Here is a 57671-nt window from a genome sequence, read left to right as displayed (position 1 = left end):
TTTATAGGATCCAATAACAATAATGAAACCACCACTTTAGGTAGAAACGGTAGCAATTATACTGCTTCTTTGATTGCCAATTACATCGATGCGGAAGAGCTTCAAAATTACACGCACGTTGACGGAATCTATACTGCCAATCCGGAGTTGGTTCCTGATGCAAAAAAAATTGATTATTTGTCATTTAACGAAGCCAATGAATTGGCCAATTTTGGGGCAACAATTCTTCATGCTAAAACGATCGTTCCTCTATTGGAAAAAAACATCCCGTTACGCATTTTAAACACGTTTAATTATGAGAATCAAGGGACGTTAATTACTTCAAAATCAAATAAGGAAGGAATTAAAACCCTTTCTGTTCTTGAAAATGTAGCGTTAGTGAATCTTGAAGGTAGAGGTTTGTTAGGAAAAACGGGAGTTGATGCCCGAATTTTTAGAGTGATGGGCGATAATGATATTAGTGTAAGTATCATTTCACAAGGTTCATCAGAACGGGGAATTGGATTGGTTGTTGCTGCCGATAAGGCGACGAAGGCCATGATTGAATTGGAGAAAGAATTCGAAAATGATTTTTATTCTAAAGACGTCAATAAAATATCGGTGACCGATAATGTTTCCGTTATTTCCATCATTGGACAAGATTTGAGTACTTTTCATAAGCCTTACACGGCATTGATAAAAAATAAAATTGTGCCCATTTTATTCAATAATACGGTAACGGGTAAAAACGTGAGTTTGGTGGTCAACAAATCACAACTTCACAAAGCGTTGAATGTGATTCATGGTGAAATTTTTGGGGTCTCCAAAAAAATAAATATTGCCATTTTTGGGCATGGTTTGGTTGGAGGAACGTTGATTAATCAAATATTGGCTTCGGCTGAAAATATTGAAAAACGCAAAGACATTAAACTAAATATTTTTGCTATTGCCAATTCTAAAAAAGTGCTGTTAGACAAAAATGGTGTAACTCCAAATTGGAAAAATGAGGTTGTAAATAATGGCGTTTTATATACCATAGACGATGTTATTGCTTACGCAGTTGAGCATCATTTGGAAAACCTCATTGCTATTGATAATACAGCAAGCGCATCGTTTGTTGAAAATTATATTGCATTGATCGAAAATAGTTTTGACTTGATTTCTTCTAATAAAGTAGCGAACACGTTAAGTTATACGTTTTATAAAAAGTTAAGGGAAGTGTTGACAGACAATCAAAAAAATTATTTGTATGAAACCAACGTTGGTGCAGGATTACCGCTTATTGACACCATCAAATTACTACATCATTCTGGAGAAAACATCACTAAAATCAAAGGCGTTTTTTCAGGAACTTTAAGTTATTTGTTCAATATTTTTTCTGCGGAAGACCGTCCTTTTAGTGAAGTATTGCAAGAAGCAATTGATAAAGGTTTTACTGAGCCCGATCCGCGTGAGGATTTATGTGGAAATGATGTGGGTAGAAAACTATTGATTTTAGCCAGGGAACTGGATTTGCAAAACGAATTCGAAGAAATTAATATCCAAAACTTGATCCCAGAGCATTTAAGAGAAGGTGATAAAATCGAATTTTTAAACCAATTAACCGAGTTAGATTCGATATACGCTACCATAAAAGAAAATCAAAAACCAAACCACGTTTTGCGCTATATTGGAGAATTATCAGGAGATTTGCAACGGGAAAAGGGAGTTTTGGATGTAAAATTGGTTTCTGTACCTCAAGATACGGCTTTGGGAGGATTAAAAGGTTCGGACTCTTTCTTTGAGATTTATACAGAATCCTATGGAGACAGACCCATAGTTATTCAAGGAGCAGGAGCGGGATCAGCCGTTACGGCAAGAGGCGTTTTTGGAGATATTTTAAGATTGTCGGAGAAAGGGTAAATCCCCTAACCCCGCCACGGATGGGGGATAAATGGGTTGAAAATAAATATATTAACTTAAAAAGACAACCTCCGGTCTTATTTCCCTCCCCTTCGGGGAGGGTTTGGGAGGGGATAAAATGAAAATAACACTAAATAGAGTAAACGAAAACTTCCACTTCGAATTAAAAAACGAACGTGGACACATAGTAAATGTAGATGCTAGACCTGATTTTGGAGGGAATGATATGGGGCCAAGCCCAATGGAATTAGTATTGATGGGAGTTGCAGGTTGCAGCGGAATTGACATGATTTCAATTTTAAAAAAACAACGTCAAGAAATTACCTCATTCAAAGCTAATGTTGAAGGCGAACGCATGCAAGTTGGTGATGCAAAACCATTCAAAGATATTTATGTGGTTTTTTACCTTGAAGGTACAATTAAAGAAGACAAAGCCACAAAAGCGGCCCAACTTTCTTTTGAAAAATATTGCTCAGTTGCCAAAACAGTAGAGCCAACGGCAACGATACATTATAAAGTGGTTTTAAATGGAGAAGAAATAGGTAAATAGTCAATTCCATCAACTTTAATTTTTTTAAACAATTACAATGAACGAACAAGAATTTGGTTTTGAAACCCAAGCCATACGCACCCAATTAGAAAGATCGCAATATCAAGAGCATTCTGTGCCTTTATATTTATCCTCCAGTTTTGTATTTGAAGATGCCGAAGATATGCGTGCTTCTTTTACGGAAGAAAAAGAACGCAATATTTACAGTCGTTTCAGCAACCCTAATACGACAGAATTTGTTGATAAAATCTGCATAATGGAAGGAGCAGAAGCTGGTTATGCTTTTGCAACGGGAATGGCGGCAATCTATTCTACTTTTGCTGCTTTGTTGAGTTCAGGGGATCATATTGTTTCTGCGGGAAGTGTATTTGGTTCGACTCATGCCTTGTTTATGACGTATTTCCCAAAATGGAAGATTGAAACTTCGTATTTTGACATCAATAAACCAGAAACCATCGAGAGTTTTATCAAGCCTAATACTAAAATTCTCTATGCGGAATCTCCAACGAATCCTGGTGTTGATGTGATTGATTTGGAATTGCTTGGTGCTATTGCCAAAAAGCACAATTTGATTTTAATAATCGACAACTGTTTTGCAACACCATATATTCAACAACCTATAAAATGGGGAGCGCATTTGGTTATCCATTCTGCTACAAAATTAATTGACGGACAAGGACGAGTTTTAGGCGGAGTTACCGTAGGAAGCGAAGATTTGATTCGTCAAATTTACTTGTTCTCCAGAAATACAGGACCGGCATTGTCACCTTTTAATGCTTGGGTATTGTCTAAAAGTTTAGAAACATTAGCCGTTCGTGTCGAAAGACACTGCGAAAATGCCTTAAAAGTTGCCGAATTTTTAGAAAATCATCCGAATGTTAACAGCGTGAAATATCCGTTTTTAAAATCGCATCCGAAGTATGAAATTGCTAAAAAACAAATGCTTTTGGGAGGCAACATTATTGCATTTGAAATCAAAGGCGGAATCGAAGCAGGACGACAATTTTTGAATAGAATAAAACTCTGTACGCTATCGGCAAACATTGGTGATACCAGAACTATTGTTACGCATCCAGCATCAACAACACACAGTAAATTGTCTGTTGAAGAAAAATTATCTGTTGGAATCACTGAAGGGTTGGTGCGAGTTTCTGTAGGTTTGGAAACCGTGAAAGATTTAATTGCAGATTTGGAGCAGGCACTTTCTTAAAGATTTTTGATTTAGATTATTTATTTTTGAGGGCAGAATTAAAATGCCTCAATAATCGTTAATCTTCATTTGTTATTTTTAAATCAAAAACTATATTTTTGTTGTAAAGCAAGGTGTTTTGATTTTTACATCAAAAAACTTTAATCGTCATTATATAATATTAAATCAAGTCATGCTCTCAAAGAAAACAAAATACGGAATCAAAGCACTGACCTTTTTGGCGCGCCAAGAAGATCTAACGCCCGTTGCTATTGCTGAAATTGCAAAAAGTGAAAACATTTCGATTAAGTTTTTAGAAAGTATTTTGTTGCTCCTGCGCCATTCGGGTTTTTTGGGTGCCAAAAAAGGAAAAGGGGGAGGGTATTATTTGATAAAGGACCCTAAAGACATTAATATGGCTAATGTGTACCGAATTCTGGAAGGTCCCATTGCGCTTTTGCCATGCGTAAGTCATAACTTTTATGAAAAATGTGAGGATTGTGTTGATGAGGTAAATTGTTCAGTCCATAAATTGATGACTGAAGTTCGCGACAACACTTTGATGATCCTAGAAAACAATTCCCTTGCTGACATCTCATTTAATCAATAAATTCAAAAATAAGTTTTGTAATTTATAAAAAAGTATTATTTTTGCACTTTAATCCACTATGCCGATAGGGTAATAGATTTTAAAACAAATAAAAAAAGCATTAGAAAAAATGAATAAAGAAGTAGTAATAAATGGTGATACAATAAAACAGAGGGTTACTTTTAAGGAACGTTTATGGGTAATAATTCCTGTTGTTTTGTTAGTTGGCCTAATCTCAATTCTAGCATACAATCACTATGCTGAATTTACTTGGGTTGGGTTTATTTCAGGATTCAATCGGGAATTTTTAATCTTTTTCTGTATTGGGATTTTTGCTCAATTGGTAGATGGAACTTTAGGTATGGGGTATGGTGCAACATCGACTTCTTTTTTATTGGCATACGGAGTGCCCCCAGTTATTAGTAGTACAGGGGTTCATGTTGCTGAAATGTTTACTACGGGCGCATCGGCAATTTCACATCATCGGTTTGGGAATATCAATAAAAAACTGGTAAAACACCTTTTGATTCCAGGAGTTTTGGGCTCAATTACAGGGGCATATTTACTTTCGGATGTGATTGATGGAGATGTGATTAAGCCTTTTATAGCAGTTTACATGATGGTATTGGCTTGTATTATTATCAAGAAAGCATTGGTGAAGAACATCGTAAAAAAGAAAACAAAAAGATTAGATCTTTTGGCTTCATTCGGTGGATTTATGGATGCTGTTGGCGGTGGCGGTTGGGGGCCAATTGTAACATCCACATTATTGGGACGCGGCAGAAATCCTCGTTACACTATTGGATCCGTAAATGCCGCAGAATTTGCCGTTTCTTTTGCAAGTGGAATTACATTCATGCTTTTTGGGGGAATACATGGCTGGCAAGTAATTATCGGTTTGATTTTGGGAGGAGTAATTGCGGCCCCACTAGGAGCTTATTTTGTCAATAAAATCAAAAGAAAACCGATGATGATAGCAGTTGGGATATTAATTATTATTTTGAGTTTAAGAACATTATCTAAATTATTATAATGAGCGCAGAAATAGTAAATACTTTATTAGAAAAAACAGCTACCTTTTCGATTGAAGAGACTTTGGCTTTTTTAGCTAATGAATACAAGGATAAAGTGGTTTTTTCGACTTCTTTTGGACAGGAAGATCAGGTGATTACGGCTTTAATTGCCAAAAATGATTTGCCAATTACCATTTTTACTTTGGATACTGGAAGATTATTTCAAGAAACGTATGATGTTTTTCATAAGACATTGAAAAAATATAAAATAGACATTAAAACCTATTTTCCGGAAGCTAGGTCTGTGGAAGAGTTATTAAATAAAAAAGGCCCAAACAGTTTCTACGAATCAGTTGAGAATAGAAAAGAATGTTGTTTTATTCGAAAAGTAGCGCCTTTGACTAAAGCATTAAAAGGAAATGAAATTTGGATTACCGGTTTACGTGCAGAACAATCAGAAAACAGAAATGATTTGGCTGTTTTTGAATATGATGCTCATTTTAATATTATCAAATTTAATCCATTATTGAAATGGACTTTGACCGAAGTACAAAAATATATTGATGATAATAATGTTCCACAAAACGCTTTACACAAAAAAGGGTTTGTAAGCATTGGTTGCGCTCCTTGTACAAGAGCTATAGCCGAAGGCGAAGACATCAGAGCGGGAAGATGGTCTTGGGAATCCAGTCATAAAGAATGTGGTTTGCACAGCCCCCTAGCCCCCGAAGGGGGAACTAAGTAGGGAAATAGAATTAAAAATAGAAATAAACGAAAGAAACTCCGTCCAGTCTTCCTCCCCTTTGGGGAGGGTCGGGGAGGGGAAAACATAAACAATATGAGCACAATATTAAAAACAAATGCTTTAGAAAGCGAAGCAATTTACATATTCAGGGAAGTAATTTCTCAATTTGATAAACCCGTTTTGCTTTTTTCAGGCGGTAAAGATTCAATCACATTGGTTAGATTAGCACAGAAAGCATTTTTCCCTGCCAAAATTCCTTTTCCATTGTTGCATGTAGATACAGGACATAACTTTCCTGAAACTATTGAATTTAGAGATAGATTGGTGGCTGAATTAGGATTGGAATTAATTGTTCGTAATGTACAAGATGCTATTGACGAAGGTAAAGTAGTAGAAGAAACGGGTAAATATTCAAGTAGAAACAGTTTACAAACAACAACACTTTTGGATGCTATCGAAGAATTTAAATTTGATGCTTGTATTGGGGGTGCTCGCAGAGACGAGGAAAAAGCAAGAGCAAAAGAACGTATTTTCTCTGTTCGTGATGATTTTGGTCAATGGGATGAAAAAAACCAACGTCCTGAGTTGTTTGATCTTTTGAATGGAAAAATTGAAAATGGTCAAAACGTACGTGTTTTTCCAATTTCGAACTGGACAGAATTAGATGTTTGGAGTTATATTGAACAAGAGCAAATCGAAATTCCCTCCATTTACTTTTCGCACAAACGTAAAGTATTCATAAGAGACGGAATGATTTGGTCACATTCTCCTTTTGTTTACCAAGAAGAAGACGAAGAAATTGAAGAAAGAATTGTTCGTTTTAGAACAGTTGGAGATATGAGCTGTACAGCTGCGGTAGATTCGTATGCGGCAACAATTGCGGAAGTAGTTGGGGAAATTCGTTCTTCTACCATTTCTGAAAGGGGAGCCAGAATCGATGACAAACGTTCTGAGGCTGCTATGGAAAAAAGAAAACAACAAGGGTATTTTTAGAATAATGATAAAAAACATTTTGCTGTTCTTTTTCCTTATTTTAAGTAATTTTATTTTATTTGCTCAAGCTGAGAAGAATGTAGATCATCAAAGCTTGGTTTGGACACGATATTACAATCTATTAGAATTAGATAAAAAATGGTCTATTCATTCGGAGTTTGATAACAGGATTTTTATAGAGCCGATTGCGCAAAATTTGTTTGTTGCGAGAGTTCAGGGAAAATATAAAATTACTGATTCCGTAGAGTTAGGTTCTGGTTTTGCTTATTTTTCGGTGGCAACTCAAAATCCTGATGTCGATTCAGGATTTAATAAACCCGAATATAGGGCGCTTCAAGACATAACATTGAAACGGAGTTTAGGGAAAATAAATCTGAATCACAGATGTCAAACAGAAGAACGATTTTTTCGAAATTTTGATAGTCAGGGGCTGAAAGGCGGAACCACATTTGCATTGCGATTTCGTTATAGGATACAAGGAGATTATGTTTTGTGGAAAAATGTAAAACAATCTCTAAAAGCAGTACTTGCAGACGAAATAATGTTTAATGCCGGAAGCGAAGTAATTAAAAACAAGTTTGATCAAAACAGAATTTATGTGGCTTTGCAATATTGTATTAATAAAATTTTCGCAATAGAGGCGGGTTACTTAAATAGTTACCAACAAAGAGTAAGTGGAGTAGATTATTATAATAGAGACATATTTAGAATAACTTTTTATCATAAAATAAAATTACACAGTTAGGAGTTAATTTTTAGGTTTTAGAAAATAAAAATAAATAAAGTTGATTTTAGAGTTTGAAAATCAACAACAAACAATCAAATAAATGGAAGTTTTAAAAATAGCGACAGCAGGAAGTGTAGATGACGGAAAAAGTACTTTAATCGGAAGATTATTGTACGATACACAATCGTTGACTACCGATAAATTAGAAGCAATAGAAAAAAGCAGCAAGCAAAAAGGATACGATTATTTAGATTTTTCTTTGGCTACTGATGGTTTGGTTGCCGAGAGAGAACAAGGAATAACGATTGATGTGGCTCATATTTATTTTTCGACTGCAAAGAAAAGTTACATTATTGCCGATACTCCGGGTCACGTAGAATATACGCGTAACATGGTTACCGGAGCTTCGACTTCACAAGTATCCATCATTTTGATTGATGCCCGTAAAGGAGTTATTGAGCAAACGTACCGTCACTTTTTTATCAATAATTTATTGAGAGTAAAAGATGTGATTGTTGCGGTAAACAAAATGGATTTAGTGAACTATTCGGAAGAAGTGTACAACAAAATCAAAGCTGATTTTCAAGCATTGAATGCAAAAAGTGCCTACAAAGAACAAAACGTAAGTTATATTCCGTTGAGTGCTTTAACAGGAGATAATGTGGTGGAAACATTAGGAAAAATGCCTTGGTATACTGGGCAAACTATCCTGCAACATTTGGAAGGGTTGGAATCAAAAGATGTTTACGATAATGGGCAAGCTCGTTTCCCGGTTCAAACTGTAATCCGACCAAAAACCGAGGAGTATCACGATTTTAGAGGATATGCCGGAAAATTATATGGAAACAATATCAAAGTGGGAGATGCTGTAACCGTACTTCCTTCCTTGACAGAATCGAAAGTGACTAATATTCACTTTTTTGATAAGCAATTTGACGAAGCTACGGCAGGTTCCTCAATCACGATTGAATTAGAAAATGATATTAATGTGACAAGAGGCGATATGATTGTAAAATCTAGCGAGCTTCCTAAAATTGAAAAAGACATTACGACAACCGTTTGTTGGATGGACAGTAAAAAATTAGTGGCAGGTGCAAAATATTTTGTACAGCACAACACCAATAGAGTTTTGGCCAAAATTGACAGTGTAAAAAACGTAATCGCAACCGATTATTCAGGAACAACGTCAGCGACTCAATTAGCTATAAATGAAATTGGAGAAGTAACTATTAAATTGAGCAAAGCCATTTATTTTGATGCTTACACGGATAATAAATCCAACGGAGCTTTCATCTTAATAGATGCTGCAACCAACACAACAGCAGGAGTTGGTTTTATAAAATAATTTTAGCTTTTGCTAGAAAATAAATAAGTTAAAAAGATATAGATTAACAGCTAAAAGCCCAAAGCCAATAGCTAAAAAGCTAAAAAAGATGCAAAGTTTTAGAACCGAAATAGAAGACCCGATTGTTCAAAAAGAGATTATCGATTTAGAGAAAAAAATTCATTCTTTCCGAAGTGGACAAATTGACGATGAGCGTTTTCGTAGTCTTCGTTTGGCACGTGGTATTTACGGTCAGCGTCAAGAAGGCGTGCAAATGATTCGTATTAAATTACCATACGGAAAAGTGACTAGCGAGCAATTAAAGAGAATTACTGAAGTATCTGATAAATATTCTACGGGACGTTTACACATTACTACCCGTCAGGATATTCAAATTCACTATGTGAGTTTAGATAGAACTCCTGAGCTTTGGTCTGAGTTGGCCAAAGATGATATCACTTTGAGAGAAGCCTGTGGAAACACAGTGCGTAATATCACAGGAAGTGAATTAGCTGGTGTAGATGTTGATGAGCCTTTTGATGTATCGCCTTATGCACACGGTTTATTTGAATATTTATTGCGTAACCCAATTTGTCAGGAAATGGGACGTAAGTTCAAAATTTCATTCTCCTCTTCTGATAAAGATACTGCGTTGAGTTATTTACACGATTTAGGATTTATTCCAAAAATTGTAAATGGCGAAAAAGGTTTCAAAATAATGTTTGCTGGTGGTTTAGGCTCTCAACCAAGTCACGCTGAATTGCTTTCAGAATTTGTACCGGTTAACCAAATTATCCCAACTGCCGAAGGTATAATTAGAGTTTTTGACCGTCACGGAGAAAGAGCAAAACGTTTGAAAGCACGTATGAAGTTTTTAATCAAAGACCTAGGGCGTGACGAGTTTTTGCGTTTGGTTGACGAAGAGAAAAAAGCTTTGCCGTTTCATACATACGAAATAGATACTACCGCTTTTGAAGGACCAATTGCTGAACCTTTGTTAGCTGTGCCATCAGTAACAATTGACGATGTAGATGCTTTTGAAGCTTGGAAAAAATCGAATGTGATTGCACAAAAACAAGCAGGATATGTAGCTATTGGCATTAAAGTACTTTTAGGAGATTTTTATACAGACAAAGCAAAATTATTAGCCGATTTGATTAAAAATTATGGCGCTAATGAATTGCGTTTTTCATTAAGACAAAACATCGTTTTACGTAATATTAAAGAAGAAAATCTAGCGTTTTTTTACCAAGAATTAGCCAAATTAGATTTTGTTGCTTTAGGATATGATACTATCGGAGATATCACGGCTTGTCCGGGAACGGATACCTGTAATTTAGGTATCGCAAGTAGTACTGGTATTGCAGATGAATTAGAAAGAGTATTAAAAACAGAATACCCACAATACAGCAACAATCAAGAAATCGCTATAAAAATTAGCGGTTGTATGAATGCCTGCGGACAACACAATATGTCCGAAATTGGTTTCCAGGGAATGTCTATCAATTCAGGAAAACTAGTTGCTCCAGCACTTCAGGTATTATTAGGTGGAGGAAATTTAGGAAATGGAGTAGGACGTTTTTCTGACAAAGTAATCAAAATTCCAAGTAGAAGAGGACCAGATGCATTGCGTTATATCTTAAATGATTTTGATGCCAATGGAAAAGGACAATCATTCTTGGATTATTACGATGCCAAAGGAGAGAAATATTTCTATGAATTTTTGAAACCATTAGCTGATTTGACTAATCTTACCGAAGCTGATTTTGTAGATTGGGGAAATGCCGATAACTACGTAAAAGCAGTTGGAGTAGGAGAATGTGCAGGAGTAGTTATTGATTTAGTGGCCACTTTGATATTTGAGGCTAAAGATAAATTGACTTTTGCGCAAGAAGCTTTTGAAGAAGGAAAATGGTCAGATGCTATTTATTTGACGTATGCCGGATTTGTAAACGGTGCTAAAGCATTATTGCTTGCTGAAAACCAAAAAACAAATCACCATGCAGGAATTATCGATTTGTTTGACACCGTTTTCATCGAAAGCGATAAAATCGAGTTGGATTCAACGTTCAAAGATTTAGTATATCAAATCAAAGCGAATGAACCTTCTGAAGCGTTTGCACAAAAATATATTCAAGAAGGAATCGCCTTCTTTCAAAATATAGAAAAATACAGAGCAAAAGATTTAGCAAAAGTATAGTGGAACGTAACGAATTATATCCAGTTTTTCTAAAACTACAAAACCTGAATGTGTTGATTGTAGGTGGAGGAAATGTGGCGTTGGAAAAATTATCTTTCCTATTAAAATCGAGCCCAAATGCTAATGTCGAGGTGGTGGCGCCAAATTTTTTACCAGAATTAGAAACTTTGGTACAAGAACATCCTTCCGTTACCTTGATTCAAAAAAAGTTCAAGAAAAAGATGCTTCGCAAACGCCACATGGTGATAGCGTGTACAGATGATTTGAAAGTCAATAAACGAGTGTTCGATTTGTCCCGAAAAAGATATCTGATTTGTAACATTGCAGATACGCCTGATTTATGTGATTATTATTTGGGTGGAATTGTAACCAAAGGAAACGTCAAAATAGCCATTTCAACAAACGGCAAATCGCCTACGACAGCCAAAAGATTACGGGAGTTTTTTGAAGAAGTTATTCCGGAGGATATCAATAAAATGGTCGAAAACCTGAACGAATATCGCAAAACGCTGAAAGGGAATTTTGAGGAAAAAGTCCAAAAAATGAACGAAATCACCGAAGCGTTAAAAAATAAAGAATAGATCAGCCACAATAAACGAATGATAATTATCATTTAAAGTAATAAAAAGCAATCGTTAATTTACAACAATATTTTCAAGCATAAATTTAGTAAAGAATAGAAAAATGATTAAAACAGACATACTTATAATAGGAGCCGGGCCAACTGGTTTATTTGCCGTTTTTGAGGCGGGATTATTAAAATTAAAATGCCATATTTTGGACGCATTGCCACAGGCAGGCGGACAACTATCCGAATTGTATCCTAAAAAACCAATCTATGATATTCCGGGATTTCCAGAAGTATTGGCGGGGGATTTGGTCGATAATTTAATGGAACAAATCAAGCAATTCGAACCTGGATTTACCCTTGGCGAACGTGCCGAAACCATAGAAAAACAAGAAGACGGGAGTTTTATTGTAGTGTCTAACGAAGGGACAAAATTCCATGCCTCGGTTGTGGCCATTGCAGGTGGATTGGGAAGTTTTGAACCTCGTAAACCACTTATTGAAGACATCGAATTTTATGAAAATAAAGGAATAAAATACTTCATCAAAAACCCTGAAAAATTCAGGAACAAAAGAGTCGTAATTGCAGGAGGTGGAGATTCTGCTTTAGATTGGAGTATTTTCCTTTCCAATGTAGCTTCAGAAGTGACTTTGATTCATAGAAGAAATGAATTTAGAGGCGCCTTGGATTCCGTAGAAAAAGTACAGGAATTGAAAAATTCCGGAAAAATAAAAATGATTACGCCTGCTGAAGTTATAGGATTAAACGGAGCGGAACATCTGGAATCGATTGATATTGAAGAAGACGGTGCGCACAGAACAATTCCTACAGATTACTTCATTCCGCTTTTTGGATTGACTCCAAAATTAGGTCCTATCGCCCATTGGGGATTGGATATCGAAAAAAATGCTATAAAAGTCAACAATGCCTTGGATTATCAAACCAACATTCCGGGAATTTTTGCCATAGGTGACGTAAATACCTACCCTGGAAAATTAAAATTGATTCTTTGTGGATTTCATGAAGCGACTTTAATGTGTCAGGCAGCCTACCAAATCATCAATCCGGGTAAAAAATATGTACTAAAATACACTACAGTTTCTGGTATCGACGGTTTTGACGGAACTCGAAAAGAGGCTCCAAAAGCCGTGGTAAAAGCAATAACGTAAAATACCTAATTTACAATCAATACCAAAATAGCCTTACTACTTGCAAGTGGTAAGGCTATTGCTTTACTTTGCAGTTCCAAAATAGTGAAATAATAAGGAGCGAAATATCAGGTATTTTCAGCCAATTTGGGTTCCTGCTGTCCGCTATATCCACGCAAAAAAGCGTGGGATGCCGCTCCCATCAGGGCTAAAGAGCCAAGAATGGTGTTTTTTTGGAAAAAACAAATAAATAAACAAAAGCTTTGCGCCTTAGCGTCTTAGCGGCAAAAATAAGATATGTCAAAAATTCAAGAAGCCATAAAAAACCGAATTCTCGTACTCGACGGAGCAATGGGAACCATGTTACAGCGTTACAATTTTTCCGAAGAAGATTTCAGGGGGGAACGTTTCAAAGATTTCCCCCATTCCTTAAAAGGGAATAATGATTTGTTGTCCATAACCCAGCCACAAGCGATAAAAGCAGTTCATGCTTTGTATTTTGAAGCGGGAGCCGATATTGTAGAAACCAATACGTTCTCGGGTACCACCATAGGAATGGCGGATTACCATCTCGAAGATATCGTTTATGAATTGAACTACCAATCGGCTAAAATAGCCCGTGAAGTAGCCGATGAATTCACCGCACGAAATCCAGACAAACCTCGTTTTGTTGCGGGTTCAATAGGCCCAACAAACCGTACGGCGAGTATGTCGCCAGATGTAAATGATCCGGGTTACAGAGCCGTAACTTTTGATGATTTACGCATTGCCTACAAACAACAGGTCGAAGCCTTGCTAGATGGTGGTGTAGATTTGCTTTTGGTAGAAACAATCTTTGATACGCTAAACGCAAAGGCGGCACTTTTTGCCATCGAAGAAGTCAAAGACGAACGCAAAATAGATATTCCAATCATGGTTTCCGGAACGATCACCGATGCCTCAGGAAGAACACTTTCGGGACAAACCGTGGAAGCGTTTTTGGTTTCCGTTTCGCACATTCCGTTGTTGAGTGTAGGATTCAATTGTGCTTTGGGGGCGGATTTGTTGAAGCCTTATTTACAAACCTTATCACAAAATACTTCATTCAATGTTTCGGCACATCCTAATGCAGGATTACCAAATGCCTTTGGGGAATACGATGAAACACCAGAGCAAATGCAGGCATTCATCAAAGAATATTTAGACGATAATTTAATTAATATCATAGGCGGTTGTTGCGGAACAACCCCAGGACATATCAAGCTGATTGCTGATATTGCAAAGGATTATAAACCACGTGTGTCAACAGCAACGATGTAAAACGTAGAGACGTGATTTATCGCGTCTGAGACAAATGAAATTATGCAAACTAAACGACTTTCAACTCTTTACCGAATAGGACTTATTCTTTTAGTCTTATTTGCAATTTATAAATTTGGACGTATTTTTTTTAATGGTGGTACTGACCCATTTGCAGAAACTTATGAGCTAAATGTATCAGAAGAAGAGGTAATTAAAGCAATTAATGCGTTAAAAAAGCAACAGCCGGATTTAATACCACCAGCTTATTTAAAAGACGTCATTAACATTGAAGGAGGACGAAATGACGCTTATAAATACATCGTATATTTCTATTTTAAAAAAGAGAATAAAGTACTACGTACTTGGACAAGATCTAACAAAAAAAATGGTACAACATTAGCTTTTGTAGAGGTTAATGACAATTTGAATTTAAAAAATTGGGAAGACGGAATGAATGGTTTTGGTTGGAAAACTATTAATGAAGACTATTGGTTTTGGGAAAACCGAAAATTAAAAAAACAATTTGAAGAAAGAATTGTCTCTAAAATAAAGATAATTTTAGAAGCAAAATAAAATAGTACCCCCAGCTCTTCAAAGTGTTCTTAAAAAAAATGAAAGTTCTTTAAAATACGGATGCTCTGCGAAGTCTCCCGACTTCGTAGCTATTCCAATGAGTAACAAACAGATGTCATAGAATAAATTGTTAAAGTTGGAATGGCATATAGGATTGGGTACGAAGTCGGGAGACTTCGCACAGCGTAAAAAAAAATATAAAATGCTCAAACTGTTTGAGGATTTTGGCAACAAATTCAGTTGGTTACAAATTGTAGTCAACTGAAATTTGATAAAAATAAAACCGTGAAGAATTGTCACGGTTTGAAATAATAAAGCAACAACGATGACCAAAGAATCCGCATTAAAACTATTCGAGCAAAAGCAAGTGCGTTCTGTATGGAATGATGACGAGGAGCAATGGTATTTTTCTATTGTGGATGTTATCGCTATATTGTCAAATCAAATAGACCATCAAGGAGCAAGAAACTATTGGAAAGTACTTAAAAGCCGACTTCTAAAAGAGGGAAATGAAACGGTTACAAATTGTAACCGGTTGAAACTTGTTGCCGAAGACGGCAAAATGAGATTGACCGATGTCGCTGATACCGAGCAACTTTTTAGATTAATCCAATCAGTACCATCGCCAAATGCGGAGCCATTTAAACTTTGGTTGGCTAAAGTAGGAAGCGAAAGACTAGACGAAATAGCCGATCCCGAAAAAGGAATTGACCGATTGATGGAAACCTATCTCAAAAAAGGATACTCCAAAGAATGGGTGAACCAACGACTGAAAAGCATAGAAGTTCGTAAAGACCTTACGGACGAATGGGAAATACGAGGAGTGAAGAAAGGACAAGAATATGCAATTCTTACAGATGAAATAACGAAGGCTTGGAGCGGACTTTCAGTTAAGGAATATAAAAATTTGAAGGATTTAAAAAAAGAAAATCTTCGGGATAATATGTCCAATTTAGAATTGGTTTTGAATATGTTAGCCGAGGCTACGACAACCGAAATAAGTAAAGAAAAAAAGCCGAAAACATTCCAGCAAAACAAAACCATTGCGAAACAAGGTGGAACTATTGCAGGAAACACCCGTAAAGAAATTGAAGAAAAAACGGGTAAAAAAATAGTCAGTTCCATAAGTGCAAAAAAACTTTTGGAATAAAACTTTTGAAGAATAAAAAATAGAATTCAGGATCTAAGCTAGTTAGGGACTTAGTAACTCAAAACAAAAATGTCACAAGAAGAAACGAGAAGAAACCTTGTATTATCGGGATTAGAACCCTTAATCATTACGCCAAACAGCGTATTTGTAAACATTGGGGAACGAACGAATGTAACGGGTTCCAGAAAATTCCTTCGATTAATCAAGGAAGAAAAATACGAAGAAGCATTAAGCATTGCCAAAGAGCAAGTAGAAGGCGGCGCACAAATCATCGATATTAATATGGATGAAGGAATGTTGGACGGTGAATATGCCATGACAAAATTCCTGAATTTGATTGCAGCCGAACCCGATATTTCCAGAGTTCCAATCATGATTGACAGCTCAAAATGGGATATTATTGAGGCAGGATTGAAAGTGGTGCAGGGAAAGAGTGTCGTAAATTCCATTTCATTAAAAGAAGGCGAAGAAAACTTTATTAAATATGCCAAACTCATCAAACGATATGGAGCAGCTGTAATTGTTATGGCTTTTGATGAGGTAGGTCAGGCCGATAATTACGAACGTAGAGTAGAAATTTGCCAACGTTCGTATGATATTTTGGTCAACAAAGTTGGTTTTGCGCCACAGGATATTATTTTTGATTTGAATATATTTCCTGTTGCCACAGGAATGGAGGAACACCGCCTAAACGCTTTGGATTTCTTTAGAGGGACAAAATGGGTTCGGGAAAATTTGCCACACGCACACATAAGCGGTGGGGTGAGTAACGTTTCGTTTTCTTTTAGAGGGAATGATACCGTTCGTGAAGCGATGCACTCGGTTTTCTTGTACCACGCCATTCAACACGGAATGACGATGGGAATTGTGAATCCGGAAATGCTTTCGATTTACGACGAAATCCCTAAAGATTTATTAGAACATGTTGAAGATGTAATTCTAAATAGACGCGATGATGCCACCGAAAGGCTGTTGGATTTTGCCGAGAATGTAAAAGGCGATGTAAAGAGCAACGAAAAAGCAGTACAAGAATGGCGTTCGGGAACAGTTCAAGAACGGATTACGCACTCACTTGTAAAAGGAGTCGATGCCTTTATAGAAATTGATGTCGAAGAAGCCCGATTAGCAGCTACAAAACCAATCGAAGTTATCGAAATTAACCTGATGACAGGGATGAACGTTGTTGGAGATTTATTTGGTTCGGGTAAAATGTTTTTGCCACAGGTGGTAAAATCGGCTCGTGTAATGAAAAAAGCGGTGGCCTATTTATTACCGTTTATCGAAGCAAGTAAACAAGCTGGAGACAAACAAGGGAATGGAAAAATTTTGATGGCAACCGTAAAAGGAGATGTGCACGATATTGGTAAAAATATTGTAAGCGTGGTACTTGCGTGTAATAATTATGAGATTGTAGATTTGGGTGTAATGGTGCCTCCTGAAAAAATTATTGCCGCAGCCATTGAGCACAACGTAGATATTATAGGGCTAAGCGGATTGATTACGCCATCACTGGACGAAATGGTTTATCTCGCCAAGGAACTGGATAAAAGAGGAATGAAAATCCCTGTGATGATTGGTGGCGCAACGACTTCTCGTGCCCATACTGCCGTGAAAATTGCGCCTCAATATAGAGAAACTGTGATTCATGTAAATGATGCTTCGAGGGCGGTTACGGTCGCGGGAAGTTTGTTGAACAGTGATAAAAAATTATACGCGAGTACGATTCGCGAGGAATATGACGCATTCCGTGAAACGTTTTTGAATCGCTCCCGTGATAAAAATTTCTTGACCATTGAGCAAGCTCGAAAAAATAAATTACAATTGGATTGGGAGAATTTTACTCCTGTAAAACCAAATGTAATTGGAGAACAGACTATCGAAGTAGATTTGGATGTTTTGGTTCCGTATATCGATTGGACACCATTTTTCAGAACGTGGGAATTGTTCGGAAAATATCCAGTAATTTTGACCGATGCAGTTGTGGGCGAGCAAGCGACTTCCGTTTTTGCGGATGCGCAGGAAATGTTGGAAATAATTTTGAAAGAAAAAAAACTTACCGCTAAAGGGATTTACGGGATTTTTCCAGCCAATCAAATCAATGATGATGATATCGAATTGCGTGATGCCAGCGGAAAAGTGTTGGAGAAATTCTTAACTTTGCGTCAGCAATCGCAAAAAACAAAAGGGGCGCCAAACATCGCTTTAGCGGATTTTATTGCGCCAAAAGACAGTGGAAAAACAGATTATATGGGAGCATTTTGTGTAACCACCGGTTTTGGCGTGGATGAATGGGCTGCTGAATTCGAAAAAGACTTAGACGATTATAATTCGATTATGGTGAAAGCATTAGCGGATCGTTTTGCGGAGGCTTTTGCAGAATATTTGCACGAAAAAATCCGGAAGAAAATTTGGGGATATGCAGCCGATGAGGTTTTAAGCACTGAAGCTCTAATCGAAGAAACGTACAAAGGAATTCGTCCAGCTCCAGGTTATCCGGCTTGTCCAGACCATTTAGAAAAACCAACAATTTGGAAATTATTAAATGTAGAACAAGAAATTGGGGTAACTTTGACCGAAAGTATGGCGATGTGGCCGGCTTCTTCGGTATCGGGATATTATTTTGGAAATCCGGAAAGCAAGTATTTTGGGCTCGGAAAAATAAAAGAAGACCAAGTCATTGATTACGCCAAACGAAGAAGTATTCCAACCGAAGTAGCCATGAAATGGTTGAATCCTAATATCGCAGATTAAAAAACAGTCATAAAGTCGAAAGTCATAAAGTCAATAAAGGACTTGGCTTTCTGACTTTCGACTTTCAAACTTTAAGACATAACAATGAAAGTAACAGAACATATAGAAAACGCACAGGGAAAAACATTGTTTTCCTTCGAAATTATTCCGCCACAAAAAGGAAAAAGTATTCAGGAATTGTATGATAATATCGATCCGTTGATGGAGTTCAAGCCACCATTTATTGATGTGACCACTTCTCGCGAGGAGTACATCTATGTGGATAAAGGAAATGGTTTATTAGAAAAAAAACTGACCAGAATGCGCCCCGGAACTTTAGGGATTTGTGCGTCCATAAAACATAAATACAATGTAGATACCGTTCCTCACGTGCTTTGCGGTGGTTTTACTAAAGAAGAAACGGAGTATTTATTGGTAGATTGTCACTATCTGGGAATTGATAACGTGATGGCTTTGCGTGGTGATGCCATGAAAGACGAACAGTCTTTTATTCCAAAAGAAGGGGGGAATGATTTTGCGACCGATTTAGTGCATCAAATCAATCAATTGAATCAAGGGAAATACTTACATAACGTTATGGATATCGATAACAAAGCCAATTTTTGTATTGGAGTTGCGGGTTATCCAGAAAAACATTTAGAATCACCCTCTTTACAATCGGATTTAAAAAGACTGAAAGAAAAGGTCGATTCAGGTGCGGATTATGTCGTTACCCAAATGTTTTTTGACAATGCCAAATACTTTGAATTTGTTGCTAAAGCCAGAGAAATAGGAATCACAGTACCTATTATTCCAGGAATAAAACCTATTGCAGTCAAAAGACATTTACAAATATTGCCTCAAATTTTCCGAATCGATTTGCCTGAAGACTTAATTAATGCTATCGAAAAATGCAAAACTTCTGCCGATGTAAGGCAAGTGGGTGTGGAGTGGTCAATTCAACAATCATTAGAGTTGAAAAATGCAGGTGTTCCCGTATTGCATTATTACTCTATGGGTAAATCCGAAAACATTAGACAGATAGCGAAAGCCATATTCTAAAAAGGAATATATTTGTCTTTTGATATTTTAAATGAGAGTATTTTTTTTGGTATTTCTGGTGTTTGCAACATCTGTAATTTTTGCTCAAGAATTTGAGGATACAAATGCTATTGATGTCAGTTTTTTAAAAGGGAATGTGCTCGCTCATTCGCCCGACATGTACCAATTGGTAACCGGACATCCTGATGGGGTATTGGTAAGTTTTTCAAAACACACGCACGGAAAAGAACAGTGGCAATCTATTTATAATTATCCGGATTACGGTGGTTATTTCTTATTTCAGGACTTCAAAAATGAAATTTTAGGAAAAAACTATGCTATTGGTGCTTTCTATAATTTCTATTTTTTGAATAGGAATCTGTCGTTAAAAATAGCGCAGGGAATTGCTATGACCACAAACCCATACCATAAAGTAACTAATAGTAAGAATAAAGCATTCGGTTCAAAATTAATGGGCAATATTGATTTTGTTCTAAATTATAAAAAGGAAAATATTATTGATAAAATGGGTATTCAAGCCGGACTAGTATTTACTCATTTTTCTAACGGAAGGATAAAATCCCCAAATAGCGGAATAAATACGTATGGTTTTAACCTAGGAATCAATTACAATTTTGATGCTGTTCCAAACAAAAAATCAGACACCGTTTCTTTGGGATTGAAATATACAGAGCCCATAAGGTACAATGTGGTACTTCGCACAGGTGTTAACGAAAGTCCAGTCATAGAAAGTGGACAAAAACCATTTTATCATCTTAGTTTCTATGCCGACAAAAGAATAAACAGAAAAAGCGCTTTACAAGCAGGGACTGAATTGTTTTTAACCACTTCTTTTAAAGAATACATTCGTTTTCGTGCCATTTCGTTCCCTGAAGACCATGTGGATATTAATACGGATTATAAAAGAGTAGGGCTTTTTATCGGTCATGAATTGTTCATCAATAGGATTTCTTTAGAGGCACAATTGGGGTATTACGTGTATAGGCCATTTAAAGAAGATGCTCCTATTTATGACAGAGTTGGGATGAAATATTACATTTCAAACCAAATTTTCACAGGGCTTTCTTTAAAAACACATGGTTTTTTAGCAGAATCTATGGAATTGGTAATGGGCATTCGATTCTAAATTTTTATGATGAAATTTTTTTTAACTTTAATCGGTTTGGTTCTATTTTTTGCAAGTTGCGAAAAAACAGGTGATTGCATAAAATCGAGCGGACAACTGACATCTAAAATTTATGAAGGTATCTTGTTCAATAAAATAATTGTTCATAAAGGAATTGCTTTGGTGATAACCCAAGGCGACCAATATAAAGTTGAGGTAAGAACCGGCGAAAATTTAATTAATGACATTGAAGTGAAGGTATTCGATAATACATTGACTTTAGAAGACAACACAACTTGCAATTGGGTTCGCGAATATGGAGAAACGGTAATTTATGTTACGGCACCAAACATAACGGATATTTATTGTAAAACCGAAAAAAATATTTCTTCTAACGGTATTTTAACCTATCCAAACTTGCATTTGGTTTCCATGGACAATGTGGATGGGTATAAAGGTATAGGAACAGGGGATTACATCCTCCAAATTGACAATCAAAATTTATTCATCGAAAACAACAATCTTTCACGCTATTTTATTTCCGGTAAAACCAATGAAATGAATGTGAATTTCTATGAAAACGGAGGGATATTTCATGGAGAAAATTTGTTTTCTAACACAATTAGACTTTACCATAGAGGATCAAACGATATGTTTGTGCATCCCATTAATGTCATTACGGGTGATATCTATAATGTTGGGGATGTGTATTGCAATTCAAGGCCTCCAATATTTCCAGTTGTTCAGCATTATCGCGGAAGATTGATTTTTGATTAATGTCTGTGTTCAGAAAATTTTAGGAACTTAAAAATCTCTCTTATTTCTTAGTTATCTCCCTAAAAAGCGTTTCTAGATTTTTATTTTTCTGATTGAGCTGTAACGTTTTTAGGCCATTGTCACGGGCAAAATCAAAAACAGCTGGACGCATGTCGGTGTCGGAAACAAAAGTCAATTCCCAAATCATATCATGGGTATTTTTATAGGATTTTAAATTAGGGATTTTAGCAATAGCTTCTTCCTCGATTTTGTAATCAAATTCCACTTCGATGACTTGCTCTTTATCAGCCGAAATTAATTTATCCAGTTTTTTATCCGTAACAATTTTCCCGTTGTTGATGATAATCACGCGATCGCAAATGGCTTCTACTTCCTGCATGATATGGGTAGAAAGAAAAACGGTTTTGTCTTTCCCAACATTTTTAATCACATTTCTAATTTCTAATAATTGGTTTGGATCTAGTCCTGTCGTAGGTTCGTCTAAAATCAAAACATCTGGATTGTGTAATAGTGCACTAGCCAATCCCACGCGCTGACGAAACCCTTTAGACAATTGTCCAATTTTCTTGTAACTTTCAGATGATAATCCAGTGAGTTGAATCACTTCTTCGATTCTGGATTTTGGCATTTTATACACGTCAGCATTAAACTCCAAATATTCCCTCACATATAAATCTAAATATAACGGATTGTGCTCCGGTAAGTATCCTATAGATTCTTGAACGGCTTTTTGTTGCAAATTCACGTCATTTCCGTTCACCAACGCCGAGCCTTCATCCGCAGCAATATAGGTTGTCAATATTTTCATTAATGTTGATTTTCCAGCACCATTCGGGCCAAGAAAACCCACGATTTCTCCTTTTTTTATTGAAAAAGAGATGTTGTCTAGCGCTTTTTGGGTACCGTAACTTTTCGAAATATTATTTACTTCTATTGACATCATTTATTATTTGGAACAAAAGTAAACAGAAAAATCATTGAATTATTGTTTTTTAAGAGACAATCTATTCCTTTAAAAATTAATTTTATTACACTTGGATGCTGAAGTTATTCCCTTTTGTTAATAAATTAATTGGAAATGACAAACGAAGAAGGCTTATAAAAGTTTAAAACAGTTGTTTAAATGTAATTTTTTTGATTTTTTTTGATAATTATATATCAAAATACCTTTTAAATTGGTAATTCTCCTTTTGTTCAATAAAACGCTGCTTTTTTTTGGGGGAGCTAAAAATTATTTATACATTTGCGAAGATTTAATAAAATAAAGAAAACAAAATGTCCAATAACCGTTTTTATTTTAGCAACACTTATTACTTCTTCTTTAGGAAGTAAGGATTGTGCTATGGTTATTTGAGAAACAAGAAACAAATAAAACTAATATACAATCCTGATGAAAATCGGGATTTTTTTTTGAGTATATGAGAACAAAAATTGCAATACAAGGTATTAAAGGTTCTTTTCATCATCAAGTGGCACAGGAATGCTACAATAAGGATGTTGAAGTGGACGAATGCCTGTCGTTTGAAGAGTTGATTGACAGTTTGATGTCAGGCAAATCAGATCAAGCGGTCATGGCCATTGAAAACTCCATTGCAGGGCCAATTATTCCAAATTATGCTTTGATTGACAAAAATAATTTACACATAATAGGGGAGCATTATTTAGATATTCATCAAAATTTAATGGCTTTAAGGGGGCAGAAAATGGAGGATATTCAAGAAGTACATTCCCACCCGATGGCATTATTGCAATGTATGGAGTTTCTGAAAAAACATCCCAATATAAAATTGGTTGAAGATAAAGATACGGCCGAAACCGCAAGAAGAATCCATGAAAACCAATTAAAAGGTATTGCGGCAATTGCCAGTAAAACGGCATCGGAAATGTACGATTTAGAAATTCTGGCTCCCGAAATTCAAACCATAAATAATAACATGACCCGATTTGTTATCATCAAAAAAGAAAATTCATTTGTTGCAGAAAATGAAATTAATCGGGCTTCCATTAAATTTGAATTGGATCACAAACGTGGGAGTTTGGCGGCAGTTTTGAATGTAATGAGCGATTGCAAGTTGAATTTAACTAAAATCCAATCTTTGCCCAAAATAGAAACGCCTTGGAAATATTCCTTTTTCGTAGATGTTACATTCGAAAAATATGAGGATTACGCCAAAGCAAAATTACTGTTAGAAATTATGGCCGAATACTTTAAAGTGTTGGGCGAATATAAAAATACAAAGCCATGATTACCACAGCGAAACGTTTAGAAGTTGTCGAAGAATACTATTTTTCTTCAAAACTGAGAGAGGTGCGACAACTGATTTCTGAAGGGAAACCCGTTATCAATATGGGAATTGGTAGTCCAGATTTATCCCCTTCACAAGCGGTTATTGACGCAGTAGTTTTGGCGATGCAAGAAGAAAACGCACATCAATACCAAAGTTATCAGGGGTTGCCGGAATTGAGAAAAGGGATGGCCAATTTTTACCAGAACAACTTTATGGTGGAGTTAAATCCGAATACGGAGATTTTGCCTTTAATGGGTTCAAAAGAAGGGATTATGCATATTTCACTGGCTTTCTTGAATGAAGGTGACCAGGTTTTGATTCCAAATCCAGGATATCCAACCTATACTTCAGTGACGAATTTGGTTGGCGCAGTGCCTGTTTATTATGATTTAAATGAAGTTAATAATTGGGAACCTGATATAGAAACTTTAGAAAAGTTGGATTTGTCCAAAGTAAAAATCATGTGGATGGGTTATCCACACATGCCAACAGGAGCGAGAGGAAGTTTGCAATTGTTTGAAAAATTAGTGGCTTTCGCCAAAAAACATGACATCCTATTAGTTAATGATAATCCGTATAGTTTTGTGTTGAATGACAATCCGATGAGTTTGTTGCAAGTGGAAGGAGCAAAAGATGTAGCGTTGGAACTGAATTCACTATCCAAAACCTTCAATATGGCAGGTTGGCGAGTGGGAATGGTTTTAGGAAATGCAGCTTGTATCGATGCGGTTTTGAAAGTAAAAAGCAACATGGACAGCGGAATGTTTTTCGGGATTCAAAAAGGAGCAATCGAGGCTTTAAAAAGTGACAAGACTTGGTTTCAATCGATGAATTCGATTTATAGAAAACGCAGAATTCTTACCGAACAACTAGCTGAGAAATTAGGATGTAAAGTATACAAAGAAGGTGTTGGATTATTTGTTTGGGCCAAATTGCCAGCCGGAATCACATCTGCAGAAGATTTTATTGATAAGATATTATACGAAAAATCAATTTTTATTACGCCGGGAACTATTTTTGGTTCAAATGGTGAAGGGTATATCCGATTTGCATTATGTGTAAAAGAGGAAAAAGTTCAAGAGGCAATTTTGAGAATTACGAATTGAAAATTATGAATTACGAATTTGGGGGTTATTATAACTTTCAACTTTATAACTTTAAGACTTTATGACTAATGTTTACGTAATAGGAATAGGATTAATAGGTGGTTCAATGGTATTGGACATCAAATCTCTACATCCGAAAGCGACTATTTATGGAATTGACAGTAACGAAAGTCATTTGCAAGAAGCCATAGCTTTAGGAGTTATTGATGCAACGGCGACCTATGAAGATTTGGTCGATGCTGATTTCGTAATTGTTTCAGTTCCTGTAGATATTGCGCTTACAGTTTTGCCTAAAGTTTTGGATTCTATTGGCGAGAATACCATCGTTTTTGAAGTAGGTTCTACCAAAACGCCTGTTTGCGAAGCAGTTGCCCACCATCCTAAAAGAAGAAATTTTATAGCAACGCATCCTATTGCGGGAACAGAATTTTCCGGACCTTCGGCAGCAATAAAAGGTTTGTTTCGAGGGAAAACAAACATCATTTGTGAGGTAGAGAAGACCACTTTTAAATTGCAGGAAAAAGCAGTAGAACTGTTTAAAAGCATGGGAATGAGAATCCGGTATATGGATCCGAAATCGCACGACAAACATATTGCCTATGTGTCGCATTTGTCCCACATTAGCGCATTTATGCTAGGCAAAACGGTGATCGATAAAGAAAAAGACGAACAAGATATTTTTGATATGGCGGGTTCTGGATTTGAAAGTACGGTTCGATTAGCGAAAAGTTCCCCGGCGATGTGGACGCCCATTTTTAAACAAAATAATAAACAAGTGGTAAAAACATTGGAGGAATATATTTCCAATTTATCAAAGTTCAAAGAGTTATTGCTGAATGAGGATTATGATGCAATTTACAATGAAATGCAAAGTGTGAATAAAATAAAAGAAATATTAAACGGAATGAAAAAATAGTCAGTTGCAGTCTACAGTAAAAACGAACAACACAAAATAAAATAATAAAAAACAAAAATTAGAAAAGATGGAAAATAAGAAAGAAATGAGAAATTGGTTGAACGAATTCAATTTGACTCATCCATTTGTGATAGCAGGACCTTGTAGTGCTGAAACCGAAGAACAAGTTTTGAAAATTGCACATGAATTGAAAGATTCAGACGTAAGCGTTTTTAGAGCTGGAATCTGGAAACCAAGAACGCGTCCGGGAGGATTTGAAGGTGTTGGTGAAATCGGATTGAAATGGTTGAAAAAAGCAAAAGCGGAAACAGGATTGCTAATGGGAACGGAAGTTGCTACTGCGGCTCACTGTAAATTGGCTTTAGAAAATGATATCGACGTTTTATGGGTTGGCGCTCGTACAACTGCAAATCCGTTTGCAGTTCAAGAGATTGCCGATACTTTGAAAGGAACCGACAAAATTGTATTGATTAAAAATCCGGTGAATCCTGATATGGCTTTATGGTTGGGTGGTGTAGAGCGTTTGTATGCTGCCGGAATCAAAAATTTAGGAGTTATTCACAGAGGTTTTTCTACTTACGAAAAAACAAAATATAGAAACATTCCAGAATGGCAAATTGCTATTGAATTGCAAAATAAATTCCCTGATTTACCTTTAATTATTGACCCATCACATATTACAGGAAATCGCGATATGATTCTTGAAGTAACGCAAGAGGCTTTAGATTTGAATTATGATGGGATGATTATCGAAACGCATACCGATCCCGATAATGCCTGGAGTGATGCTGCACAACAAGTAACTCCTGACGCTTTGAAACAAATTTTTAAGGATTTGAAAGTTAGAAAAGTGAGCGGTGATACCGATGAGTTTGCCAATAAAATGACAAAATTGAGAGCTAATATCGATGTTTTGGATGCTAATTTATTGGAATTGTTAGGAAAACGAATGAAAGTAGCTGACGAAATTGGTCAAGTGAAAAAAGATGCTAATGTTGCCGTTCTTCAAAATAACCGTTGGAATGAAATCCAAGTAAAAATGATAGCTGAAGGCGCAAAAAAAGGATTGACTGAAGAGTTTATCGTTAAATTATTCAAAGGAATTCACCAAGAAAGTATCGAACATCAAGAAAAAATATTGAATTCTTAATAAGTATTTTCCATAAAATGAATCTCCACAGTTTTTGAATTGTGGGGATTTTTTATTTTTTGACAATAAGAAATACCCCATACTTTTAATTTTTCCCAGACATAAAATAGGAACAGGCGTAGTAAACCTGAAACAAACTAATTACCTTTGCAGTTATGACAGGAACCGTTTATAAATCTACAGGAAGTTGGTACACCGTGAAATCCGAACAAGGAGATTTTATGGAATGCCGTATGAAAGGGAAATTTCGCATGAAAGGCATCAAAAGTACCAATCCGATTGCTGTGGGGGATATTGTAGATTATGAGCTCGAAGAAACATCGGACACCGTAACGGGAACAATCCATAAAATTCACGACAGGAAGAATTATATCGTTCGAAAATCGGTCAACTTGTCGCACCAAATGCACATTATTGCTTCAAATATTGATCGGGTTTTCTTACTGGTTACTATAAATAATCCACCAACTACATTTAATTTTATTGATCGGTTTTTGGTAACTGCCGAAGCCTACGGAATTGAAACTGTTTTGGTATTTAATAAAATAGATACTTTTGACGAAGCTACCCTTAACGAGCAATTGTATATGCAACACGTGTACCAAGAAATTGGATATAAATGCCTGCGCGTTTCTTCGACTGAAATGAAAGGGATTGAAGCATTAAAAGAAATGATGATTGGCAAAGTGAGTATGTTTTCTGGGCATTCTGGTGTGGGAAAATCAACATTGGTCAATGCCATGGAACCTTCTTTGCATTTAAAAACAAAAACGATTTCCGAAGCCAGCAAGCAAGGACAGCACACGACGACTTTTGCAGAAATGTATGATTTGTCTTTTGATGCCCGAATTATTGACACGCCCGGAATCAAAGGTTTTGGCATGGTTGATATGGAACCAGCAGAAATCAGCGGTTATTTTCCGGAGTTTTTTAAGCTCAAAGACCAATGCAAGTTTAATAATTGCCTGCATAAAGACGAGCCCCATTGTGCCATCAAAGCTGCATTAGAAAAAGACGAGATCGCTTGGTCTCGCTATAAAAGTTATTTGAAGATTTTGGAAGGAGATGATGAGCATTACCGCACCGACATTCACAATGAGGACAGGATTATAAGTGATAAATCGAGGGAGTAAAAATCTCAAAAATCAATTTCAATAATGAAAGTTGTAATCCAAAGAGTTTCTGAAGCTTCCGTAACAATTGATTCTAAAATCGTGGCCGAAATCCAAAAAGGACTGTTAGTTCTAGTCGGAATTGAAGATGCCGATACTAAAGAAGATATTGATTGGTTAGCGAGCAAAGTTGTAAATCTTCGCATTTTTGGTGACGAAAATGACGTGATGAATATGTCTGTTCAAGATGTTGGTGGAGATATAATTGTGGTAAGCCAGTTTACGCTCCATGCCCTAACCAAAAAAGGGAATCGCCCTTCTTACATCAAAGCATCAAAACCAGAAATTGCCATTCCGTTGTACGAAAATTTCGTAAAAAAACTGGAAATCGAATTGGGAAAGAAAGTGCAAACTGGCATTTTTGGAGCGGATATGAAAGTGTCATTGCTCAATGACGGGCCGGTAACGATACTAATTGACAGTAAAAACAGAGAATAATTTACGCTTTAGGAATTCCAAAAAACCTAGGGCAGACATTTCTGTTTTTATTTAAAAACGTACATTCCATAACGCTTCGATTTCTAAGAAAAGAATATATTGATTTTCTTACTTCTACAAAATCCCTTATTTCACGCGTGTTTACAATGATTTGTTTTCTTTTGAAAAAAAGTGAAATATCCCCAATATTAGTGATTTCTTTTATGATTTTCGTTTTCTAATTTTGAGAAAATCATTTATAAATCTTTAAAAAAAAATTAGTATGCCATTTGAAAATTTAAACAACGTGCATTACACGGTGGCCGAAAAAACAGCCGTAGCAACCAGCTTGACCGCACTAGAAACGGCTTTGACCGCAAAATTGAGAAACCTCTCTGCCGATGAACGCAAAAAATACGGGAGCATCAATGAGCAAAACAAGTTGATTGTGAACAAATCCAGAGATTTTAGAAACAACCAGCCTACCTTGAGTAGTCCCGATGTGGACTGGGTTGAATTTCAAAACGATTTTGACTCCAGAGATTTTATTCAAGCCACTATTGCCAGACTGCAAAGCATGATTGACGGTCTTGAAAACAACAAGATCCTACATGATTTTGACAACTATCAAGCGGCACTTACCGATTATGGCTATAGTCAATATAAAGCAGGAACTAAAATTGCCGGTTTCGAAAATAAAGTAAACGAACTGTCTCAGTTTTTTAGCAGAACGGGTACTGCAAGTCCAGCCGTCGATACGCCGCCAGTAATTTAGGTTGCAAAAACCAAAAGTAAATACCCTTTTAGAAGTATCATTCTAAAAGGGTATTTTTTTTGTGCTTATGTCAAAAACGCCAAATTTGGCGTCTGGAACGTGAAACTTTACGTCAGGAACATCAAATTTGGCATCATACAACGTGAAGTTTTACGTCAGGAACGTAAAATTTGGCGTCAATGACGTGAAGTTTCACGTTTTTGGCATTCTTTCTGGGTTCTAGACTCTTCGTAGGGTTAAATTCCACAATTATATTTATATTTGGGTTTTCTTAACATCTTTGAACATCTTTGTCAAAGTTCAAAACTTTGACAAAGGTTATTTTTTTAACATCTTTAAACATCTTTGCCAAAGTTCAAAACTTTGGCAAAGGTTATTTTTTTTAACATCTTTAAACATCTTTGTCAAAGTTCAAAACTTTGACAAAGATTATATAAACTCATCATTCTAAATGTCCCTGTACCAAAAACTACAAAAAGCCTCCTCCGAAGAAGACGTAAAAGATGCCTACATCAAAGCATTGGGCTTAAAAGAAGTTCAAAAAAATCTTATCGATATTCAAACCAAAGAAATTTGGTTTGAGGCCAAACAAAATGCAAAACTCTCTAGTTATGCCATGTTTACCCAATTGATGCATTATGTGCAAGATGCTTTGAATAAAGGACATTATGTACCGCCTTTTTTATGTGTCATAGATACCCAAAAAGCGGCCATTATGAAAAGTGAAGATGTGATTCCTTTTCTGGAAAAGAAAACCATCAAATGGGGCAAGTCGGCAAGCAGTTATACTCAAGAGGCGCTCGATGCGATATCAGCACATATCGGTACGCACTTTGTGTCGTTTAAGATAGAAACCCACGAAGAAGAGTTTATCAATACCGTAAAAAACGCCATCAAGAAAGGCGATATCATTCGCACACCCATTACGCCCGATAACTTGAAACAAGTTTTTGATAAATGGGTGGCTATGATTGGACAAGAAATTGAAGGCATAAAAGACGAAGAATATGCGCTCTTGTTTTTTGCCGATATTATGCACGATGGCACCGTTAGTACTCATGATAATTTGCCAGCCGAATTGATGCACAAAGACGGCGCGCCCGTATTTGTATTAAACGGAAAAGTATATAAACTGGGCAATACAGAAGGCTACCGCCAGTTTTGGGCCATATACCACAAACCACCTAAAGCGGAATATCGGAATTATTTGCTAGAACGACGTGACAGTTTAATACCCATAGACGAGCGCAGTTTTAAAGGAGCTTATTATACGCCATTGAATGTTGTGGACAAAGCTTATGACAAACTAGCCGAAACGCTAGGCAACAACTGGCAAAAAAGCTACATCGTTTGGGATATGTGTTGCGGCGTGGGCAACCTCGAAGTAAAACACTCCAACCCAAGAAACATTTACATGAGCACCCTAGACGATGCCGATGTAGATGTGATGAAAGCCACTAAAACCTGTGTAGCGGCTACGAGGTTTCAATACGATTATTTGAATGATGATATTGATGATTTTGGTAACATCGATTATTCCTTAACTAATAAAATACCGCAAGGTTTGAGCCAAGCCATAGCCGAGGGGAAAAAGATTTTGATTTTGATTAATCCGCCTTATGGCGAAACAGGTTCTGGAATTGGTAAAGGTGATAAAAACAAAAAGGAAGTTGAACAAACTAAAATAAATGCTTTAATGAAAACCCAGGAGTTGGGTTATGCTAGTAAAGAGTTGTTTGTACAGTTCTTGGTTAGGATTGCAAAAGAAATTCCAACGGCAACTATTGCAATGTTTAGTAAAATGAAATATGTTAACGCTCCAAATTTTGAAAAGTTTAGAGTTGAATGGAATTCAAAATACTTAGGAGGATTTGTAGTGCATAGCAAAGCGTTTGACGGATTAAAAGGAGATTTTCCTATTGGATTTTTAGTTTGGCAAACAAATCAAAAAAAGAAAACATCAATTGCTGAAATTAGTGTTGATGTAATTGATAAAAAGGCAAAACCAATAGGCGCAAAAATTTTTTACAATTTACCTAATAATATATTTCTAAATATTTGGATTGATAAACCAAATACGAATGATGAATTAGCTTTGCCTTTATCAAACGCAACAACAATATCGAACAATCCTAGACTAAAAAAGTCTTGTGACGGAATGGTTGGGTTTTTCTATGCAAGTAACAATGACTTGCAACATGCAGGACAAGAAACACTTATCTCATCTTCAATTTTTACTGGAGGAAATGGAGGTGGTTTGTATATTACACCTGAAAATCTTTGGCAAGTTGCTATTGTTTATTCAGTAAGAAGATTAATAAAACAAACTTGGCTCAATGACCGTGACCAGTTTTTAATCCCAACCGAGCCTTTAACCGAGGAATTCAAAAACGATTGTTTAATCTGGATGTTGTTTAACGGTAGTAACCTCACCGCCAGTGCCAATGACTTAGAATGGAATGATAAAAAATGGAGTATAGTCAATCATTTTATCCCCTTTACCGAAGAAGAAGTAGGTGCTAATGATCGGTTTGAAAGTGATTTTATGGTGCGGTATTTAGCAAACCTCACCCCTGTCAGGGTTTCAAACCCTGACAGGGGTAATAAACCAAGTTGGGCAAGCCCTGAAGCCAAAGCCGTTTTAGCCGAAGGCAAAAAACTATGGCAAGCCTATTTTGCAAACACTGATGTAAGAGCCGTTCGTGAGGAATTAAAACTTAACCGAGCTGATGTAGGTTGGTATCAAGTTAGAAATGCTTTAAAAAAGAGAAACGAAAGTGGCGATTATCAACCCGTTTCATTCAAACCCTTTGAAGAAGCTTATAAAACTTTGAGCGAAAAACTGCAACCTATGGTGTATGAATTAGGGTTTTTGAGGGTGTAGTTAGCTGGTTTTCAACCTTTGTCAAAGGTGTCCAAAGATGTCAAGAAAATAACCTTTATCAAAGTTCAAAACTTTGACAAAGGTGTCCAAAGATGCCAAGAAAATGATCTTTATCAAAGATCAAAACTTTGACAAAGACTTAAAAAAATAAAACAAAGACATGGACATTAGAAATGAAATTTTAGAACCTGATACATATTATCACATTTATAACAGAGGAATAAATAGTGATAAAATATTTAGTTCAGAAGAAAATTATTTGTTCTTTTTGTCAAAATTTGCTACTTATATAAATCCTGTTTGTGATGTATTTGCCTATTGTTTAATGCCTAATCATTTTCATTTTTTAATAAAAGTCAAATCAGAAAGTGAGATTGAAACTTTTGTCAAAGTTCAAAACTTTGATAAGGGAGACAAAGCCAAACAAGAGAAAGGGCTACATTCTTTTGATTCAATAGTAAGCAAACAAATTGGTAAATTTATAAGCAGTTACAGTCAGGCTTACAACAAATTTACTAATAGACACGGTGCGCTACTAGAATCACCATTTAAAAGAAAACGAATTGATTCAGAGGAATATTTGAGAAATTTAATTATTTACATCCATTTAAATCCAATCGATTTAAAACAAAATTTTGAAACCTATAAGTTTTCCTCTTATAAATCAATTTTGTCAAATTCTAAAACGAATTTAAAACGTGAAGAAGTAATAAAATCCTTTGGAGATCTTGAGAACTTTATTTATTCTCACAGTCATCCTCCAAAATTTGATTTTGAATTTTAATAATCTTAACCTTGTAACCTTTGTCAAAGTTCAAAACTTTGACAAAGGTTATTAAAAACAAACCCATGAACCTAAAAAATGCCCAACTAGACGTAGACACTTGGATCAAAGAACATGGTGTTCGCTATTTTAACGAACTCACCAACATGGCACAACTTACGGAAGAAGTAGGTGAAGTAGCCCGAATCATTGCCCGACGTTACGGAGAACAATCCGAAAAAGAAAGCGACAAAAACAAAGACCTTGGCGAAGAATTGGCCGACGTAGTTTTTGTGGTGTTGTGCTTGGCCAACCAAACCGGAATCGATTTGCAAGCCGCTTTCGACAAGAAAATGGATCTAAAATCGATACGCGACAAAGACCGCCACAAAAACAACGAGAAGCTTAAATAATTTATGAATTGTAAATGCTAAATTGTAAATTGCGCCCGCATTAATAACATACTGTTTTTAAAAATGGATTTACTTTTACATTCACAATTCACAATTCGCAATTCACAATTAAGTATTACCGGATCTAAAAGTGAAACCAACAGATTGTTGCTGTTGCAGGCTTTATACCCTAATATTACCTTAGCCAATACCTCTAATTCGGATGACTCAGAAGTAATGCAAAAGGCATTAATAGGGAATGAAGAAGTAATAGACATTCATCATGCGGGAACGGCTATGCGTTTTCTTACCGCTTATTTTGCCGTAAATGAAGGTCGTGAAGTAGTGTTAACAGGGTCCGCCAGAATGCAGGAACGCCCTATCAAAATTTTGGTTGAAGCGCTAGAACAGTTGGGCGCACAGATTTCGTATGAAAAAGAAGTGGGCTATCCACCCATTAGAATCAAAGGTCAAAAGATTACCGCTTCAAAAGTAACTATGGCTGCCAATGTAAGTAGCCAATATATTTCTGCTTTATTGTTGATTGCACCCAAACTTGAAAATGGATTGGAGTTGACGTTGGAAGGGGAAATCACATCTGTTCCCTACATTAAAATGACCTTAGCCTTGTTGAATGATTTAAACATTCAAACCAGTTTTGAAGGGAATAGCATCAAAGTATATCCAAAACAAGAAGTGGAAACTAAAATAATGACCGTAGAATCCGATTGGAGTTCGGCATCTTACTTTTTTAGTTTGGTCGCTTTATCTCAGGATTCCTCAATTGCATTGACCAGTTATAAAGAAAGCAGTTTACAAGGTGATTCTGCTTTGGTAGCCATCTATAAACAAATGGGGGTTGAAACAATATTTGAAGGCAATAAAATTACTTTAATAAAACAGCCTAATTTTATACCTCAAACGTTAAACTTGGAGCTTAATAACACTCCAGACATTGCGCAAACTATCGTGGTAACTTGCCTTGGACTAGGAATAGGTTGTTGTTTAACAGGACTTCATACCCTAAAGATTAAAGAAACAGACAGACTAGAAGCACTTCGAATTGAAATGACAAAATTGGGAGCCTCCATTTCTGTTACCAATGATAGTTTGACTTTAGAGTCGTCTTCAAAAATAAATTCCAATATAAAAATTGCCACATATAACGACCACAGAATGGCAATGGCATTTGCACCATTAGCGCTTAAAGTGCCAATAATTATCGAAAATGCCGAAGTTGTCTCGAAATCCTATCCTGATTTTTGGGAAGATTTAAAAGGTCTAGGTTTCAAAATTTCTGAAAAATAAAACTTCGTGACTTGGCGTCTTTGTGGCAAAAGGTAAAATAAACATCAAAACACTTGACAACGCCTGTCTCACAGTTGTATATTTGCAAACGATTATTAATTATGGACTCAAAACCCCTAATTTATAATTCATAACTCATAACATTCTAAAATGAAATTATCACATTTTCAATTCAATTTACCAAAAGAACTTTTAGCGGAATATCCTGCCGAAAACAGAGATGAAGCCCGTTTAATGGTTATTAATAGAGAGAAAAAAACTATCGAGCACAAGACGTTCAAGGACGTTATTGATTATTTTGATGATGGCGACGTTTTAATATTAAATAATACCAAAGTTTTTCCAGCGCGTTTGTATGGAAACAAAGAAAAAACAGGTGCAAGAATTGAAGTTTTCTTGTTGAGAGAATTGAATGCGGAACAACGCCTTTGGGATGTACTTGTAGATCCGGCACGTAAAATCAGAATTGGCAATAAATTGTATTTTGGTGATGACGATTCGCTAGTGGCTGAAGTAATCGATAATACTACCTCACGAGGAAGAACATTACGTTTTCTTTACGACGGTTCTTATGAAGAATTCAGAAATAAACTGACAGAACTAGGAGAAACTCCAATCCCAAAATATATCAGCAGAGACGTAACTCCTGAAGATGCGGAACGATACCAAACCATTTATGCAAAAGAAGAAGGAGCTGTTGCGGCACCAACTGCGGGTTTGCATTTCTCCAAACAATTACTGAAACGATTAGAAATTAAAGGAGTGAATTTTGCTGAAGTTACCTTACACGTAGGTCTTGGGACTTTCAATCCAGTTGAAGTAGAAGATTTGTCTAAACACAAAATGGATTCTGAAGAATTGCGAATCTCTCAAGATGCTTGCGATATTGTAAACGCTGCAAAAGTAAAAAAGAAGCGTATTTGCGCAGTTGGAACCACTTCCATGCGTGCCGTGGAAAGTTCAGTTTCATCAGCCAGAACATTAAATCCTTTTGATGGTTGGACAAATAAATTTATCTTTCCACCACATGATTTTAGTATCGCTACCTGTATGATTACAAATTTTCATACCCCAAAATCTACATTAATGATGATGGTTTCTGCATTTTGTGGTCATGATTTAATGAAAAAAGCCTATGAAGAGGCAATCAAAGAAGAATATAAATTTTATTCTTATGGAGATGCAATGTTAATTATTTAATCTGTTCTGATAAATTATCAGGATGGTTTAAAAATTTTATATCAATCAAAAATCTCGTTAGTAATAGCGAGATTTTTTTATTTGGATTATCTGCTGAAATGTTTTTTAGATAACTTTGAAATGGTTCTTGACTTCCAAATTCACTAATTTTTTTATTTGCAAGAGGAGAACACTTCATAAAATGATACTATTGTTCATAGATAATCAAGGATGATGGGTCATCTTTACAAACAAAACGGATTAATTTTCTAATCCGTGTTTTGTTTGTAAAAAAAATGAGTTTTACTATTCAGTTCTTACAACTCTGAATCCAATATAATTTCCTTTTGATACAGCAGAAAAGTAACGGTTGGACACTCTGCTAAATTGGGCAACATCTCTCCAACTCCCACCTCGTATTATGTGACATTTTTTTGCAACCGGTTCAGTGACAACAGGGTTTGTTTGGTTGCCATCAGAATAATCAGAATACCAATCAAAGCACCATTCATATGTATTTCCAGACATGTCATACAGTCCAATTTCGTTGGGCATTTTTGTTCCTACAGCATTGGTTCTACCTTCGCTGTTTGCCTTTCCCCAACCTACTAATTCTAAGCTTTTACCACCGCTATATTTGTAACCTCTAGCTAGAATTCCTCCTTTTGCTGCATATTCCCATTCAGCTTCAGTAGGTAAACGAAAGTTTCTGCCAGTTTTATCGCTGAGCCATTCCGTATAAGATACGGCTTCTTCCCACGTGATATTAACAATTGGATTATTGTCATCCCAACCCCATTCAGGCGTCATTGGCATTTTTTTTCTTGTTTCTGTACAAAACGATTTCCATTGTTTAACGGAAGTTTCTTTGTCAGCTATACTAAAAGAGGATAAACTCACCATATGAATTGGTTGCTCATCTTTTTCGCCTTCAGGACTGTTATCTCCCATCAGAAAAGTTCCTGCTGGAATTGTAATCATTTCATGAAGCCCTTGAGATTGCATCCCATTGACAACAAAGAGCAATAAAAGCAAAGCATAAGAGAATTGATTTTTCATATTTATTCTAATTTAAAAGTTATAAAAAAAATATTTAAGTATATTAAGAGTTAAAAAAATAAATATCTTTCAAAAAATTTGTTGAATAGTTTGAAATTAGGATGTTTAAAGCATATTTAATAAAACATTAAAATACATCATTATTTCAGACTAAAAGACCAAAATAGTAAAAATATATTCATGAATCCGTTAAAAGGGTAAAAAATATTTAAAAAATATATTTATCTGCGTTTTATCAACGATAAAAAATACGAGTTAACAATCTAAAAAAACAAAGGTTTGTCTATTTATAATTGCGAAGTAACAATTCTAAAATGCAAATGAACAATCACAAATTTACTTGCAATTGTTCTAATATCGTATTCCATTCCTGCAACGTTTATTAATTATTTTTTTTAATAATGGAACTTTTCAAGTTGTTTTTGTCGGTCATTTTTGAAAGTAATTTTGTTGCCTTAATTTGCCGAGCGGATATGTTTTTCTGTTTTTGTATATATGATAAAAATATATAAAGAAGGATTCTAAAAAAAAGTAAATTCCGTTTTATAAGATAGAATTAAGTCAGATCTTTAGTAATTCCGATATTGAATTCCTTAAATTATATAACAATTAGATTTAATTATGTAAGTAGTATTTAATTTAGTAAACGTTTCTTTGTTAAAATTTAATTCTAATAATCTGAAATTATGAAAATACTATATTTTATAGCAACGGCTTTAGTTCTTGTTTCTTGTAGAGATCAAGGAAAAATGAATGTCCAAAATGCCAAACAAGAGAGCATCGATTCTATGAAAGTTGAAATTGATAAACAAAGAATTATAGATTCTATGCAGATTGAAATGGTTAAAGTAGAAGATGCCAAAATTGAAACGCAAAAGAAGGTCGTAGTCGTTAATCAACAAACAGCAACAACATCTACCACCACTGCAAAAAAGAAAGGTTGGAGCGGAGCAGCAAAAGGGGCTGTAATTGGAGCGGGTGTTGGTGCCGTAACGGGAGCAATCATTAGTAAGAAAAAGGGAGAAGGAGCAATAATTGGAGGTTTGGCTGGTGCTGGACTCGGAGCCGGAACTGGCGCAATTATTGACGGAAGTAAAAAGGAATAAATTAATATCACATACATCTAAAGTGTTTAAGTTCTATTGGAATTTAAACACTTTTTTTATTTGCTGCAGTTTCCTTTTTTAAACTATGAATCAGTATTCATTTGGCATAATGGATTGCCTGCTTTTATTTTAGAAAAAAGACTTTGTAGGAATCCCTTTTCTGGCATATTGAAAACGGTCTAACAATTTGGGTAAACAATATCCGTCAAGTCCATTTAATGCGACAACATTTCCTCTATCAATTTGCAACCAGCCGTCTTTGTGTTGCAAATCTTCATTAAAGAATAAATCTTCAATAGAGGCAATGATATGAATCGTGTCATTTTCCTTGATATAATATTCATTCACATATTTACAATACAATTGAACAGGACTCCCTTTTACAAAAGGAATAGTGATGCCTTTTTTATATTCTTCCTCCAGATTGGTTTTGTCAAACTCAGAAATACCCATTTCGTAATTTGCTGAGGTATGGTGCGCATCAGCAATTATATTTGCCGTAATGTGATTCACTGTAAAATAGCCTGTTTCTTTAATATTTTTGTAGGTATCGCGGGGAACTGTTGTTGGTCGCATGATAAATCCAATCAATGCAGGGTTGCTTCCTAAGTGGGTTATACTGCTAAAAATCGCCACATTAGACTTATCATCTATCGATTTTGTAGCAAGTAAATTGGCCGATTTATATCCGGTGCAAGAATTGATTAAATTTAACTGCTCTATTTTTTCCATTTGGGAAATAGCGCCTCTTGAAATGTGTTTCATGTTTTTTAATTTGAAACAAAAATACTTTTTGTCTAATCAAAATACAAATATGTTAAACAAAATATTTAATTAGCAGGGAAATTTACATTTGTTACATCCTATTTGAGTTCAGATTCGTTGAAAATAAATACTTTAAAAAGACTTCCAAATCGTATATATTTGTTTAACAATTTATTTGATGATGAAAAAATTAAAAAACATTTTTCTGGTATTACTCTCGTTATTAGCAATTGTAATTATAGGTCTAATTATTTACGGTTTTTATCAAAAACCCAAATACGAAGGCGAAGTAGAATTGAAAAATATCAAGAAGGAAACAATAGTTTATTTTGATGAGTTTGGTGTGCCTCACATTTATGCTGATAATTCAAAGGATGCTATGGAAACTTTGGGTTATATACATGCGCAAGACCGATTGTGGCAAATGGAGTTGATGCGTCGCATAGCACCGGGACGATTATCAGAGGTTTTTGGTTCTGTTGCCTTAAAAAACGACATTTTTTTTGCAGGATTAGGAATAGAAGAAGCCTCGGTTAAAGCAATTGCAGCTTTGGATAAAAAAGATCCAAGTTATCAATTGACTTTGGCTTATCTTGACGGAATAAACCAATATATCGATGAGGGGAAAACGCCCGTTGAGTTTCAGTTAATTGGAGTGAAGAAAGAAAAATTTACATTGAAAGATGTTTATAATATTTTGGGGTATATGTCTTTTAGTTTTGCCATGGCGCAGAAATCAGATCCTTTATTGACAGACATTCGAAATAAATACGGAATGGATTATCTCAAGGATTTTGGCATTGATGGTTCTTTTAATACAACTCGAATTAAAAATGCCAAAGAAAAACCACAGGTATATAGTGCCATCTCAAAATCCATTGCTTCACTTTTAGAACAATCGCCAATTCCACCATTTATAGGAAGTAACAGTTGGGTACTTGCACCCGAAAAAACGAAAAACGGAAAAGTGATTTTTGCCAATGATCCGCATATTGGATTTTCGCAACCAGGAACTTGGTACGAAGCACATTTGGTAACACCGGATTTTGAATTGTACGGCTGTTATTTGGCGGGAACTCCATTTCCTTTATTGGGACATAACAGAGATTATGCGTATGGTTTGACGATGTTCGAAAATGATGATATTGATTTGTATCAGGAGGAAAATGACCCTAGAAATGAAAAAAAATACAAAACACCAACGGGTTTCAGAGACTACGAAATCAGAAAAAAAATTATAAAAGTAAAAGACACTTCGGATGTGATTTTGAATCTAAAAGTGAGCCGACATGGTCCAATTATGAACGATTTGATTGATGGCCTAAATATGAATGAACCGGTGGCTTTATCTTGGATTTATACGCAGCAGCCCATACAGATTTTGGATGCTGTTTATATCCTTTCACATGCAAAAAATAAAGAGCAATTTCATAATGGAGTGGCGCTCATTGCTGCGCCCGGATTGAATGTAATGTATGGCGATGCCAAAGGAAATGTGGCTTGGTGGGCAACGGGAAAATTATACAAACACAATGAAGGAGTGAACACTAACTTTATTTTAAACGGTGCAAGCGGACATGATGATATTAAGGAATATTTGGATTTCTCCAAAAATCCTTCGGCAGAAAATCCAGATTGGAAATATGTGTATTCGGCCAACAATCAGCCGGAACCAATAGCCGGATTTTTATATCCTGGATATTATCTTCCGGAAGACAGAGCCAAAAGAATTACGCATTTATTAGATCCAAAATCCAATTGGGATAAAGAAGCGGTAAGTAAAATGATGTTCGATAATACTTCGCCAGTTGCTCCAGAAGTGGTTCAACAATTAATTTCGAATGTGGATTACAACACTCTTTCTAAGAATGAAAAGCAAGCGATTGCTATTTTGAAAGCTTGGAAAGGCTCTAATAATCTGGAAGATGTTGCGCCAACGATTTACAACAAATGGGTTTATTTGTATTTAAAAAACACTTTCGAAGATGAATTGGGTTCGGCTAATTTTAAGCAGTTTTTAGGCACTCATATTATGAAACAGATAATTGCTAAACAAATGGTAAATAAAAATTCACTTTGGTGGGATAATATAACGACTAAAGAAAAGAAAGAAACTAGAAGTCAGATATTGTCGAAATCTTTCAAAGAATCCATTTTAGCTTTAGATAAACAGTTAGGAAATTCAGTTTCAGGTTGGACTTGGAATAAAGTTCATACCTTAGAACATCAGCATCCTTTGGGGAAAGTGGCCGCTTTGAGGCCTTATTTTAATGTCGGGCCATTTGCTGTTTCGGGATCATCAGAAGTCATTAATAACCTGTTTTTCGATTTTACTGAAGATGGAAATTATGTTGTTAAAGGTGGTCCTTCAACCAGAAGAATTATAGACTTTTCAGATGTTGAAAACAGTTGGGGTATTTTGCCAACAGGACAATCAGGAAACCCACTTAGTTCTCATTATGATGATCAAGCTGAACTTTATAATGCGGGGAAATTCAGAAAGATGAAATTGAATAAAGAAGAAATTATAAAAACATCAACAAAATTGGTTTTTATACCACATAAAAAGTAATTGTTTTTGTCAATCAATAGGGCTCATAATTAGTATTTTCTATGTCCTGTATTAAACGTGATCCAACAAAACCAGCACTCATTATAAAATAGCTATTTTTCTCTATTAACTTTTTCTATAGAAAATGCCGGTCTGCAAACGGCAATATATTCGCAAGGTTCATTAAACGGATTCGAATATTGAACTCTGGTATTTTTTTCGATTTTTATCGATTGCCCAGCCGTAAGAATTATGGTTTCTCCATCAATAATAAATTGCTTTTTGCCAGAAATGATATAAGTATATTCTTCAAATTCAGGTGTCTGAAACGGTTCGCTCCAAAGCGGTGGCGCAATCATGTGGGCAATTGAAATCTCGGGATTATTGGTTGCCGCTAAGCCGTGATGTTCTTCAATAAGTTTTCCGTCTGTAGTTGGGACTGTGAATGGGCTGTATTGGATGAAATATTTTTTCATATTTTATGTTGCTTCGATGTGCGCAAATTTTTTTAAATTACTTGATTTATAGGTTTATTTCTTAAAAATAAAATATACCGACAATACTAAAAATACAAAACCAATCACATGATTCCATTTTAAGGTTTCATTTTTAAAAAACAAGGAAGAAAAAACAACAAAAACAACTAAGGTAGCTACTTCTTGAATGACTTTTAGTTGCATTAACGTGAAAGGACCTCCATTACCTTCATAGCCAATTCTGTTGGCTGGAACCTGAAAACAATATTCAAATAGAGCCAATGCCCAGCTGATTAGGACTACAGTTATTAATCCCGCATTTTCAAACCATTTTAGCTCTTTAAATTTGAGATGTCCGTACCAAGCTAAAGTCATGAAAAGATTCGAAAGAATTAATAAGCCAATAGTGATGTAACTTTTCATGTAATTTTTTAAGCATTAACCATAGGGATGAAATGGTCTTTTTTAACCTATGAGTATGGTGTTCTAAAGAAGTGTTTTTTCTAAATTCAGGTGCAAGGTATTAATTTTTTTCAACATTAAAATTGTTAAATTTGTATTAATAATTTGTTGCTGAATTTTAAAATTTTGAGATTTTTTTAGATATTTAAAGTACTGTATAATATTCGAAATAACAACTGCGTTATATCGTAAATCATTGATTAAATGATGTTGAAAGAGTGTGTTTTATTTGTTTTAAAAAAATATGGACTTCTATCAAAGGTTTAATAATATATAAGGTATAAAATTAATTATAATTAACCCGAAAAAAGTTTTTTTATTTAAACTAAAAAATTAAATTTGTCCCTAAACAAGTTTATTTACAACTAAAAATTTATAAATTATTTAAATCTATTAAAAATTAAAAAAATGGCAAACGTTAAAAATGAAGGTGGTTCAAAAGTAGGAGGAATGATTTCAGGAATCATTATTGTAGCATGTATATTTGTAGGTTACCTTGTTTGGTCTCAATTAATGGGAGCTTCATCTAACTTTGAAGGAGGAGATAGCGAAAAAGGGCATCCATTAAATACTTTAGGGATGGTTTATAAAGGAGGATTTATTGTACCGGTGTTATTAGGGATGTTGTTGATGGTTGTTGTTTTCTCTTTTGAGCGTTTTGCAGTTATTTCAAAAGCAGCAGGAAAAGGAAATTTAGATACATTCATGAAAAATGTACAAGGAAGTGTTAAAGAAGGAAAAATCGAGGATGCAATTGCTACTTGTGACAAACAACAAGGTTCTGTTGCAAATTCAATTAAATCAGCTTTAGTTAAATATCAAGATGTAAAAAAAGAAGGATTCAATAGCGAGGAAGCTGCAGAGACTATTCACAAAGAAATAGAAGAAGCTACTTCACTTGAAATGCCAATGTTAGAAAAAAACATGACAATTATCTCTTCATTGGTTTCTTTAGGAACACTTGGTGGATTATTGGGAACAGTATCTGGGATGATTAAGGCGTTTGGTGCTTTGGCTAGTGCAGGAACTCCGGATCAAGCAGCACTTGCAACAGGTATTTCGGAAGCACTTATCAATACCGCTACAGGTATTTCTACTTCAGTATTAGCAATTATTGCTTACAACTTTTTTACTTCTAAAATTGATGATTTAACGTATTCTATCGACGAGGCAGGTACGACAATTGTAAATACCTACAGACACTTTAGAGGTAGCTTGAAACAATAATAATTTTTGATATACATTATCAAATAATATATAAAAAATAATGGCTAAAATAAAAATGAAAAAAAAGTCAACATCTACCGATATGACGGCAATGTGTGATGTGGCTTTCCTTTTGCTAACCTTCTTTATTTTGACTGCTACAGCCAAAGTGCCTGAAGCTTTGCCAGTTGATACGCCGGCATCGACAGTGCAAACTAAATTGCCAGAAAGTGATCTGGCTACGATAACTATAGGTGGAGGGAAAGTGTTTTTTGATTTGAAAGGACGAGAAGTTCGCAAAAGAACATTGGAGTTGATGGGAGATAAATACAGTGTGAAATTTTCGGATGAAGATAAAGACAAATTTGCCCTAATGGATGGTTTTGGTGTGCCAATACAAAGTCTAAAGCAAATTATAGACATGAAAGCGGCTGATAGAAGCAAAGCCGGACAACCCGGAGTTCCAAAAGATTCACTTGATAATCAATTGAAAGAATGGATTTACTATGCCAGAACTGCCAATATTGAAATCGCCGACAAAGAATTACAAGTTGCAATTAAAGGGGATGCAAAAGAAGAATATCCAGAAATCAAAAAAGTAATGGATATTTTACAAGACCAAAAAATCAATAGCTTTAGTTTAGTTACTGGTTTGAGAGGAAAAGATTTTTAATTAAAAAAGATACACTAAAATGGCTGAATTAAATACTGGCGACGGTGGAGGCGGAAAAGGTGGTAAAGTAAGAAGTAAAAAACAAAACGCAAAAGTAGATTTAACTGCTATGGTGGATTTGGCTTTCTTATTAATCACGTTCTTTATGCTTACCACTACTTTGTCAAAACCTCAATCGATGAGCTTGGCTTTGCCGGATAAAGAGGATGATAAGAAAAAGGAAGCCCCTATAAAAGTTGATGAAAACCGTACAATGACCATTTTATTAGGTGATCATAATAAAATGACTTTCTATATGGGTTTGTTAGCAACTCCAATAGCTGGACCTAAAGCAATTGCTTACGGTAAAGATGGGATTCGTAAAGAATTGATAAAAAGAAAAAAAACAGTTTTGGAATATTCTACAGCTTTAGGTAAGCCCAAAAATGGAATTATTGTGATTATTAAACCAAGTAAGAAATCAAATTACCGAAACTTGGTTGATATACTGGATGAAATGGCAATTGTAGGGGTAGAAACGAATGCAATTGTAAATGAATTTACTCCTGAAGAAGAAAAATTGTTAGAAGGTAATTAAGATTCTTCTTACTTACATTATAACCTAATAATCAAGAAAATGAAATTAGATATATTAAAAGATCAATGGATTGAAATCGTATTTGAAGGACGCAATAAAATTTATGGCGCCTACGAATTAAGAAAATCAAGTTCAAAGACAACCATAAAAGCGCTTATAATAGGATCTGTTCTTTTTGGTTTTGCCATTGCCGCTCCTTTGCTTATCAATATGTTGCCAAAAGCTTCAGATGATACAACCTTAGACACGAAAATTGTCACTGTGAAGTTACCGCCAAAAGAGCAGCCAAAAGAAAATCTTCCACCACCTCCGCCACCGCCTCCAAAAGTTGATCAGGTGAAATTTGTGAAACCTGTGGTAGCTAAAGCAGATGAAGTTACTGAAGAACCGCCAAAAATAGCCGAAATAAAAGACAAAAAAATCGGTGCGGAGACCATTAAAGGAGATCCAGATGCAGAATTAACTGTAGAACCAGTAGGTAATGGTCCTAAAGATGTTGTAGAAGAAGACAATGCAATTTATAACACAGCAGGAATCGAGGTTAAACCAGATTTTCCAGGCGGAATAGAAAAATTTTATAAATTTGTCGCTAAAAATTACCAAACTCCAGAAGAAGAAGGATTGAAAGGTAAGGTTTTTGTTTCTTTTGTTGTTGAAAAAGACGGTTCACTTACTGATATAAAAGTAATCAGAGATATAGGTTACGGCACAGGTAAAGAAGCTATTCGTGTATTAAAATCTTGTCCAAAATGGACTCCCGGAGAACAAAACGGTAAAAAGGTAAGGGTGTTATACTCATTGCCTATCAACATTCAATCTGCTGAGTAATGTTGAATAAAATGACAATTAATTTCAAGAAGAAATCGCTAAAAGAGCGGTTTCTTCTTGTTATAGGAATGTTTTTCTTTTTATTATATTTGGTTTTAGGATTAACTGTAATTTTTTGGAAAGAATTTCCAATTGTCATGCAACCAAGTTATAGAATTGCTTTTGGAATAATTTTAATTGTCTACTCTTTTTTTCGATTTATGCGTTTTATTAATTCTGACAACGACTAGTTATGAAAAAGTTAACCTCCACAGTGACACTATTTGTTTTTCTATCGTTTTTAATTCTATCGTGTAACAATAGTGGGAATTCTAAACCAAAGAGCGAAACCATTCTCGAGGGATCAACTACAATTCTGGTTGATGAGACTTTAAAGCCAATTGTTGAAGATCAAATCCAGGTTTTTGAAAGTTTATATAAAGCCAAAATTAGCATTGATGCAAAATCCGAAGCTGAAGTAATCCAGTCATTGGTAAAAGACAGTTCGCGAATTGCAATCTTACCAAGAAAATTGACTATTGAAGAAATGAAAATTTTTGAAGCTAAAAATATAGTTCCAAAAACAACTCCATTTGCCAAAGATGCCATAGCTTTAATTGCAAATAAAAATAATAATGACACTTTAATTGCGTTAAAAGATATTATTGGTGTTATGCAAGGTAAAGTCCAATCTAATATTAAAGGTTTGGTTTTTGACAATCCAAATTCAAGTACGGCCAGGTATATTAACCTATTGGCTGGAATCAAAAATTTCCCTCAAAAAGGAGTTTTTTCTTTTAAAACAAACAATGAGGTTATCCAATATGTAGCAAAAAATGATGGAATGATAGGTGTGGTTGGAGTGAATTTTCTATCTGAGTCAAGTTTGGAGATGAAACAATACATCAATAAAATAAATGTGTTAGAGGTTAAGAATGACAGTGATATCAATTATTATGCGCCTACACAAAATAATATTGCCGAAGGGAAATATCCTTTGGCACGCGATTTGTATATTATAAATTGTCAGGGTTATTCAGGGTTAGGTATGGGATTTGCCTCATTTCTGGCTGGAGAAATCGGACAAAGGATTGTTCTGAAGTCTGGATTAGTGCCTGTACGAACTCCATCACGAAAAATTCTTATACGAAAAGAAATCAATAATGATAAAAAATAAAATTAATCACGAAACGATGAACAAATTTAAGATTTTCAGTTTTATATTACTTGCTACAGCAACAGTAGGTAAAGCTCAGGATTTAGAGCAAGCAAAAAAAGCTATAGATGCTGAACAATATGAAAAAGCAAAATCAATGTTGAAATCGCTTATTCAAGCAAAACCAGGAAATGGAAAGGCTGCATTTCTATTAGGCAACGTTTATCTTAAACAGGACATTCAAGATTCTGCAAAAATATTTTTTCAAAAAGGGCTAACTGGTACTGATGGTGCAAAGTTGAATTATATAGGTTTAGGTCAAATGGATTTAAATGCGAATAATGCAGTTGCAGCTCAAGCTAACTTTGCTCTTGCAACTAAAGACATCAAGAAAAAAGACATTGAAGAGTATGTGTATATTGCTAAGGCATACATGAATGCGGACAAACCTGATTATAAATCAGCAATAGCCACTTTAAATAAAGCAAAAGCAATCAGTCCATCGGATGCCAATTTACAAATGGCTTTTGGAGATGCGTTTTATGGCGACAAAAATCAAAATGAGTCTTATGCGGCCTATCGAAATGCTTTCAATACGGATAATACTTTGATTAGATCAAAAATGCAATTGGGTGTTTTGTTAAAAGGAGCAAAAGCATATACACTTGCTGTAAAAGCTTATGATGATGTTATTGCTACCGATCCTAATTATGGACCGGTTTATAGAGAATTAGCAGAAACGTATTATTATTGGGGAAATAACGAGCCTAAAAAATATAGTGAATATCTTCAAAAAGCGTTAGGGTATTACGAAAAATACATGAGTTTAACGGATTATTCATTGACATCCCGTATGCGTCATGCTGATTTTTTAATATTGGCTAAAGATTACAAATCATTGGAAGTTGAGGCCAATAAAATGAAGGAATTGGACAACGTTAATCCAAGAATTCTTCGTTATTTGGGATATTCCGCCTATGAAAACGGAAATACGGAACTTGCATTAAAATCATTACAAGATTTTATAGCTAACCCATCAAATAAAGTAATTGCCAGAGATTATATGTATTTGGGTTTAATTAAATTAAAAAAAGCAAACAACTTAGAAACGAAGACTGTTGATCCTGCTACTTTTGAAGCTGGTGTTTCCGATATTAAAAAATCAGTAGAAATGGAAATTTCTATGACTAATGATTTGAGTGAAATTGGAAAAAAATTATACGAACAAAAATTATTCAAAGAAGCAGCTGCCATTTATGAAATTGCCACTACGAATCCAGATTCGAAAAATTTCTTATTAGACAATTTTTATCTTGGTAATTCCATTTATTTTAGCAATACCAAAAAAGACGTCGTAAAAGTTGATCTAGTAGCACTTCAAAAAGCCGATGCCGCTTTTGGAAGAGTAATAGAAGCTTCGCCAACAACTCAAGACGCTTACATTTTTAGAGCAAGAACAAACCGATTGCTAGAGAATGACGAAATGATGACAAAATATTATGAAGAATATTTAAGAGTCGTTACAGAAAAAGGACCAGAAGAAGTTGCGAAAAACAAAGCTAAATTCATTGAATCGTATAATTTAATTGCTGCAAATTATGCAAATTCAGATAAAGCAAAAGCAAAAGAATATTTCAATAAAACCCTAGCACTTGACCCAACAAATCAATACGCATTAGAGTCATTGAAAACACTTAAATAACAAATCATTATTCAATTCAAAACCGATAGTTTTATTAAAAGCTATCGGTTTTTTGTTTTTATTGGAAGCATGAATTTAGAGAATATCAAGTAGTGGTTGTTCCTGCTGTTCGCTACAATCCAAGTGATTGCTTCGTTCCTCACAATCACTTGGGATTTCCACTTTCATCAGGGCTAGTGATTATTTCTGGGCATTCCTAGATTTACTAAATCCCAAACCGCAAATCACAAATCCATTTCCCTATCTTTGCCCTTTATTGATAAAAAATGTTAGCAAAAGAAATACAATTAGCAGTCGAAAAAGGAACCATGCTTCCGCTAATGGAAGAATTTTACACCATTCAAGGAGAAGGTTTTCATACAGGAACAGCCGCCTATTTCATCAGAATTGGTGGTTGTGACGTAGGATGTCATTGGTGTGATGTCAAAGAAAGTTGGAATGCCGCTTTGCATCCGCCAACACGCATTGAACAAATTGTAGCCAACGCTAAAGAACAGGCCGATACAGTTGTCGTAACTGGCGGAGAACCTTTAATGTGGGATATGACCTCACTAACCCAAATTTTAAAAGAAAAAAACCTGAAAGTGCATATAGAAACTTCCGGAGCCTATCCATTGACAGGAAGTTGGGATTGGATTTGTCTTTCACCTAAGAAAAACAAATTGCCCACACAAACCGTTTACGATAATGCCAACGAGCTAAAGGTCATTATTTACAACAAACACGATTTTATATTCGCCGAAGAACAAGCCGAAAAAGTAAACAAAAATGCCATTTTATTTTTACAGCCCGAATGGAGTAAAAAAGAAGAAATGACGCCACTAATAGTCGATTATGTAATGAAAAACCCCAAATGGCGTGTGTCTTTGCAAACACATAAGTATTTGAACATACCATAAACCATGAAATATCTTTTACTTCTATTTTTACTCTTTACATTTTCTGATTCCGGTTATTCTCAAGGAGGTGAATTTGACGATGTCTATGGTTCGGATGTAATAAATCCTAAATTTAATGGAGGGGAATTAGACAAATTTTATGAATACATCAATCAAGAATTTGACTTTTCTAAAGTAACTAAAGCAGGAAAAATGCTTGTATCTATCACTATTGATAAAATAGGAGCTTTGCAAAATATAAGAGTTGTAGAATTTAACGATATTGAGTCGGCTACCGAAATTATTAGAGTTTTAAATAAGGCACCCAATTGGGAATGCGCTAAACGAGGAGGGAAGCCTTTTAGCATTGAAATGAAAATTCCTTTTGAGTTTAATCTTAAGTTTAAGCCAGGAGTTTCAAATACTCAAAATAGTAAGAGTGCTCAATTATCCGAAAAAAACATTTCAAATTCCCAAAAATTTTCAGATTCGGTTCGAGTATCTACAGCAGTTGGAATTAAGAAAGTATCAAATGAAAAACCACCTGAATTTTCATCAGGTCTAACAAAATTCTATCAGTTTATTAATGAAAATTATAGAACACCTTCGGTTGAAGGATTAAAAGGAAAAGTAATTGTTTCTTTTATTGTTGATATCGATGGGAGTCTAACCGATTTTGTAATTGTAAAAGACTTGGGCTATGGAACTGGAAAAGAAGCAATCCGGGTTTTAAAAAAGTGCCCAAAATGGAGTCCAGGGACACAAAACGGAATACCAATTAGATGTGTCTATAGCTTGCCTATCAACATACACGCAACAAGCAATTAATATGAAATCGCAGTTTCTTCTTAATCCTCAAATCACGTTCCTAAATCATGGCTCTTTTGGTGCCTGCCCTAAACCTATTTTTGAGGAATACCAACGTTTTCAATTGGAACTGGAAAATGAACCGGTTCAATTCATTCAGAAAAAATCGACAGTATATTTAAAGGAGGCTAAGGAATTTTTGGCAAAATACATAGGTTGTTCTAGTGATGATTTTTTCTTTACCCCCAATCCAACGGTTGCTGTCAATACGGTTTTACGCAGTTTAGAATTAAAAGAAGGTGATGAAATCCTGACCACAAACCATGAATATGGCGCTATGGACAGAACATGGAATTTTTTTTGCGAAAAATCCGGAGCCAAGTGCGTTCGACAAAACATCTCACTCCCAATAGTTTCTAAGGAACAAATTTTAGAGGAATTTTGGAGCGGTTATACCCAAAAAACAAAAGTGATTTTCATCAGTCAAATATCTAGTGCCACGGCATTGATTTTTCCAGTAAAGGAAATTTGCGACAAGGCACGAGAATTAGGATTAATTACTATAATTGACGGTGCACATGTTCCCGGACACATCGAGTTAAACATTCAAGAACTCAATCCCGATTTTTACACAGGAGCCTTACACAAATGGATGTTAGCTCCAAAAGGTTCTTCCTTTTTATATGTGAAGAAGTTATTCCAAAAAAATATTGATCCCTTAGTTGTAAGTTGGGGTTATGAAAGTGAGACACCAAGTGAAAGCCAATTTTTAGATTACCACGAATATCAGGGGACGCGGGATATTTCCGCCTTTTTATGTACGCCAAAAGTGATAGATTTTCTGGAGAATAATAATTGGAAAGAAAAATCCGCTCAATGCCGAAAATTGATATTGGAGAATTACGAAAAATTTTGTGACCTTTTAAATTCAAAACCCATTTGTCCAATATCTGCTGAGTTCATGGGTCAAATGTGTAGTATTCCTATTCAAACGGATTCCCCTTCGGAACTAAAAGAGCTTTTGTTTTATAAATACAGAATCGAAATTCCCGTATTTAAAACAGACAAAGGTATCTTTTTACGTATTTCTTTAAACGCCTATAATTCTCAAAAAGATTTGGACATTCTCCGTTCGACATTAATTGAGATTAAATTGACCACGGATTTATTGTTGTAATTTACTTTTGAGAGTCTTATGTCGGTCTTGTCGGAAGTGTAAATTAGAGAATAGAAACGTTATAATGGAAACCCAACAAGTTTTTTGTTGATGAAGTATTAAAAAATCTTAAATGTTATTAAGAAATAGGAGGTTATGTATTCAATACCAAATATAAATTATTTCCATTTTTTATTTTTTTTCAATTCCGTAATATGTGCTAAATGGTGGTTTCCATGCCAAGCATATGTGCCTATTATTTCTTTAAGTTTAAATTCAGAATTATGTTCAGGATGTATAAAGGATTTTTCTAAATCTTCTTTAGATAAATTAGCCATCAAATAACTTAAACGGTAATGAATTCCTTCTAAGAATAGTAATGTAGGTGCAATGGGCATGGTTAAATTATCATGTAATTCTGCCCAGCGGTCTTCATGGTAGTATTTAATGATAGGATTGTTTTCAGTCAAAGCCCATTTTATTCTTATAAAGCAATTCATATGGCTATCAGCACAATGATGGATTACTTGTCGAATAGTCCAGCCATTAAGGCGATAAGGAGTGTCAAGTTGTATATCTGTTAAATGAGAAACTACATTTTTTAATTGTCTTGGAAAAGCTGCTATTTCTGCTATTTTAGTATTCAGATATTCATCTGAATAGTCTTTAGGAGCTATAAATTTTCCTATTGGATAACGTAATTTTTCTAGATTTAAATTTTCCATTAATAGTTCTTTTATATTTGTTCAACAGAAAGCCGAGCTAAGTAATCGTAATGTTCCCCTTCTAAAATCAATTCGCATTTCAGACCATTTGCGTAAGCTGCGTTTTGTAAAGTGTTGTAATCAATATACATCCAATCGAATGGTTTTTCTTTTTGGCCTTTATAACCAATATTAAAAATCACTTCGCCATAATAGGCATGTTCTGAAGGAATCCATTTTCCACCATCTTCATCTTCGTCAAACATATAAATGATATCGGAACTGTCAAGTAAAATTTGTCCGTTTTCGTTTAATAACGATTTCAGTTTTAGTAGAAACTTCGGTATATTTTTAAGTTTTCCGCACATTCCTGCACCGTTCATCATGAGCAAAATGGTATCGTACGTTTCATTTTCTAATGTCATCACGTCTTGAACCCTAGTTTTTTTCAACCCGCGAAGTTGGCATGCTTTGATGGCATTTTCAGAAATGTCTATAGCAGACACATCAAAATTCAATTCCTGCTGCAAATACAAACTATGGCTTCCTGCTCCGCAACCTACATCAAGGGTTTTGCCTTTGGCGAGTTGCAAGGCTTTTTGTTCTAGTTGTGGCATTTCTGCAAAAGACCGGAATAAATAGGCAACACTCATTTCGTCTTCTTCAGATATGGAGGTTTCTGTGATTAAATCTTCTGGAGAATTATTTGTTTGGTAATCGAGTATGGCTCTTCCGAAAAGGTCTTTCATAATCATTGAGGGTAAAGAAGCAATCGTTCCTTTAGTTTTTTAGTTATTAATATAGAAGTTGTTTACTTTTGTAGGCTCAACTTTAAACTTTAAACTTGAAACCACCTTTAAACGAAATCGTAAAACTTGCCAAAGATAAGCATATCGAGAACAAAAAGTATTTTGATAAGCTAAAAAACAAACCGCCCAAAAACTTAGATTATGTGATGCAGGATTTGCACGATGCTGAATTCAAAAAAACCGATTGTTTGTCATGTGCCAATTGCTGTAAAACTACGGGGCCTCTTTTTACTTCTGCCGATATTGAACGAATTTCGAAACATTTACGACAAAAGCCGCAACAGTTCATAGCGCAATATTTGCGAATTGATGAGGATAAAGATTATGTGTTGCAAAGTGTCCCTTGTACTTTTCTAGATAATGATAATACTTGTTTTATTTATGATGTTCGTCCCAAAGCGTGTCGGGAATTTCCTCATACTGACCGAAAAAAGTTTCAGCAAATTACAAACTTGACATTACAAAATGTCGCTATTTGTCCCGCTGCATATAATATTGTGGAGGAAATGAAAAAGAGATTGCCATTGTAGTGTTAATTTTAATACATTTACTTGTAAATTAATCTTTATGAAAAAAACAGTTATAATTTTATTTGTTTTATTTTCTCAATTATCCAATGCGGCTTGGTTAACATCTTTCAAAGATGCTCAAAAACTTTCACTAGCTTCAAACAAATTTATGATTGTAGATTTTTGGGCTACTTGGTGCGGACCTTGTAAAAAAATGGAATATGATTCATGGAGTGATAAAAAAGTTAAACTAGTTTTAGAAAATTACATTCAGGTTAAAATAGATATTGATGAAAATAGGGGGTTAGCAAATAAATACGGGATTAATAGCATTCCCAATATGTTTGTTATGGATGGAAACGGTAAAGTTGTTTATACTTTTTCAGGCTATCATGATGCAGAAGAATTAAAAAAAGAATTAGAAAAATTCGAATTATCAATAGAATTTCTATCTGTTGATTTAATAAATTTTTATAATAACAATAATTATAATACTGCTTTAAGAGTTTTTCAAAAATACTTAGATTATTCTTTATTTGTCGATAAAGATGTAAGAAGTAAAATAATTAATATTGGTGGTGACTATTTGTCGGAATCGAAGAAATTATTATCAAAAAAAGCTGAAAATTATGTTGAAATTAAACAAAAAATAGACTTATATAATTATGCTTACGATTATAATTATGTGAAATTAAATGATAAACTTTCAAGTTATAAAGATAATGATATTGTTGAAAATAATTTAAACTCATATTATTTTCTGAAACTTATTGTTGCAAAAGGGTTAAATCTTAGTAGTTTAAAACAGATTGAAGAAAGAGTAATGAAAATTGAAGACTTTGGTTATTTTGAAAAAAAAATAGATTTAATTTTTTCTGAAAAAAGAATTAATTAGTAAATCAAATATTGATTTCTTATTTCTTTAAATTCTTCTAATCCTTTTTGCCAGGTGGCTCTAATTTCAGCTTCTGACATTCCAGCTTCTATTTGCTGTTGTAGTTTTTTGGTACCTGCTAGTTTAGTAAAGAAGGGATTGAAGAATTTAGATTTGTTTTCGGTTTCGTTGTAGGCTTTGATAAGCCATTTCAGCTCCAATTGAGTTACTTTTGGTGTTGTCGACAAATCCTCACCAAAACAATCTCTACCATTATAAAGAGGTTCTTTCGCACCGATATTTGGCATGGGAATAAAACAAAAATCAACGTTGGGAAGATAAGGCGAGCCGTAAATTTGAAACTGTTTGTCCGTTCCGCGCCCTACACTTACATTGGTTCCTTCAAAAAGGCACAGACTCGCATACAAGTTTATGGCTTGGTCGTTGGGTAAATTGGGTGAAGGTTTTACAGGCAAACTGTAGGGCATACTCCGGTGGTAATTTTCACAGGGAACAATTTTTATATGGCATTGAATACTGTCTTTAAGCCATTTCTGTCCATTTATCATCATGGCATATTCGGCAATGGTCATTCCGTGTAAAACAGGAATAGGATGCATTCCTACAAAACTACTATATTCTTTTTCTAATATTGGACCATCCACAATGCCACCATTTGGATTCGGACGATCTAAAATAATCAGTTGAACATTGTTTTCGGCACAAGCTTCCATTATATAGTGAAGCGAGGAAATGTACGTATAGAATCGGGCACCAACATCTTGTAAATCAAAAATCAATACATCAATTCCGGTTAATTGCTCTACAGATGGTTTTTTATTGTTTCCATATAACGACACGATAGGTAGTCCGGTTTTAGTGTCCTTCCCATCAACAATTACCTCACCAGCATCGGCAGTACCTCGAAAACCATGTTCTGGCGCATAAATTTTAACGAGATCAATTTTGGTTTTCTCCTTAATATAATCTACGATATGCAATGTTTTTTTGCTTACAATATCGATATGAGATTCTGAAACGGTATCAAAAACGGTATAAATAGAATCATAGGAAATTAATCCTGTTTGATTGGTTACAATTCCTACTTTTTTGTTTTTTAAAAGGGGAAAATAACTTTTTACGTTATCGGCTCCCGTTAAAAATTTTGTCGATTTGATTCTACTTTTAATAGTTGTTTCGGCTGGGGCGGAATAATTGATGGCTTTGGATGTTTTACAAGAAACCACTATCAGGGTTAAAACCATTAATAGAATTAACTTCGAGCCACTAAATAAATTTCTGAATCTGATATAAATGGTATGAAAAATCATGATATTGATGTACTTTAAATAATTAAATGGTCCAAATCTATTAGAAATACTATCTAAAACTGTATTTTTGACTCGTGTGAATCAAAACCATAATAGATAGCATCCATTGAATTTAGAATATTTTATAGCAAAAAGATTAATTACCGCTAAAAGCCGTAAAAGTAGCATTTCTACTCCTATTATAAAAATAGCAATCTCTGCAATTGCCATCGGAATGATTATGATGATTATTTCGGTGGCCACAGGTATTGGTTTGCAACAAAAAATCCGAGAAAAAGTTGCGGCCTTCAACGGTCATATTATTATTTCAAATTACGACGACAATCAATCACAAGTCAGCATTGTCCCAATAGCTACGAATCAAAGTTTTTATCCCAAGTTTAATTCTGTTGACGGAATTAAACATATTCAAGCCGTGGCAAGTAAAGCGGGTATTATTAGGACATCATCTGCTTTTGAAGGAATAATCTTCAAAGGTGTCGGCAAAGATTATCAATGGAATAACTTAAGCGAATATCTTGTCTCAGGAACAACACCAGATGTATCTCATGATTTAAACGCTCAAGTATTGATTTCTCAATTCCTTGCAGACAGACTGAATCTAAAGGTTGGAGATACATTCAATACTTTTTTCATGAAAGAGGAAAGCAACCAGTTGCCTAATCTGAGAGTTTTTCAAATCACGGGAATTTATAATTCTGGATTTCAAGAATTTGACGCTACCTATATAATAGGAGATATTCGCCACGTGCAGCGCATCAACAAATGGAATCCGGATCAAGTAGGGGCGTTTGAGGTTTTTGTTGACGATTTTAATCGCATCAAGGAGAAAGGGGAACAAGTTTATGCGCAAACCAATTCCACATTAGACACCAAAACCATAGTCGAAAAATACTATTATATTTTTGAATGGCTACAACTATTCGATTTTAATATCATTACCATATTAATAATTATGATCATTGTGGCAACTATAAATATGGTAGTCGCTTTGTTAGTATTAATCCTAGAGCGAACCCAAATGATAGGAATTCTCAAAGCTTTAGGCGCTAACAATTGGACTGTTCGCAAAATATTTCTCTATAATGCGTCCTACTTAATAGTTCGAGGATTGCTATGGGGAAACTTCATTGGCATAGGGCTCATATTAATTCAACAGTATTTCGGAATAATAAAACTGAATCCGGAGAATTATTATGTAAATGTTGCGCCAGTTTATCTCAATTGGTTCTATATTTTATTATTAAACCTAGGGACAGTTGCAATTTGTTTGTTGGTTTTATTAATCCCGTCCTATATAATCACCAAAATTTCCCCGGTAAAAGCCATAAAATTCGAATAACAGTTATAAATTCTCACTTTAGCTTTCATCATCAGGAGCTATTTCCCGCTTTTCGTTACAATCTTTCCCCCACGCTAAAAAGCGATGGGAAAGGATTTCCACTGCAATCGGGGCTATGGCAACCGTATAAAACAAGCACTTTTCTATAAAAACCATAAAAGAGTTTCAATTATCATTTAAGGAATCCCAAAGCTAAGGTATCTGCAAAAAACAGATCGCCAGCGGCTTACGTTCCTTTTAAAAAAAACTTTCAAAAAAAGGGCTAAAAAGATTTGGAAAGCTGAAAATACTAACTACTTTTGCACCCGCATTGAAGCAGACGTTCTACCTTATTTATTGAAAATCGCGAGTTTATTTGGGGGATAAAATTTCCAAAAAAAGTCTTGCCAGAAGAGAAAAAAGGTTTTATCTTTGCCGACCCGTAAGGGGGTCAAGTTCTTAGAGATGATGCATGAGAGTGGAGTCGATAAATTATCGAATCTAAGATGAAAAGAATGGAGAAAATAAATTTTCAAAAAACTTTTCAAAACACTTGCGAGATTAAAAAGAAGTTGTACTTTTGCACCCGCTTCCAGAGACATGTTTATCATGAGAAATGAGGTGAAAAAAAACAAGAAGAACACGTTCCTAGACATATTGAATTGACAGCCGTTTTGGTAGAGACGTTGCATTGCAGCGACTTTAACAAAACAAACAAAAAGAGAGTAAGAGAATCGAGAGATTTGAATAAAGCTAGAATAATTTGTCTATAAAACAAGCTAAAGAG

At 35.0% G+C, this 57671-nt stretch carries 54 protein-coding genes (1 of these 54 running past the window's edge); 45 read left to right on the top strand and 9 right to left on the bottom strand.

The genetic code is table 11. The features are described 5' to 3' along the window. The 19 genes from thrA to DB895_RS03155 form a co-directional block, all read left to right on the top strand. On the top strand, positions 1-1881 hold the 3' portion of the coding sequence (thrA, locus tag DB895_RS03245) for a bifunctional aspartate kinase/homoserine dehydrogenase I (RefSeq protein ID WP_116724081.1). 1509 nt of this gene lie to the left of the window's left edge; 1881 of the gene's 3390 nt are visible here — the last part of the coding sequence; its start codon lies off the left edge, out of view; it ends in the stop codon at positions 1879-1881. A 118-nt stretch (positions 1882-1999) separates the two neighbouring features. Beyond that, positions 2000-2431 (top strand): OsmC family protein, encoded by a 432-nt coding sequence (locus DB895_RS03240; RefSeq protein WP_116723924.1) that lies wholly within the window; start codon positions 2000-2002, stop codon positions 2429-2431. A 37-nt stretch (positions 2432-2468) separates the two neighbouring features. Continuing rightward, positions 2469-3641, top strand: coding sequence for a trans-sulfuration enzyme family protein (locus DB895_RS03235; RefSeq protein WP_116723923.1), 1173 nt, complete (start codon positions 2469-2471; stop codon positions 3639-3641). Between the two features lie 172 nt (positions 3642-3813). Further along, positions 3814-4230 (top strand): RrF2 family transcriptional regulator, encoded by a 417-nt coding sequence (locus DB895_RS03230; protein ID WP_116723922.1) that lies wholly within the window; start codon positions 3814-3816, stop codon positions 4228-4230. Positions 4231-4339: 109 nt separating this feature from the next. After that, positions 4340-5242 carry a sulfite exporter TauE/SafE family protein gene (locus DB895_RS03225; RefSeq protein WP_116723921.1) on the top strand — a complete coding sequence of 301 codons (903 nt, stop codon included), beginning with the start codon at positions 4340-4342 and terminating at the stop codon, positions 5240-5242. Beyond that, positions 5242-5967 (top strand): phosphoadenylyl-sulfate reductase, encoded by a 726-nt coding sequence (locus tag DB895_RS03220; RefSeq protein ID WP_116723920.1) that lies wholly within the window; start codon positions 5242-5244, stop codon positions 5965-5967. The genes DB895_RS03225 and DB895_RS03220 overlap by 1 nt, the downstream gene beginning before the upstream one ends. 93 nt (positions 5968-6060) lie before the next feature. Next, entirely contained in the window at positions 6061-6960 is a 900-nt protein-coding gene (cysD, locus tag DB895_RS03215; protein ID WP_116723919.1) for a sulfate adenylyltransferase subunit CysD, read from the top strand. Between the two features lie 4 nt (positions 6961-6964). Beyond that, a complete protein-coding gene (locus DB895_RS03210) occupies positions 6965-7705 on the top strand; it encodes a DUF2490 domain-containing protein (RefSeq protein ID WP_116723918.1) in 741 nt (246 codons plus the stop codon). 82 nt (positions 7706-7787) lie between these two features. Next, on the top strand, positions 7788-9032 hold the full coding sequence (locus tag DB895_RS03205) for a sulfate adenylyltransferase subunit 1 (protein WP_116723917.1): 1245 nt from the start codon (positions 7788-7790) through the stop codon (positions 9030-9032). Positions 9033-9120: 88 nt separating this feature from the next. Next, positions 9121-11211, top strand: a complete 2091-nt coding sequence (locus DB895_RS03200) for a HEPN domain-containing protein (protein ID WP_116723916.1) — start codon at positions 9121-9123, stop codon at positions 11209-11211. Further along, the gene (locus DB895_RS03195) at positions 11211-11792 is read left to right on the top strand and encodes a precorrin-2 dehydrogenase/sirohydrochlorin ferrochelatase family protein (RefSeq protein WP_116723915.1); all 582 of its coding nucleotides are present in this window, start codon (positions 11211-11213) and stop codon (positions 11790-11792) included. Before DB895_RS03200 ends, DB895_RS03195 begins: the two co-directional genes overlap by 1 nt. Positions 11793-11895: 103 nt before the next feature. Further along, positions 11896-12948 (top strand): NAD(P)/FAD-dependent oxidoreductase, encoded by a 1053-nt coding sequence (locus tag DB895_RS03190; RefSeq protein WP_116723914.1) that lies wholly within the window; start codon positions 11896-11898, stop codon positions 12946-12948. A 276-nt stretch (positions 12949-13224) separates the two neighbouring features. After that, positions 13225-14226: a homocysteine S-methyltransferase family protein gene (locus tag DB895_RS03185; protein ID WP_116723913.1), complete on the top strand. Its 1002-nt coding sequence runs from the start codon at positions 13225-13227 to the stop codon at positions 14224-14226. A 42-nt stretch (positions 14227-14268) separates the two neighbouring features. Continuing rightward, positions 14269-14781 (top strand): hypothetical protein, encoded by a 513-nt coding sequence (locus DB895_RS03180; RefSeq protein ID WP_116723912.1) that lies wholly within the window; start codon positions 14269-14271, stop codon positions 14779-14781. 325 nt (positions 14782-15106) lie between these two features. Continuing rightward, on the top strand, positions 15107-15931 hold the full coding sequence (locus DB895_RS03175) for a BRO-N domain-containing protein (protein ID WP_116723911.1): 825 nt from the start codon (positions 15107-15109) through the stop codon (positions 15929-15931). Positions 15932-16000: 69 nt separating this feature from the next. Further along, on the top strand, positions 16001-18682 hold the full coding sequence (gene metH, locus DB895_RS03170; RefSeq protein ID WP_116723910.1) for a methionine synthase: 2682 nt from the start codon (positions 16001-16003) through the stop codon (positions 18680-18682). Between the two features lie 84 nt (positions 18683-18766). Further along, a complete protein-coding gene (gene metF, locus DB895_RS03165) occupies positions 18767-19723 on the top strand; it encodes a methylenetetrahydrofolate reductase [NAD(P)H] (RefSeq protein ID WP_116723909.1) in 957 nt (318 codons plus the stop codon). 31 nt (positions 19724-19754) lie between these two features. Then, entirely contained in the window at positions 19755-20849 is a 1095-nt protein-coding gene (locus DB895_RS03160) for an acyloxyacyl hydrolase (RefSeq protein ID WP_116723908.1), read from the top strand. A gap of 6 nt (positions 20850-20855) precedes the next feature. Next, positions 20856-21605, top strand: a complete 750-nt coding sequence (locus tag DB895_RS03155) for a head GIN domain-containing protein (protein ID WP_116723907.1) — start codon at positions 20856-20858, stop codon at positions 21603-21605. 40 nt (positions 21606-21645) lie between these two features. Here the strand turns inward: DB895_RS03155 and gldA are convergent, their stop codons facing one another. Further along, positions 21646-22545, bottom strand: coding sequence for a gliding motility-associated ABC transporter ATP-binding subunit GldA (gene gldA / locus DB895_RS03150; RefSeq protein WP_116723906.1), 900 nt, complete (start codon positions 22543-22545; stop codon positions 21646-21648). A gap of 478 nt (positions 22546-23023) precedes the next feature. Here gldA and DB895_RS03145 point away from each other — a divergent pair, with 478 nt between their 5' ends. The 12 genes from DB895_RS03145 to queA all read left to right on the top strand — a co-directional run bounded on the left by DB895_RS03145 (position 23024) and on the right by queA (position 35976). Then, complete coding sequence (locus DB895_RS03145) at positions 23024-23851, top strand: prephenate dehydratase (RefSeq protein ID WP_116723905.1); 828 nt, start codon at positions 23024-23026, stop codon at positions 23849-23851. Beyond that, positions 23848-24999, top strand: coding sequence for an aminotransferase class I/II-fold pyridoxal phosphate-dependent enzyme (locus DB895_RS03140; protein ID WP_116723904.1), 1152 nt, complete (start codon positions 23848-23850; stop codon positions 24997-24999). The genes DB895_RS03145 and DB895_RS03140 overlap by 4 nt, the downstream gene beginning before the upstream one ends. Positions 25000-25060: 61 nt before the next feature. After that, positions 25061-25915 (top strand): prephenate dehydrogenase, encoded by an 855-nt coding sequence (locus tag DB895_RS03135; RefSeq protein WP_116723903.1) that lies wholly within the window; start codon positions 25061-25063, stop codon positions 25913-25915. Positions 25916-25982: 67 nt separating this feature from the next. Beyond that, positions 25983-27065 (top strand): bifunctional 3-deoxy-7-phosphoheptulonate synthase/chorismate mutase type II, encoded by a 1083-nt coding sequence (locus tag DB895_RS03130; RefSeq protein WP_116723902.1) that lies wholly within the window; start codon positions 25983-25985, stop codon positions 27063-27065. 155 nt (positions 27066-27220) lie between these two features. Continuing rightward, positions 27221-28198: a ribosome small subunit-dependent GTPase A gene (gene rsgA, locus DB895_RS03125; RefSeq protein ID WP_116723901.1), complete on the top strand. Its 978-nt coding sequence runs from the start codon at positions 27221-27223 to the stop codon at positions 28196-28198. Between the two features lie 24 nt (positions 28199-28222). Beyond that, entirely contained in the window at positions 28223-28675 is a 453-nt protein-coding gene (gene dtd, locus DB895_RS03120; protein ID WP_116723900.1) for a D-aminoacyl-tRNA deacylase, read from the top strand. Positions 28676-28937: 262 nt separating this feature from the next. Beyond that, positions 28938-29429 carry a hypothetical protein gene (locus DB895_RS03115; protein WP_116723899.1) on the top strand — a complete coding sequence of 164 codons (492 nt, stop codon included), beginning with the start codon at positions 28938-28940 and terminating at the stop codon, positions 29427-29429. A gap of 451 nt (positions 29430-29880) precedes the next feature. Next, positions 29881-32313, top strand: a complete 2433-nt coding sequence (locus tag DB895_RS03110) for a hypothetical protein (protein ID WP_116723898.1) — start codon at positions 29881-29883, stop codon at positions 32311-32313. A 160-nt stretch (positions 32314-32473) separates the two neighbouring features. Next, positions 32474-33097 (top strand): transposase, encoded by a 624-nt coding sequence (locus DB895_RS03105; RefSeq protein WP_116723897.1) that lies wholly within the window; start codon positions 32474-32476, stop codon positions 33095-33097. Between the two features lie 65 nt (positions 33098-33162). Beyond that, on the top strand, positions 33163-33489 hold the full coding sequence (locus DB895_RS03100; RefSeq protein ID WP_116724080.1) for a nucleotide pyrophosphohydrolase: 327 nt from the start codon (positions 33163-33165) through the stop codon (positions 33487-33489). A 63-nt stretch (positions 33490-33552) separates the two neighbouring features. Then, positions 33553-34776: a 3-phosphoshikimate 1-carboxyvinyltransferase gene (gene aroA, locus DB895_RS03095; RefSeq protein ID WP_116723896.1), complete on the top strand. Its 1224-nt coding sequence runs from the start codon at positions 33553-33555 to the stop codon at positions 34774-34776. A gap of 150 nt (positions 34777-34926) precedes the next feature. Beyond that, positions 34927-35976, top strand: a complete 1050-nt coding sequence (gene queA, locus DB895_RS03090) for a tRNA preQ1(34) S-adenosylmethionine ribosyltransferase-isomerase QueA (protein ID WP_116723895.1) — start codon at positions 34927-34929, stop codon at positions 35974-35976. Positions 35977-36261: 285 nt separating this feature from the next. On the opposite strand, the gene DB895_RS03080 is transcribed toward queA, so the two are convergent. After that, a complete protein-coding gene (locus DB895_RS03080; RefSeq protein WP_116723893.1) occupies positions 36262-37014 on the bottom strand; it encodes a formylglycine-generating enzyme family protein in 753 nt (250 codons plus the stop codon). A gap of 686 nt (positions 37015-37700) precedes the next feature. Here DB895_RS03080 and DB895_RS03075 point away from each other — a divergent pair. Next, entirely contained in the window at positions 37701-38120 is a 420-nt protein-coding gene (locus DB895_RS03075; RefSeq protein WP_116723892.1) for a YMGG-like glycine zipper-containing protein, read from the top strand. A gap of 129 nt (positions 38121-38249) precedes the next feature. Here the strand turns inward: DB895_RS03075 and DB895_RS03070 are convergent, their stop codons facing one another. Then, positions 38250-38885, bottom strand: coding sequence for a flavin reductase family protein (locus DB895_RS03070; RefSeq protein WP_116723891.1), 636 nt, complete (start codon positions 38883-38885; stop codon positions 38250-38252). Between the two features lie 181 nt (positions 38886-39066). Between DB895_RS03070 and DB895_RS03065 the strand changes: the two genes are divergently transcribed. Beyond that, complete coding sequence (locus DB895_RS03065) at positions 39067-41457, top strand: penicillin acylase family protein (RefSeq protein ID WP_116723890.1); 2391 nt, start codon at positions 39067-39069, stop codon at positions 41455-41457. Between the two features lie 92 nt (positions 41458-41549). On the opposite strand, the gene DB895_RS03060 is transcribed toward DB895_RS03065, so the two are convergent. Further along, the gene (locus DB895_RS03060; protein WP_116723889.1) at positions 41550-41912 is read right to left on the bottom strand and encodes a cupin domain-containing protein; all 363 of its coding nucleotides are present in this window, start codon (positions 41910-41912) and stop codon (positions 41550-41552) included. A gap of 54 nt (positions 41913-41966) precedes the next feature. Beyond that, positions 41967-42335, bottom strand: coding sequence for a DMT family protein (locus DB895_RS03055; RefSeq protein WP_116723888.1), 369 nt, complete (start codon positions 42333-42335; stop codon positions 41967-41969). A gap of 447 nt (positions 42336-42782) precedes the next feature. On the opposite strand from DB895_RS03055, the gene DB895_RS03050 reads away from it, so the two are divergent. The 9 genes from DB895_RS03050 to DB895_RS03005 all read left to right on the top strand — a co-directional run bounded on the left by DB895_RS03050 (position 42783) and on the right by DB895_RS03005 (position 51357). Next, on the top strand, positions 42783-43601 hold the full coding sequence (locus DB895_RS03050) for a MotA/TolQ/ExbB proton channel family protein (RefSeq protein WP_116723887.1): 819 nt from the start codon (positions 42783-42785) through the stop codon (positions 43599-43601). Between the two features lie 40 nt (positions 43602-43641). Then, positions 43642-44253, top strand: a complete 612-nt coding sequence (locus DB895_RS03045; RefSeq protein WP_116723886.1) for an ExbD/TolR family protein — start codon at positions 43642-43644, stop codon at positions 44251-44253. Positions 44254-44272: 19 nt separating this feature from the next. Further along, on the top strand, positions 44273-44830 hold the full coding sequence (locus DB895_RS03040) for an ExbD/TolR family protein (protein ID WP_116723885.1): 558 nt from the start codon (positions 44273-44275) through the stop codon (positions 44828-44830). A 39-nt stretch (positions 44831-44869) separates the two neighbouring features. Beyond that, on the top strand, positions 44870-45658 hold the full coding sequence (locus tag DB895_RS03035) for an energy transducer TonB (protein WP_116723884.1): 789 nt from the start codon (positions 44870-44872) through the stop codon (positions 45656-45658). A 232-nt stretch (positions 45659-45890) separates the two neighbouring features. Continuing rightward, positions 45891-46814: a PstS family phosphate ABC transporter substrate-binding protein gene (locus DB895_RS03025; RefSeq protein WP_116723882.1), complete on the top strand. Its 924-nt coding sequence runs from the start codon at positions 45891-45893 to the stop codon at positions 46812-46814. Then, positions 46801-48495: a tetratricopeptide repeat protein gene (locus DB895_RS03020; protein ID WP_317046100.1), complete on the top strand. Its 1695-nt coding sequence runs from the start codon at positions 46801-46803 to the stop codon at positions 48493-48495. The genes DB895_RS03025 and DB895_RS03020 overlap by 14 nt, the downstream gene beginning before the upstream one ends. Positions 48496-48761: 266 nt before the next feature. After that, positions 48762-49394, top strand: coding sequence for a 7-carboxy-7-deazaguanine synthase QueE (locus tag DB895_RS03015; RefSeq protein WP_116723881.1), 633 nt, complete (start codon positions 48762-48764; stop codon positions 49392-49394). A 3-nt stretch (positions 49395-49397) separates the two neighbouring features. After that, positions 49398-50201: an energy transducer TonB gene (locus tag DB895_RS03010; RefSeq protein ID WP_116723880.1), complete on the top strand. Its 804-nt coding sequence runs from the start codon at positions 49398-49400 to the stop codon at positions 50199-50201. 1 nt (position 50202) lies between these two features. Further along, on the top strand, positions 50203-51357 hold the full coding sequence (locus tag DB895_RS03005; protein ID WP_116723879.1) for an aminotransferase class V-fold PLP-dependent enzyme: 1155 nt from the start codon (positions 50203-50205) through the stop codon (positions 51355-51357). 158 nt (positions 51358-51515) lie between these two features. Here the strand turns inward: DB895_RS03005 and DB895_RS03000 are convergent, their stop codons facing one another. Together DB895_RS03000 and DB895_RS02995 are read right to left on the bottom strand one after the other, a co-directional pair. Next, positions 51516-52061 carry a YfiT family bacillithiol transferase gene (locus DB895_RS03000; RefSeq protein WP_116723878.1) on the bottom strand — a complete coding sequence of 182 codons (546 nt, stop codon included), beginning with the start codon at positions 52059-52061 and terminating at the stop codon, positions 51516-51518. A gap of 11 nt (positions 52062-52072) precedes the next feature. Beyond that, positions 52073-52789 carry a class I SAM-dependent methyltransferase gene (locus DB895_RS02995; RefSeq protein ID WP_116724078.1) on the bottom strand — a complete coding sequence of 239 codons (717 nt, stop codon included), beginning with the start codon at positions 52787-52789 and terminating at the stop codon, positions 52073-52075. Positions 52790-52884: 95 nt separating this feature from the next. Here DB895_RS02995 and DB895_RS02990 point away from each other — a divergent pair, with 95 nt between their 5' ends. Beyond that, the gene (locus tag DB895_RS02990; RefSeq protein WP_116723877.1) at positions 52885-53379 is read left to right on the top strand and encodes a YkgJ family cysteine cluster protein; all 495 of its coding nucleotides are present in this window, start codon (positions 52885-52887) and stop codon (positions 53377-53379) included. 37 nt (positions 53380-53416) lie between these two features. Beyond that, on the top strand, positions 53417-54253 hold the full coding sequence (locus DB895_RS02985; RefSeq protein ID WP_116723876.1) for a thioredoxin family protein: 837 nt from the start codon (positions 53417-53419) through the stop codon (positions 54251-54253). On the opposite strand, the gene DB895_RS02980 is transcribed toward DB895_RS02985, so the two are convergent. After that, complete coding sequence (locus DB895_RS02980) at positions 54250-55497, bottom strand: exo-beta-N-acetylmuramidase NamZ family protein (protein ID WP_116724077.1); 1248 nt, start codon at positions 55495-55497, stop codon at positions 54250-54252. The two genes, DB895_RS02985 and DB895_RS02980, sit on opposite strands and share 4 nt — an antisense overlap. Positions 55498-55669: 172 nt before the next feature. Between DB895_RS02980 and DB895_RS02975 the strand changes: the two genes are divergently transcribed. Next, entirely contained in the window at positions 55670-56905 is a 1236-nt protein-coding gene (locus tag DB895_RS02975) for an ABC transporter permease (RefSeq protein WP_116723875.1), read from the top strand. 18 nt (positions 56906-56923) lie between these two features. Here the strand turns inward: DB895_RS02975 and DB895_RS14225 are convergent, their stop codons facing one another. After that, positions 56924-57061, bottom strand: coding sequence for a hypothetical protein (locus DB895_RS14225; protein WP_166426925.1), 138 nt, complete (start codon positions 57059-57061; stop codon positions 56924-56926). Between the last annotated feature and the right edge of the window lie 610 nt (positions 57062-57671).

Origin of the sequence: Flavobacterium psychrotolerans (assembly GCF_003097635.1) — a bacterium.
Taxonomy (GTDB): domain Bacteria; phylum Bacteroidota; class Bacteroidia; order Flavobacteriales; family Flavobacteriaceae; genus Flavobacterium; species Flavobacterium psychrotolerans.
The sequence above is the reverse complement of the archived record's forward strand: the minus strand, read 5'-3'. Positions and strand labels throughout refer to the sequence as shown.

Excerpts from the sequence above, each read along its gene's own strand:
- DB895_RS03240 (WP_116723924.1), top strand. The coding sequence starts at position 2,000 with ATGAAAATAACACTAAATAGAGTAAACGAAAACTTCCACTTCGAATTA.
- DB895_RS03235 (WP_116723923.1), top strand. The coding sequence starts at position 2,469 with ATGAACGAACAAGAATTTGGTTTTGAAACCCAAGCCATACGCACCCAA.
- DB895_RS03230 (WP_116723922.1), top strand. The coding sequence starts at position 3,814 with ATGCTCTCAAAGAAAACAAAATACGGAATCAAAGCACTGACCTTTTTG.
- DB895_RS03225 (WP_116723921.1), top strand. The coding sequence starts at position 4,340 with ATGAATAAAGAAGTAGTAATAAATGGTGATACAATAAAACAGAGGGTT.
- DB895_RS03220 (WP_116723920.1), top strand. The coding sequence starts at position 5,242 with ATGAGCGCAGAAATAGTAAATACTTTATTAGAAAAAACAGCTACCTTT.
- cysD (WP_116723919.1), top strand. The coding sequence starts at position 6,061 with ATGAGCACAATATTAAAAACAAATGCTTTAGAAAGCGAAGCAATTTAC.
- DB895_RS03210 (WP_116723918.1), top strand. The coding sequence starts at position 6,965 with ATGATAAAAAACATTTTGCTGTTCTTTTTCCTTATTTTAAGTAATTTT.
- DB895_RS03205 (WP_116723917.1), top strand. The coding sequence starts at position 7,788 with ATGGAAGTTTTAAAAATAGCGACAGCAGGAAGTGTAGATGACGGAAAA.
- DB895_RS03200 (WP_116723916.1), top strand. The coding sequence starts at position 9,121 with ATGCAAAGTTTTAGAACCGAAATAGAAGACCCGATTGTTCAAAAAGAG.
- DB895_RS03190 (WP_116723914.1), top strand. The coding sequence starts at position 11,896 with ATGATTAAAACAGACATACTTATAATAGGAGCCGGGCCAACTGGTTTA.
- DB895_RS03185 (WP_116723913.1), top strand. The coding sequence starts at position 13,225 with ATGTCAAAAATTCAAGAAGCCATAAAAAACCGAATTCTCGTACTCGAC.
- DB895_RS03180 (WP_116723912.1), top strand. The coding sequence starts at position 14,269 with ATGCAAACTAAACGACTTTCAACTCTTTACCGAATAGGACTTATTCTT.
- DB895_RS03175 (WP_116723911.1), top strand. The coding sequence starts at position 15,107 with ATGACCAAAGAATCCGCATTAAAACTATTCGAGCAAAAGCAAGTGCGT.
- metH (WP_116723910.1), top strand. The coding sequence starts at position 16,001 with ATGTCACAAGAAGAAACGAGAAGAAACCTTGTATTATCGGGATTAGAA.
- metF (WP_116723909.1), top strand. The coding sequence starts at position 18,767 with ATGAAAGTAACAGAACATATAGAAAACGCACAGGGAAAAACATTGTTT.
- DB895_RS03160 (WP_116723908.1), top strand. The coding sequence starts at position 19,755 with ATGAGAGTATTTTTTTTGGTATTTCTGGTGTTTGCAACATCTGTAATT.
- DB895_RS03155 (WP_116723907.1), top strand. The coding sequence starts at position 20,856 with ATGATGAAATTTTTTTTAACTTTAATCGGTTTGGTTCTATTTTTTGCA.
- gldA (WP_116723906.1), bottom strand. The coding sequence starts at position 22,545 with ATGTCAATAGAAGTAAATAATATTTCGAAAAGTTACGGTACCCAAAAA.
- DB895_RS03145 (WP_116723905.1), top strand. The coding sequence starts at position 23,024 with ATGAGAACAAAAATTGCAATACAAGGTATTAAAGGTTCTTTTCATCAT.
- DB895_RS03140 (WP_116723904.1), top strand. The coding sequence starts at position 23,848 with ATGATTACCACAGCGAAACGTTTAGAAGTTGTCGAAGAATACTATTTT.
- DB895_RS03135 (WP_116723903.1), top strand. The coding sequence starts at position 25,061 with ATGACTAATGTTTACGTAATAGGAATAGGATTAATAGGTGGTTCAATG.
- DB895_RS03130 (WP_116723902.1), top strand. The coding sequence starts at position 25,983 with ATGGAAAATAAGAAAGAAATGAGAAATTGGTTGAACGAATTCAATTTG.
- rsgA (WP_116723901.1), top strand. The coding sequence starts at position 27,221 with ATGACAGGAACCGTTTATAAATCTACAGGAAGTTGGTACACCGTGAAA.
- dtd (WP_116723900.1), top strand. The coding sequence starts at position 28,223 with ATGAAAGTTGTAATCCAAAGAGTTTCTGAAGCTTCCGTAACAATTGAT.
- DB895_RS03115 (WP_116723899.1), top strand. The coding sequence starts at position 28,938 with ATGCCATTTGAAAATTTAAACAACGTGCATTACACGGTGGCCGAAAAA.
- DB895_RS03110 (WP_116723898.1), top strand. The coding sequence starts at position 29,881 with ATGTCCCTGTACCAAAAACTACAAAAAGCCTCCTCCGAAGAAGACGTA.
- DB895_RS03105 (WP_116723897.1), top strand. The coding sequence starts at position 32,474 with ATGGACATTAGAAATGAAATTTTAGAACCTGATACATATTATCACATT.
- DB895_RS03100 (WP_116724080.1), top strand. The coding sequence starts at position 33,163 with ATGAACCTAAAAAATGCCCAACTAGACGTAGACACTTGGATCAAAGAA.
- aroA (WP_116723896.1), top strand. The coding sequence starts at position 33,553 with ATGGATTTACTTTTACATTCACAATTCACAATTCGCAATTCACAATTA.
- queA (WP_116723895.1), top strand. The coding sequence starts at position 34,927 with ATGAAATTATCACATTTTCAATTCAATTTACCAAAAGAACTTTTAGCG.
- DB895_RS03080 (WP_116723893.1), bottom strand. The coding sequence starts at position 37,014 with ATGAAAAATCAATTCTCTTATGCTTTGCTTTTATTGCTCTTTGTTGTC.
- DB895_RS03075 (WP_116723892.1), top strand. The coding sequence starts at position 37,701 with ATGAAAATACTATATTTTATAGCAACGGCTTTAGTTCTTGTTTCTTGT.
- DB895_RS03070 (WP_116723891.1), bottom strand. The coding sequence starts at position 38,885 with ATGAAACACATTTCAAGAGGCGCTATTTCCCAAATGGAAAAAATAGAG.
- DB895_RS03065 (WP_116723890.1), top strand. The coding sequence starts at position 39,067 with ATGAAAAAATTAAAAAACATTTTTCTGGTATTACTCTCGTTATTAGCA.
- DB895_RS03060 (WP_116723889.1), bottom strand. The coding sequence starts at position 41,912 with ATGAAAAAATATTTCATCCAATACAGCCCATTCACAGTCCCAACTACA.
- DB895_RS03055 (WP_116723888.1), bottom strand. The coding sequence starts at position 42,335 with ATGAAAAGTTACATCACTATTGGCTTATTAATTCTTTCGAATCTTTTC.
- DB895_RS03050 (WP_116723887.1), top strand. The coding sequence starts at position 42,783 with ATGGCAAACGTTAAAAATGAAGGTGGTTCAAAAGTAGGAGGAATGATT.
- DB895_RS03045 (WP_116723886.1), top strand. The coding sequence starts at position 43,642 with ATGGCTAAAATAAAAATGAAAAAAAAGTCAACATCTACCGATATGACG.
- DB895_RS03040 (WP_116723885.1), top strand. The coding sequence starts at position 44,273 with ATGGCTGAATTAAATACTGGCGACGGTGGAGGCGGAAAAGGTGGTAAA.
- DB895_RS03035 (WP_116723884.1), top strand. The coding sequence starts at position 44,870 with ATGAAATTAGATATATTAAAAGATCAATGGATTGAAATCGTATTTGAA.
- DB895_RS03025 (WP_116723882.1), top strand. The coding sequence starts at position 45,891 with ATGAAAAAGTTAACCTCCACAGTGACACTATTTGTTTTTCTATCGTTT.
- DB895_RS03020 (WP_317046100.1), top strand. The coding sequence starts at position 46,801 with ATGATAAAAAATAAAATTAATCACGAAACGATGAACAAATTTAAGATT.
- DB895_RS03015 (WP_116723881.1), top strand. The coding sequence starts at position 48,762 with ATGTTAGCAAAAGAAATACAATTAGCAGTCGAAAAAGGAACCATGCTT.
- DB895_RS03010 (WP_116723880.1), top strand. The coding sequence starts at position 49,398 with ATGAAATATCTTTTACTTCTATTTTTACTCTTTACATTTTCTGATTCC.
- DB895_RS03005 (WP_116723879.1), top strand. The coding sequence starts at position 50,203 with ATGAAATCGCAGTTTCTTCTTAATCCTCAAATCACGTTCCTAAATCAT.
- DB895_RS03000 (WP_116723878.1), bottom strand. The coding sequence starts at position 52,061 with ATGGAAAATTTAAATCTAGAAAAATTACGTTATCCAATAGGAAAATTT.
- DB895_RS02995 (WP_116724078.1), bottom strand. The coding sequence starts at position 52,789 with ATGAAAGACCTTTTCGGAAGAGCCATACTCGATTACCAAACAAATAAT.
- DB895_RS02985 (WP_116723876.1), top strand. The coding sequence starts at position 53,417 with ATGAAAAAAACAGTTATAATTTTATTTGTTTTATTTTCTCAATTATCC.
- DB895_RS02980 (WP_116724077.1), bottom strand. The coding sequence starts at position 55,497 with ATGGTTTTAACCCTGATAGTGGTTTCTTGTAAAACATCCAAAGCCATC.
- DB895_RS14225 (WP_166426925.1), bottom strand. The coding sequence starts at position 57,061 with ATGGTTTTTATAGAAAAGTGCTTGTTTTATACGGTTGCCATAGCCCCG.